This is a genomic window from Rhodococcus sp. BP-160, assembly GCF_019836205.1.
In the GTDB taxonomy this organism is placed as follows: Bacteria; Actinomycetota; Actinomycetes; order Mycobacteriales; family Mycobacteriaceae; genus Rhodococcoides.
Genome location: NZ_JABUEK010000001.1, coordinates 855,505 through 912,383, shown reverse-complemented (window position 1 = coordinate 912,383; position 56,879 = coordinate 855,505). Strand labels below are relative to the sequence as shown.

Genomic DNA, 56,879 nt, shown 5'->3' with positions numbered 1-56,879 from the left:
CACCGTCCGAGACTGGTTGGACGCGGGCGTGACGGCCGTCGTCGTCACGCGCGGCGGGGACGGACTGTCGGTGGTCACCACGGCCGGCGAGACAGTCGTTCCCGGTGTGTCGGTGCAGGTCGCGGACACCATCGGTGCGGGCGACACCGTCCACGGGGCGATGCTCCACCACCTGACGGAGCACGGCGTGCGCTCGTCGGCGGACCTTCTGCGACTCGATTCACAGGCCTGGACGGCGGCTCTCACGTTCGCCGCGAAGGCAGCCGCCATCACCGTGTCACGACCGGGGGCGGACCCTCCCTGGGCGGACGAGGTCGGCGACGACTAGTTTTATCGAGACACCACAAGTTCCGTTACACCGAGCTCGAGAGGGACCCTTCGTGCCCGCTGAGAATGCCGACAATGCCGCCACCGCCAAGCTGATCTATCCCGGCGGCGAACACGAGATGACCATTGCGAGAGCGACCGAAGGCAACGACGGTATCGAGCTGGGCAAACTGCTCGCAAACACCGGGTACACGACGCTGGACGGTGGGTTCGTCAACACGGCCTCCACCAAGTCCGCCATCACGTACATCGACGGTGCCGAGGGCATCCTGCGCTACCGCGGATACCCGATCGACCAGCTCGCCGAGAAGTCGTCGTTCCTCGAGGTCAGCTACCTGCTGATCTACGGGGAGCTGCCCACCACCGTCGAGTTGGAGAACTTCACCGACCGCATCCGTCGGCACACCCTGCTGCACGAGGACCTCAAGCGCTTCTTCGACGGCTTCCCGCGCAACGCGCACCCGATGCCCGTCGTCTCGTCCGCGGTCAACGCGCTGTCCGCGTACTACCAGGACTCGCTCGACCCGAACGATCCCGAGCAGGTCGAGCTCTCGACGATCCGTCTGCTGGCCAAGCTGCCGACCATCGCCGCGTACGCGTACAAGAAGTCGGTGGGCCAGCCGTTCCTGTACCCGGACAACTCGAAGAGCTACGTCGAGAACTTCCTGCGCATGACCTTCGGTTTCCCGGCCGAGCCCTACGAGGCCGATCCCGAGATGGTCAAGGCGCTCGACATGCTGCTCATCCTGCACGCCGATCACGAGCAGAACTGCTCGACGTCGACGGTGCGCCTGGTCGGCTCGTCCGACGCCAACCTCTTCACGTCCATCTCCGGCGGCATCAACGCACTGTGGGGTCCGCTGCACGGCGGCGCCAACCAGGCCGTCCTCGAGATGCTCTACCGCATCCAGAGTGAGGGCGGCGACAGCGCCGACTTCCTGAAGCGGGTCAAGAACAAGGAGGACGGTGTCAAGCTCATGGGCTTCGGACACCGTGTCTACAAGAACTACGACCCGCGCGCGGCCATCGTGCGCAAGACGGCGCACTCGATTCTCGAGAAGCTCGGCACCAACGACGAGCTGCTCGACATCGCGATGAAGCTCGAAGAGGTCGCCCTGTCCGACGACTACTTCGTCGAGCGCAAGCTGTACCCGAACGTCGACTTCTACACGGGTCTCATCTACCGCGCCATGGGCTTCCCCGAGCGCATGTTCACGGTGCTGTTCGCCCTTGGCCGCCTGCCCGGGTGGATCGCGCACTGGCAGGAGATGCACCAGGACCCGAACGCCAAGATCGGCCGCCCCCGTCAGATCTACACGGGCTACACCGAGCGCGGCTACGAGGGCATCGACGGCCGCTGATCGGCCCGCCCCTCGCGACACCCCCGACGCGGTGCGTCAGAACTTCCGGTTGGCCAACACCGGCAAGTTCTGGCGCACCGCGTCGATCTCGTTCGGGTCGATGTCGAGCGTGAGCAGACCGGGCGCCGCGCCGAGCTGGTCGAGCACGTGGCCGGTGGGGGACACCACCATCGAGTTGCCGACGCCCACGGGTGCCGAGCCGGAGATCTCGATACCCGACTCGGCGGGGTCCGCCTGCCCGCAGGCCGCGAGGAACGTCGTCGAGTCCAGTGCGCGGGCGCGGGCGAGCAGTGTCCACTGATCCACCTTGCCGGGGCCGCGGCCCCACGACGCGGCGACGACGGTGAGCAGGGCGCCGCGGTCCGCGAGGGTCTGGAAGAGGCCGGGGAAGCGAATGTCGTAGCACGTCGCGAAGCCGACACCCACGCCGTCGATGTCGACGACCACCGGCTCGGTTCCCGGTGCGACGGTGTCGGACTCGGCGAAACCGAACGCGTCGAACAGGTGGATCTTGTCGTAAGACGCCTCGACGCCTCCGCCGGTGATCAGCAGGGTGTTGCGCACCCGCTCGTCACCGCCGACGGCCGGGGTGAACATGCCGGCCGCGACGGTGATGCCCGCGTCGTCGGCGATCTCGCGCACCGCGGTGGCCCAGGGGCCGTCGAGCGGCTCGGCGACGTCGGCGATCGATCCGCCGAATCGGCGCATCGTTGCCTCGGGAAGGACGCACAGCCGGGCGCCCGCGTCCACGGCGTCACGGACGGACGAGCGCACCAGGTCGAGGTTCTCGTTCGGATCGCGGGACGCGGTGATCTGGGCGAGGCTGATTCTCATGCGGTGCTCCTGACGTCGGCGTGCGGGGTGTCGAGGGTCGTGACTGGTATACACACAGTATGCAAGAACAGTCCGGTCGCGAGCGTGCCTATGTCTATCTCCGCGACCGCGTGCTGTCCGAACCGGCGTTCACGGGCACGTTCCTGAACGAGGGTGAGCTGGCGTCGCAGATCGGGGTGTCGCGCACCCCGGTTCGAGAAGCGTTGCTGCTGTTGGTGTCCGAGGGTCTCATCGAGATGGTGCGCGGCCGGGGCGCGTACGTGCCGCCGATGTCCGGGCGCCAGATCGGTGAACTGATGGACCTGCGCGGCGTGCTCGAACGGCACGCCGCGGAGAAGGCGATCGACGCTGGGAACGTACCCATCGCGGCGATGACGGCCACTCTGGAGTCGCAGGAGGCACTGGCTGCCGGTGCCGCCGAGGATCACGCTCGAACCTTCATCGACCTCGACGGGACGTTCCACCAGGAACTGATCGACTCCGCAGGCAGCGAGTTGCTGTCCCGGACGTACGCCGGGCTGCGGGCGCGGCAGTTGCGTGCCGGGTTGTCCGCGCTGTTCGGCGCTCCCGACCGCAAGCGCCAGGTGTGCACCGAGCATCGCGCGATCGTCGACGCGTTGGCCTCGGGGGATCTGGCCGCGGCGTCCGCGCAGATCGATGCACACCTGGACGTCACCATGCGAATCCTGCTGCGCGGCTAGCTATCCCGCGCCGAGAGCTGCTCGGCGCCGAGGTTCTGCGCGACGTAGCTCTCCTCCTCCGCGGGATCGGGACCACGGCCGAGTGCCAGGCCGAGGACGGTGAGCACACCCATCGCCATGATGTAGACGAAGACGGGCACCCAGCTGTCGGTGCGGTCGAGCAGGAACGTGAACATGAGCGGTGCGATCGCGCCGCCGAAGACGCCGGCGATCGTGTACGCCAGCGAGGCACCGGTGGAGCGCAGGCGCAGCGAGAACTGCTCCGTCACGAACGCGGCCTGCGGCCCGTACATGAACGAGTGGAACGTCAGTCCGACGACGACGCCCAGGACGAGCATGCCGAACGAGCTGCCGCCGATGAGGAGGAAGAAGACGGCCACCCACACGACGCCGCCCACGGCGGCGACGGCGTAGAGCAGTGGCCGGTTCACGATGTCGGACAGTGCGCCCGCCAGTGGAATGGTGGCCAGCTGGAACGCCGAGCCGATGAGGATGGCCGTCAGCACCTCGCTGCGCACGAAGCCGAGCTTCTGCACGCCGTAGGTGATGGAGAAGACGGTGAAGAGGGCGTAGATGACGTCGGGTGCGATGCGCGAGAGGATCGCGGCGATCAGGGGGCGGCTCTGCTCGCGGAAGACCTCGGTGATCGGTGCCTCGGGTCGGTCGCCGCTCTCCTGCAGCGCCTTGAACACCGGGGTGTCCTCCAGCTCGAGGCGGATCCACAGCCCGAAGCCGACCAGCACGGCCGACAGCAGGAACGCCACGCGCCAGCCCCACGACTCGAACTGTTCCTCGGTGAGGGCGAAGGTCAGGGCCGCGAGAGCGCCGTTGGCCATCAGGTTGCCGGCAGGCGGGCCGATCTGCGCCGCGGACGACCAGAATCCACGCTTGCGCGGATCGCCGTACTCGCTCGAGAGCAGGACGGCACCGCCCCACTCGCCACCGACGGCGACGCCCTGCGCGAAGCGCAACGCCACCAGGATGATCGGTGCCGCGACGCCGATGGTCGCGTAGCCCGGCAGCAGTCCGATGAGGAACGTCGTGACGCCGATGAGCAACAACGTGATGACGAGCAGCTGTTTGCGTCCGATGACGTCGCCGAGGCGGCCGAAGACGAACCCGCCGATCGGCCGCGCGACGTATCCCACGGCATAGGTCGAGAAGGCGAGCAGCGTTCCCGTCAACGGGTCGCTCTCCGGGAAGAAGATGATGGGGAAGATCAGTGCGGCCGACGCGGAGTAGACCGCGAAGTCGTACCACTCCAGTGCCGTACCGGTCAGGCTGGCAGCGAAAGCCTTGGTCAGCGCAGTCCGGTCGGGACGCACCGCCCCTCGGCCGTCGGGTGTCGTGCCGTCCATGGGATGTCCTTTCGGGTGTCGTGGTTCATATACTTGCTGTATACAAGACGTATGCGCAACCCCTCGAGCGCTCCCGGAACAGAGAAGTAACAGGAGAAATGATGACGACACTGACCTTCGAACTTCCCGACGGTTCCACCGAGTCGGTCACCGTGACCACACTCCTGAACGCCGGGTACGCGGGCCGTGACCAGGCCGAGGTCGCGTCCCACATCGCCGAACTGGCCGAGCTCGGCGTTCCCGCACCGACCACCATTCCGGCGATGTACCCTATTTCGCCCTACCTGGCACAGCAGACCTCCGAGGTGCACGTCCAGCACGGACACACCTCGGGCGAGGCGGAGTGGGCACTGGTGATCACGGGTCCCACCCGCGACGACGTGCTGCTGACCGTCGCGTGCGACCACACCGATCGCGATCTCGAGGTGCACAGCGTCGCGTGGAGCAAGAACGCCTCACCCGACGTGCTCGGCACCGGGGCCTGGCGGCTCGCGGAGGTGGCCGACCGCCTCGACGACATCACGCTGCGCGCCCGGGTCGGAGACGACGAGACCCTGATCCAGGACGGCACTCTGGGCGATCTGCTCTCGCCCGATCACTGGCTCGACGTCCTCACCGAGCGGGGGCTCTTCCGGGCGGGCACGGTGCTGATGTCCGGCACGGTGTCGATGGTTCCGGGGGTGGACCAGTTCGCGAGCGCGTGGAAGGTCGAGCTGCGCGACCCGGCGACCGATCGGACTCTGACCTGCGCTTACCGCACCGTCGCCATGCCGTCCCCGATAGGCTGAGCGCAGTCACGTTACAGTCGATCGGTACAGGACATCGTCGTTCGGTATCAGTCGACTACAGGAGTTCATCGTGACCAAGCCCGAGATCGAGTTCCAGGCCGGCCCCCCTCCTACCGACCTCGTGGTCCAGGACATCACGGTCGGTGACGGCGCGGAAGCCGTTCCCGGCGGCACCGTCGAGGTCCACTACGTGGGCGTCGAGTTCGAGAGCGGCGAGGAGTTCGACTCGTCCTGGAACCGCGGCGAGTCCATCACCTTCCCGCTGCGCGGCCTCATCCAGGGCTGGCAGGACGGCATTCCCGGCATGAAGGTCGGCGGACGCCGTCAGCTCACCATCCCGCCGGAGCTCGCCTACGGCCCCGCAGGCGCCGGACATCGGCTGTCGGGCAAGACCCTCGTCTTCGTCATCGATCTGCTGAACGCCTGATCTCTGCTCCGCAGATTCGACGGTCTCACGCCACGTCGAGCACCAACCTCGCACCGCCCAGTGGGCTCGCCTCCAGATGCACCGTTCCACCGTGCAGGTGAGCCTGCTGGGCGACCAGTGCGAGCCCGAGTCCGGATCCGCCCGCCGCGGCTCGTGATCCGCGCTCGAAGCGTCCGAAGACACGTTCCCGCTCATCCTCCGGGACGCCGGACCCGTTGTCGTCCACGCTGATTCGCGCACCCTCCGCCGTGCGCGCCACGCTGATCACCACGGTCGTCGCGCCGCCGTGACGCACGGCATTGAGCACGGCGTTGTCGAGCGCCAACCGTAGTCCCGTGGGATGGCCCAGGGCGGACACCGGCCCGTCGGCCTCCACCCGCACCCGCGTCTCCGGCAACGTCCGCGCGGCGTCCCGTGCGACGAGGTCGGCGACCTCCACGACGTCCACGCTCACCCGGTCCGCGTCGGTTGTCAGCTCTCCGGTGGCCAGCCGTTCCAGCGCGGCGAGAGTCGATTCCACCCGGCCCTGCGTGCGCTGAAGGTCGTCGAGGATCTCCTGCCGCTGCTCGGCGGAGAGATCGAGCGTGCGCAGCACCTCGATGTCGGTACGCATGGCGGTCAGCGGCGTCCGCAGCTCGTGCGCCGACACGGCGGCGAAGTCGCGGGCCGTCTCGAGGGCGCTCTCGGTGCGCGCCTGGGCGTCCGACACTCGCTGCAGCATGTCGCCTACGGCGGCCGCGAGGGCGTCCGCCTCCCGCACACCCGTCGACTTGCGGGGTGGTGTCGGCGGGTCCTTCGCGACGTCGTGCGTGAGCCTCATCAACGGGCGCACGGCCCGTCCGCCGAGGATCCAGCCGAGTGCCGTCGACGCGCCGACCGCCAGAGCGCCGGCCTGCAGCACCTGCCGCTGCTGGTCGTCCGTGATGTCCTGCGCCTCCGACAACGGCACCGCGATGGACACGGTGACGTCCGTCCGGTCCGGCACCGCGGCGGTGTAGACGCGGAACGGGGTGCCGTCGACGTCGGCGGTCGCCGAACCGAGCGGCATCGCGGGGAGCTGCGGCTGCGTACTGGCCCGCACCTGATCGGTCTGCCTGATCGTGATGGCGAAGGCCTCGGACCTGCTCAGGCTCCCGAGGAACATCTCGAACGTCTGCGCACGCGGTACCACCACCTCGGACGCTGTCTCGAGCCGACGGTCGAGCTGCAGGATGTTGTTGCGGGAGATAGCCGCTGCGACGTACCAACCGACGAGCGAGACGATGATGAGGGCGCCCAGGGCGGTGGCGGCGGCCACGCGGGCGCGCAGCGAGAAGACCCGGGAAGGCCGGAGGCCGGTCGTCATGCGCCGGGAAGGCCGGAGGCCGGTCGTCATGCGCCGGGAAGGCCGGAGGCCGGTCGTCATGAAGCCGTGCGCAGGACGAAGCCGACGCCGCGGACGGTGTGCAGGATCCGTGGCACCCCACCGCTCTCCATCTTCCGGCGCAGGTACCCGACGAAGACGTCGACGACGTTGGTGTCGGCCACGAAGTCGTACCCCCACACCAGTTCCAGGAGCCGCTCCCGGCTGAGCACCACTCCGGCGTTGTGCGCGAGGACGGCGAGGAGTTCGAACTCGCGCTTCGTGAGATCGAGGGGCCGCCCGTCGATGGTGGCGCGGTGGCCCGGCTCGTCGAGGCTCAGCGGCCCGACCACCACGGCGGCAGTGGCCGGGACGCTGGTACCGATGGTGCCGCGGCGGCGCAGCATCGCGTTGATGCGTGCCACCAGTTCGGCGAGGACGAACGGCTTGGTCAGGTAGTCGTCGGCGCCGGACTCGAGGCCCGCGATGCGGTCGTCGACGGAACTGCGGGCGCTCAGGACGCACACCGGGACGTCGTTGCCGCGGGCGCGCAACGCGGTGACCACGCCGTTGCCGTCGAGGACGGGCATGTTCATGTCCAGCACCACGACGTCCGGATCCTGCGCACCGACGAGGTCGAGAGCGGCGGCGCCGTCGCGAGCGGTGAGCACGGTGAACCCGGACAGCCGCAGTCCGCGCTCGATCGAGGCCAACACGTCGACGTCGTCGTCCACCACGAGGACGGTGGGCTGGTCCAGTGCGGTCATCCGTCGATTGTGCCGGAACGCCCGTGGTGTGCGGATGCGCCCCGCGCCGCGGGAGTCGACCTGTGTGCAGTGATCCGCGCTCACCGCGGATCAGTGCACACAACCGGCCGGGCCGGGAACGATCGCGGTGGTCACGTCTGCGCAATCTTCCCGGAACAGAGCGTCTCTATCGTCTCTCGAAGCCGTCGGTGCATCCAGCGCGGTCGGGGTCGAGCATGCAAGGGGTATCACGATGAGCGCGAACACGGTCCGTCTCCAGGCTCTGCGAGCGGTCGAGGCGTACCAGCCTCCCGCCGTCAGCTACACCGACACGGAGACTCCGGGTCAGGTCTTCGGCGAGAACGTGTTCAACCGTGTGGTGATGCAGAAGCGCCTGCCGAAATCGGTCTACAAGTCGGTGATGAAGACGATCGAGCACGGTGCGCCGCTCGATCCGATGGTGGCCGACGCGGTGGCGTCCGCGATGAAGGACTGGGCCATCGAGAAGGGGGCGACGCACTACGCGCACGTGTTCTACCCGCTGACGGGTCTGACGGCGGAGAAGCACGACAGTTTCCTCGAGCCGGTGTCGGACGGTTCCGCGTTGGCGGAGTTCGCCGGCAAGACGCTGATCCAGGGCGAACCCGACGCGTCGAGTTTCCCGAACGGCGGTTTGCGCAACACCTTCGAGGCGCGTGGTTACACGGGGTGGGACGTCACCAGCCCGGCGTACGTCCTCGAGAATCCGAATGGCAACACGCTGTGCATCCCGACGGTGTTCGTGTCGATGACCGGTGAGGCACTGGACCACAAGACGGGTCTGCTGCGCTCCCAGCAGGCGATGGGCCGGCACGCCGAGCGCATCCTGACGCTCTTCGGACACGAGGATCCCGAGCACGTCGTGTCCTTCTGCGGACCGGAGCAGGAGTACTTCCTCGTCGACCGGCACTTCTTCCTGGCGCGTCCGGATCTGCTCAACGCGGGGCGCACCCTGTTCGGTGCGAAGCCGCCCAAGGGCCAGGAGTTCGACGACCACTATTTCGGCGCGATTCCCGAACGCGTCCTGGGCTTCATGATGGACACCGAGCGCGAACTGTTCAAGCTCGGCATCCCGGCCAAGACCCGGCACAACGAGGTGGCGCCCGGACAGTTCGAGATCGCGCCGATGTTCGAGCGCGGCAACATCGCCGCGGATCACCAGCAATTGCTCATGACGACGTTCAAGACCATCGCCAAGAAGCACGGCATGGAGATCCTGTTCCACGAGAAGCCGTTCGAGGGCGTCAACGGGTCGGGTAAGCACGTCAACTTCTCGTTGGGCAACTCGGAGCTCGGCAGCCTCCTGGTCCCGGGGGACACCCCGCACGACAACGCACAGTTCCTCGTCTTCTGTGCCGCGGTGATCCGCGCGGTGCACAAGTACGCCGGGCTGCTGCGCGCATCGGTGGCGTCGGCCACGAACGATCACCGACTCGGCGCGAACGAGGCTCCGCCGGCCATCATCTCGATCTTCCTGGGTGACCAGCTCGCCGACGTCTTCGACCAGATCGCCAAGGGCGCGGCGACGTCCTCGAAGGGCAAGGGCACCATGATGATCGGGGCGGACACGCTACCCGTGCTGCCCACCGATCCGGGCGACCGCAACCGTACGAGCCCGTTCGCGTTCACCGGCAACCGATTCGAGTTCCGCGCTCCGGGGTCGATGCAGACGGTGAACGAGCCGATGGTCGTCATCAACACGATCATGGCCGAGTCGCTCGACCACATGGCCACCGAGCTCGAGACGGCCGTCGCGGACGGGGTCGACTTCGACACCGCGGTTCAGAACCTGTTGACGCAGATCATCACCGACCACGGGGCCGTCGTCTTCAACGGTGACGGGTACTCGGAGAACTGGCCCATCGAGGCGGAGGCGCGGGGTCTCGCCAACCTGCGCACGACTCTGGACGCATTGCCGGAGCTCATCACCGACGAGGCACTGGCCCTCTTCTCGAAGTACGACGTGTTCAACTCGCGAGAGATGCACAGCCGCTACGAGATCGGGCTCGAGCAGTACGCACTCACCATCGGTGTGGAGGCTCGGTTGACGCTCGAGATGGGCACCACCATCGTGCTGCCGGCGGCAGTGCGGTACCAGACGGAGGTCGCCCAGAACCTGGCCGCGCTGCAGGCGGTGGGCGTGGAGATCGACAGGGCACCGCTGGACACCGTGTCCGTGCCGCTCGCGGCTCTGCGGGCCGGGCTGGCGACGCTGAAGGGCGCGCTGGACGCCGACACCGGGCACGACGCGCTCGGCGAGGCCACCCACGCCAGGGACGCACTCCTTCCGGCCATGGCGGAGGTGCGGGCGGCGGCCGATCAGCTCGAGGACATCGTCGCCGACGACCTGTGGCCGCTGCCGACCTACCAGGAGATGTTGTTCGTCCTGTGATGCACGCGGCGCGCTGGTGACATTCACTCGAGGCGTGCCGAATGTCCGTTTTCCGTGCGGCACCACCTCCGGCGGGCGGTAGCTTCCCCGTCGGGGGTGATGCGGCATGGGGTCGTCGGGATCAGGATCGTCAGGGTGGAATGCAGGGTCGTTGTTCGCGCTACCGGTTCGGGTCGGGTTGGTCCTGACCGCGGTGGCGGCGACGGTGGTGGTCAGCGCCGTCACGGCGGTCGCAGCGCCCGCCGACCCGGCCGTCGGCTCCACCTACGCGTGCAGCGGCGACGTCGCGGGTGCGGCGGAGGACCCTGTGGTGTTGGTGCACGGCACCTGGACGAACAGTGTCGAGGACTTCGGCGCGGTGCTCGAACCGTGGCTCACGCAGACCGGTCGACCGTTCTGCACGGTGGAACTACCTCGGCGCGCGACGGTCGACGTGCAGATCAGCACCCGCTTCGTCGTGGACGCCGTGCTGCGCACCGCGAACACCCGCGGTGGCCCGGTCGATCTGGTCGGCCACAGCCAGGACGGAACTCTCGCGGCGTGGGCGGTGAAGTCCGATCCCGAGGTCGCCGCGGTGGTGGACGACGTGGTCGGGCTCGCTCCGGTGGGTGCTCCGCAGGACACCGATGCGGTGTGCGCGGCGCTGGGCGGCTGTGCGGCGCCCATCTGGCAGTTCTCGGAGGGTTCCGACTTCATGGCCGCACTGACGTCGACGCCGTTCCCGGCGGGCACGCCGGCCACCACGATCTCGACGGCGTTCGACGAGCTGGTGCGACCGGCCCCGGCCGCCGGCGCGATGGCCGGGGCGTCGAACCTGGTGATCCAGGACGTCTGCCCCCTGAAGCACGTCTCCCACGTCCTGCTTCCGTCGGACGCCACGGCGATCGCGATGCTGGCCGACGCGTTGGACAACGACGGCCCGGCCGTCGAGTCGAGGGTGGGCACGCAGAGTTGTCTCCAGCTCACCCCGCCCGGAACCGATCCGCTGGGCCCGCTGAGTACCGCGCCCACCGCCATCGCCGGCCTGGTGGACGCGCAGATCCAGACGCAGGTGCTTACGGCCGAGCCGGCCTACACCGGACCCTGACGTTCGGCCGGGGCGCGGAACGGGTACGAACGTCTGTCATGAGCTCTTCTGCACCCTCCGTCCTGTGGTTCCGCCGCGACCTGCGCCTCGGTGACCACCCGGCACTGGCCCACGCCGCCGAGGACGGCCGGGACGTGCTGGCGCTGTTCGTGCTCGACGATCACCTCCTCGGCCCGTCGGGTGCCGCGCGCCGCGACGTGCTGTTCCGGTCGTTGACAGCGCTGGACGACCAGCTCGGCGGCCGCCTGATGGTGGTGAAGGGCGATCCGGTGGCCGCGGTTCCGGCCGTGGCGAAGGCCGTGGGAGCGGGCGCCGTGCACGTGAGCGAGGACTACGGTCCGTACGGTCGACGCCGCGACGACGCCGTCGCCGAGAAGGTCGACCTGGTGCGGACGGGGTCGCCGTACGCGGTGTCGCCCGGCCGCATCGTCAAGGACGACGGCGAGGGTTTCAAGGTCTTCACGCCGTTCTACCGCCGCTGGCAGGACCACGGCTGGCGCGGCCCCGCCGACACCTCCGCGTCGTCGGCGTCGTGGATCGATCCGGACGACGTGTCGGGCGGCCGCAAGCGAGTGACCATTCCGACGGAGAAGACCCGTGCGGACGTCGAGGCCGGCGAGCAGGCGGCGCTGTCCTCGTGGGCGGACTTCCGCGACGACCGTGCGACCGGGTACGACGACGAGCGCAACCGTCCGGACAAGGACAGCACCAGCCGGATGTCGGTGCACCTGAAGTACGGGACCATCCATCCGCGCACCATGCTGGCCGATCTGGCCTCACTGAAGAACGACGGCTCGGAGGCGTACCGACGCGAGTTGTGCTTCCGAGACTTCTACGCCGACATCCTCTTTCGCCGACCGGACAGCGCTCGGGAGAACTACGACAAGAGGTTCGACAAGATCGAGCTCGACTCCGGGCCGCACGCGGACGAGCTCTTCCAGGCGTGGTGCGACGGCACGACGGGCTTCCCCATCGTCGACGCGGGCATGCGCCAACTGGTCTCGGAGAACTGGATGCACAACAGGGTGCGGATGATCGTCGCATCCTTCCTGGTGAAGGACCTGCACCTGCCGTGGTGGCGGGGTGCACGCTTCTTCCTGCAGCACCTGATGGACGGCGACATCGCCAGCAACCAGCACGGGTGGCAGTGGACCGCGGGCACGGGAACCGATGCGTCGCCGTACTTCCGGGTGTTCAACCCCACGACGCAGGGCGAGAAGTTCGACCCGAACGGCGACTACGTGCGTCGCTGGGTTCCCGAGCTCCGCGGTGTCGAGGGTAAAGCCGTGCACGCTCTGAAGAACGGACGGCCGGAGGACTATCCCGAGCCGATCGTCGACCACAAGCACGAGCGGGAGGAAGCGCTCCGACGCTTCGGCGCGCTCAAGTCTTGACTGTGCGGTCCGTTCAGGGCCTGAAGAGGGCCGCCAGGGCGTCGAGCACGGACGCGTCCTCGATGGTCGACGGCACCACCACCTCGTCGCCGTCGACCATCTGGCGCATCGTCTTGCGCAGGATCTTGCCCGAGCGTGTCTTGGGCAACGCCTGTACGACGGTCACGTCACGGAACGTGGCAACGGCGCCGATGTCCTCGCGAACGGCCGCGACGAGTTCGGAGCGCAGGGTGTCGTCGTCGATGTCCACGCCGGTCTTGAGCACGACGTAGGCGCTGGGGCGTTGACCCTTCGTCTCGTCGTGGATGCCGATCACGGCGCACTCGGCGACGGCAGGGTGGGCGCCGACGACGGCTTCGATACTGCCCGTGGACAATCGGTGCCCCGCGACGTTGATGACGTCGTCGGTGCGCCCCAGGACGTAGACGTAGCCGTCCTCGTCGACGTAGCCCGAATCGCCGGTGAGGTAGTACCCGTCGAACGCGGCGAGATACGACGACAGGAACCGGTCGTCGTCCTGCCAGAGTCCGGCGAGTGTGCCGGGCGGCAGGGGAAGTTCGAGCACGATGTTGCCCTCGGTGCCGGCGGGTACCTCGGCCCCCGAACCGTCGACGATGCCGACGTGGAACCCGGGCACCGGCACCGTCGGTGAGCCCGACTTCAGCGGCATCGGTTCCAGCCCGCGGAGATTCGCGCAGATAGCCCACCCCGTCTCGGTCTGCCACCAGTGGTCGACCACCGGTCGGTCCAGGATGCGGGACGCCCACGCGAAGGTGTCCGGATCCAGGCGCTCGCCGGCGACGAACAGGGTTTCCAGGGACGACACGTCGTGATCGCGCAGCAGCGCGGCCTCCGGATCGACCTTGCGTACGGCGCGCAGTGCCGTGGGCGCCGTGAACAGCGCACGCACCCCGTACTCCTCGATCACTCGCCAGAACGCGCCCGCGTCGGGGGTGCCGACGGGCTTGCCCTCGTACAGCACCGTCGTCGCTCCGGCCAGCAACGGGCCGTAGACGATGTAGCTGTGGCCGACCACCCAGCCCACGTCCGAGGCGGTCCACATGACCTGGCCGGGTCCGACGTCGTAGATGTTGGTCATCGACCAGCGCAGCGCGACGGCGTGTCCGCCGTTGTCCCGGACGACGCCCTTCGGCTTCCCGGTGGTGCCCGACGTGTAGAGGATGTAGAGCGGATCGGTCGCCGCGACCGACACGGGATCCGCGGGGGTCGCGGCGTCGAGTTCCCGGTGGAAGTCCAGCCAGTCGCCCGGTGCCTCGATGTCGATCTCCGGTCGGCGCGTGAGGAAGACCGCACGCGGGGACGACGTCGACATGGCGAGGGCCGCGGCGACGGGTGTCACGTAGTCGACGGTGCGTCCGGGTTCGAGACCACCCGTGGCGGTCACGATCGCGACGGGATCCGCGTCGTCGATGCGCGCGGCCAGTTCCTTCGCGGCGAACCCGCCGAACACCACCGAGTGGACCGCACCGAGGCGCGCACAGGCGAGCATCGCGACGACGGCCTCCGGGATCATCGGCATGTAGAGCACGACGCGATCACCCGCACCGACGCCGCGAGCGGCGAGCGCCCCCGCGAAGCGGGACACCCGGTCGAGGAGTTCGGAGTAGGTGAACGACACGCGAGCGCCCGTCATGGCGGAATCGTGGATCAGCGCGGTCCGATCGCCGGCACCGGCCGCGACGTGGCGGTCGAGCGCGTTGACGCACGTGTTCAGTCGACCGTCCGGGAACCAGCGGTGGAAGGGTGCGTTCGACGAGTCCAGGGCGATGGTCGGCGCGACGTCCCAGTCGATCGCCCGCGCCGCCTCGAGCCAGAAGGCGTCGGGGTCGGCGGCAGCGGCGTCGTAGGCCTGGCGGTAGGCGCCCGATTCGGTCATGAGCCGACTGTAATCTCGGCCGCACTTCCGTAAGGTCGAGACATGACCCTGATTGCCGAGGATCTGCTGCTTCTTCTGCTGGACGACGGAACGGGCAAGCCCGTCGTCGACAGCACCAAGCTGCCGCGGGTGCTCGCCGGCGCGGTGATCCTCGAGCTCGCGATGGACGGCACCGTGTCGGTGGCCGGCGACAACGAGACGACGAAGAAGGGCCGGCTCGCGGTGTCCGGCGCTCGAACGGTGTCGGATCCGATACTCGAGCGGGCCGTGGAGGCGATCGAGACGGCCAAACGTCCGATGACGCCGAAGTCGGCCGTCGAGAAGTTGCACAAGGACATTCGCGAGCAGGTGGTAGCCCGCGTCGTCGAGCGGGGGTTCGTCGGCGAGGAGAAGGGCAAGGTCCTGGGGCTGTTCCCCACCACCACGTGGCCGACGCTCGATTCGTCGCACGAGGACCGGGTCCGCAAGACGCTGCACTCCGTCCTGATCGACGGTCTCGATCCCGATGCGCGGACGTCAGCGGTGGTGGCGTTGCTGTCGGCGATCGACGCGACGCACAAGGTCTTTCCCGATGCGGACAAGCGCGCGGTGAAGAACCGTGCCAAGGACATCGCGCAGGGGGAGTGGGCGAGCGATGCCGTGCGCAAGGCGGTGCAGGACGTCTACACCGCGGTCACCGTGGCGGTGATGGTTCCCGTCATGGCCGGTACGTCGGGGAGCTGATCCCGACCGCTTCCTGGACCGGGGTCTCCCGGGTGACGCGGTGCCGTCCGCAGTGGCACCGGTGATAGACGACGGTGCCCTCGCTGGTGCGGTGGCGGGACTCGGCCGTCCATCGATGCAGACATTCCACGGTGCTCATGACGACGAGTCTGCTGTAATGGTCTTGTGCACCTCAACCCTTACGGAGAATATGCGGTCCGGCTGGCCGTCGACATCGTGAACTCGCCCCCGACCGATGCGGTGGAGTTCGAGAGTCGGTGCCTCGAGGCGGGCATGTCCGACGACACGGTGGCCATGCACACCGATCTGGCTCGGGCGGAGGTGTTCTTCGAGGAGTGGCTCGGCGTGGTCGATGCGCCGACGCACGAGCAACGGGCGCTCGCACTGAACGCGTTGCTCGCGCAGACCTCGGCATACCCGAGGTTGACGAACCACGCCGACGACGGCTGGCACCTGCACTACCGGGATCCGGATCTGCCGCTCGCGGACGTCGTGCGCGCGCTGGTGAGCGTCGGTACCGCGCTGCATCTGGTGGGCCGCGGCATGCACCGTCTCGGTCGGTGTTCGGCGGACGACTGCGACCGTGTCTACGCCGACTTCTCCCGTACCGGTCGCCAACGGTACTGCGGCACGGCCTGTTCCAACCGCGACGCGGTCCGGCGGCACCGCGCGAAGGCTACTGCCCCAGCGTCCTGAACCGACGCAGTCGCTCGGACTGTCGGACGCCCGGGTCGAGGGCGGTGACGGTGTCGAGTTCGCGGGCGATCGCGGTCCCGAGGCGACCCATGAACCGGTGCGGTTCGTCGGCGGCATCCGGGTCCTCGGGCACGATGGTGTCGACGATCCGGGCCGACCGGAGGTCGACGGGCCGGATGCCCTGCGCCTCGGCCATCGCGGGCGCGTGTGCGGTGTCGCGGTGCACGATGGCACTCGCCCCTTCCGGCGGGAGCGGCGCCAGCCAGGCGTGCTGCGCGGCCACGACGCGGTCGGCGGGCAGCAGTGCGAGCGCGCCGCCGCCGGTGCCCTGCCCCAGCAGGACCGACACGGTGGGAGTGCGGAGGGTGATCAGCGTCGAGATGCAGCGCGCGATTCCGGGAGCCAACCCGTGCTCCTCGGCCTCGCGTGAGAGCGATGCGCCGAGCGTGTCGATCACCAGGACCAGCGGCAGGCCCAGTTGCTCCGCAAGGCGCATGCCGCGCAACGCTTCTCGGAGAGCGCCCGGACCCATCGTGTTCTCCGGCGTCTGCCCGGTGCGATCCTGCCCGAACAGGACGCACGATCGTCCGCGGAACCGGGTGAGGGACAGGGTCACGGTGGAGTCGAAGTCGCCGCGCCCCGTCCCGCTCAGCGGAATGTGATGGGACACGTTCGTCGCCAGCAGTTCTCGCACACCGGGCCGGTCGTCGCGCCGACTGAGCAGGACCGAGTGCCATGCGGACACGGAGGTGTCCGCGCTCTCGTCGGACGGTTCCGCGTTCTCGGGCGTCGCGTCGGGCGCGTCCTGCAGAACCACCAGCGCCCGTTCGAGGACGGCGCGAACATCGGCGGGAGGGACGACCGCGTCGATCACGCCGCAGCGGAACAGATTCTCGGCCGTCTGCACGCCCTCGGGGAAGTCCTGGCCGTACAGGGCCTGATAGACCCGCGGCCCGAGGAACCCGATGAGGGCACCGGGTTCGGCGAACGTGACGTGGCCGAGCGATCCCCACGACGCGAACACGCCGCCCGTCGTGGGGTGCCGGAGATGGACGAGATAGGGCAGGCCGACGTCCTTGTGCAGCGTCACCGCCGCGGCGATCTTCACCATCTGGACGAACGCCGCGGTGCCCTCCTGCATGCGCGTGCCGCCGGAGGTGGGGGACGCGATCAGCGGAAGTCTTTCCGCCGTGGCGCGTTCGACGGCCAGTGTGATGCGCTCCGCCGCGGCCACACCGATGGATCCGGCGAGGAACGCGAACTCGCACACCACCACGGCGACGCGCCGCCCGCCGACGGTGCCCGCACCCGTCAGGACCGCCTCGTCCACTCCGCTCCGGGTTCGTGCGCGCTCGAGGTCGGCGAGGTACTGCTCGTCCGCCGCAACGACGAGCGGTGCCCGATCCCACGAGAGGAACGTCCCGGGATCGAGCACCGCGTCGAGGAACTGCTGCGCCGAGGTCGTCATGCGCTCAGTATGGCGTGCGATCAGGCGCGCCCGAGCGCCTCCTTCCAGGACACCGTGCGGCCGATGCGCAGGATGGAGCGCTGGTAGATCTTGGCTGCGACGACGGCGAGAACCAGGGTCGCGACGATCATCAGCACGATGGTGCCGACGATCTGGATCGGGTCCGCGACGCCCCCCGCGATGCGCAGCGGCATGAGGATGGCGGAGAACGGGGGAATCCACGACAGGACGGTCGGCAGTGTCGCTCCCGGATCGTCGATGGACGAGAACGCCGCGAAGAACATCGCCAGGATCACGATCAGCAGCGGCATGGTCGTCGAGTTGACGTCCTCCTGCCGCGACACCATGGAGCCGCCGGCAGCGTAGAGCACCGCGAAGAACGCGAAGCCCAGCACGAACCAGCCGATCGTGGAGACGAAGACGCTGACGGCGGTACCGGTGACCGTGAGCGTGCCGGTGGCCGTGCCCGCGATCAGGCCGGCGGCGCCGTACGCGGTGAGCTGCACCAGTCCGACCACACCGATGCCGATCACCTTGCCCCACAGCAACTGCAGCGGGCGCACGGTGGAGAGGAGCAGTTCGACGACCCGTGACGACTTCTCCTCCACGACACCCATCGCGACGTACATGCCGAAGGTGATGATCTGGGCGTACAGCAGGATGACGGCGATGAAGCTGAGCGCGAGTCGCTGACCCTGTGCGGGATCCGGCGGATCGACGGCCTCGACCGTGACCGTGGCGGCGTCGGTCGCCGAGGTGACGGCGGCGGGATCGACTCCCAGCCCGGTGAGCGCGTCGGTCTGCGCCTGTGCGGCGACCGCGCTGTCGATGACGGCCTTCAGGGTGCCGTCGACGGTGTCCTCGGTGACAGCCGTGTACGCGCCGCCGGTCCCGGGGACGAGCGCCACGTCCACGTCGCCGTCGATGACCTGCGTCCGAGCCTCGTCCGCCGACCCGATCTCGCGGACCTCGACGGGAGCGCCGAGTTGATCGCCCACGGCGGTGAGGGTCTGGGACAGACCCTGATCACCGACCAGGCCGAGGGGCGTGCGGTCCTCGGAATCGCTGCCGCCGGCGAAGATCGAGAACGCGACGATGCCGCCGACGATGACCAGCAGCACGATGGCGTTGGAGATCAGGAAGCTCTTCTTCCGGACCTGGACGTCGAACTCGCGCCGGGCCACGAGCGCGATGGCTCGTCCCGCCGAGAGTGGTGATCGGGTGGTCGACTTCTCGCTCATGCCACTACCTCTCGGTACAGATCGGTCAGGGACGGTGTGCTGCGGGCGAACTCGTGCACGGGGCCGGTGGCGAGCGCTGCGGCGAGCACCGCCTGGTCGTCCGCCTCGGGTGCCAACGACAGGCTGGTGCGCCCGTCGGAGTGCGACACGGTGGTCACCCCGGTCAACGAGTCGGCCCAGCCGGCGGGAGCGGCCGGGGCGTGCACCTCGAGGGTGGTGCCGGACTTGCCGCGCAGTGCGTCGACGGTGCCCACGGCCTTCATCCGGCCGGAACCGATGATGCCGACCCGATCGCACAGGCGCTGCACCAGATCGAGCTGGTGGCTCGAGAACAGCACGGGGACACCCGTGCGGGCCTTCTCGAGAAGCACCTCACTCATGGTGTCGACGGCCACGGGGTCGAGACCCGAGAAGGGTTCGTCGAGCACCAGGACGGCGGGATCGTGAATCAGGGCTGCCGCCAACTGGACTCGCTGCTGATTTCCCAGCGACAGTGAATCGACCGTGTCGTTCACCCGGCCGTCGATGCCGAGGCGCTCGGTCCAGGTCGCGACTGCGGCGGAGGCATCGGCCGTGGAGAGCCCGTGCAGCTCGGCCAGGTACTTCAGCTGCGCTCCCACCTTCATCTTCGGGTACAGCCCACGCTCCTCCGGCATGTATCCGATGGTGCGGCGCACGTTCAGGTCGATGGGCTGCCCGTTCAGGCGTGCCTCTCCCGAATCGGCTCCCAGCACGCCGAGGGTGATGCGCATCGTCGTCGTCTTGCCGGCACCGTTGCTGCCGACGAACCCGAACACCTCGCCGGGATTCACGGTGAACCCGACGCCGTCCAGTGCGACGGTCTCGCCGTATCTCTTGTGCAGGTCGTCGATCTCGAGAGTCGAGCCGCTCATGCTGGTCCTTCCTCGGGGGAGTGTGATGGGAGAGTAGGGAATTCGTCCGGATCGTCGATCGGTGCCGTCCAGGCGAGGATGATGCCGGGAGAGCAACTCCCCGCAATCAAACCACTCAGTATGATGAAGCCGCCACCGAGTGCCAGTCGGGGATCGTCGATGAACGTCGTCGCCCACACCAGTGCCAGTGCCGGAACCGTCACCACGCCCTGGGTGATCGAGAACCCGATGGAGCGAGCCGCGTTGCGCCGTTGCAGGTCCCACTCGTCCAGCGCATCGGCGGGAGCGTCGCTACGGCGGCCGGTGACGATCTGCAGCGTCGTCCACGACACGCACATGACGATCGCGCCCGGTAGCCACGTGAGCGGTGCCCATTCGGGTCCGACGAGGATGAACACGGACGACGCCACCAGAGCCACGAGCGAGGCGACCAGTATCCACACCAGCAGCCGGCGCCGCGACCGGGTGCGCCAGCCGGGGAGGTAGTGCGCGTACCGCGCCTCGTTCTGCAGGTATCGACGGGTGCGGAACGCCTGGTAGCGGTCCAGAACGGTGTCGCTCATCGTGGTGTTCCTTCCTCCGGCCGGGTGCGCCGGTAGACCTCGGTGGACAGCGGCGCGAACTCGGTGCGCGAGAACACCGCCTCGATCGGCAGCCCGAACACGTCGCAGATGCGCATCGCGAGATCGAGGCTCGGGTAGTGGTCACCGCGTTCGAGTGCGCCGACCGTCTGCGGGTTGACGTCGACGAGTTCCGCGAGCTGGGCACGGGTCATCCGACGCTCGGCGCGCAGCACACCGATGCGGTTGTGGATGGGGAGCGTGGTCCCGCGTTTGACCGGACTCATGTATCGAAGTGTTGTATAAACCCAACGATGTGTCAATACCGGAGGCAGCACTGTTCGCGCGAGCGCGCGCTGAACCACACGATCGTGCGTGATCCTGCCGATCGGCAGGAACTGCGACGATCGGGTGGGGAAATCCTCAGTCCTGCTGCAGAACGCCCTGCGCGACGGTCCACCGGCGCGTGCTGCGCACCGAGTCGAGCATCCGCCGGTCGTGGGTGACCAGGAGCATCGTTCCCTCGTAGGTCTCCAGTGCCGATTCGAGCTGCTCGATGGCGGGGACGTCGAGGTGGTTGGTGGGCTCGTCGAGCACGAGCAGGTTCACCCCTCGGGCCTGCAGCAGCGCGAGTCCCGCTCGGGTGCGCTCGCCGGGGGACAGGGATGCCGACGGCCGCAGGGCGGCCTGTCCGCGGAGACCGAACTTCGCCAGGAGTGTGCGGACGTCGGCGTCCGGCCAGTTCGGAACGGAGGCTGCCAGCGCGTCGGCGACCGAGTCGGGTCCGTCGAAAGCCGAACGCGCCTGGTCCATCTCGCCGATCTCGACTCCGGAGCCGATGCTCACGGATCCACTGGTCGGCGCGATGCGGCCCAGCAGCAGGTGCAGCAGGGTGGTCTTGCCCGAGCCGTTGGCGCCGGTGACGACGATGCGGTCCCCGGCGTCGATCTGTGCCGTCACCGGCCCGAGCCGGAACGCCCCCCGCTCCACGACGGCGGAGTTCACGGAGACCACGACGCTGCCGCTGCGGGGCGCCGCCGCGATCTCCATGCGCAGTTCCCACTCCTTGCGCGGCTCCTCGACGACGTCGAGCCGTTCGATGCGTCGCTGGGTCTGGCGCGCCTTGGCGGCTTGCTTCTCCGTCGATTCGGCGCGGACCTTCCGGCTCGCCTTGTCGTTGTCCTTGCTCTTGCGTCGAGCGTTCCGCACGCCGTGCTCGAGCCAGTTCCGTTGCATCCGAGCGCGATCCTCGAGCCCGGACCTGGTGTCGGCGTACTGCTCGAACTCCTCGCGGGCGTGTCGACGCGCCACGTCGCGCTCCACCAGATAGGCCTCGTACCCGCCGTCGTAGACGGAGATCTGCTGCTGCGCCAGGTCCAGCTCGACGATGCCGGTGACGGTGCGCGCCAGGAACTCACGATCATGACTGACGATCATCACGGCGCACTGGGTACTCGTGACGAAGTTCTCGAGTTGATCCAGCCCGGCGAGATCCAGATCGTTGGTGGGCTCGTCCAGAAGCAGGACGTCGTAGCGCGCCAACAGGATTCCCGCGAGTGATGCGCGGGCCGCCTGCCCACCGGACAGCGCGGACATCTCGGTGTCGAGCGCCGCGTCCAGGCCCAGGCCGGCGAGCACCGACTCGGCTCGCTCGGGCAGATCGGCGCCGCCGAGCGCCAACCACCGCTCCAGTGCCGGTGTGTAGAGATCGTCCGACGCGCTCGCGTCGCCGAGCGTCTCCGCCGCCGCGTTCATCGCGTCCTCGGCCGCGCGCACTCCGGTGCGGCGCTGCAGGAACATCTCGACGGTCTCACCGGGAACGCGGGAGACCTCCTGCGCCAGGTGGCCGACGGTGGCGTCCGACGGGGTGAGCGTGACCGTGCCGTCGTGGTCGACCCCGGTCGCCGTGCCCGCCAGCAGGCCGAGCAGCGTCGACTTGCCGGCGCCGTTCGCGCCGACCAGCCCGACGACGTCGCCGGGTCCGACGGTGAGGTCGAGACCGTCGAACAGCGTGCGCTCGCCGCGATAGGCGGACAGGTCGTCGACACGGACCACGGCACTCACGTCTCGCCCAGCTCCTGAAGTAGTTCCCGCACGGCCGTGCGTCCCGCACGGTTGGCGCCGATGGTGCTGGCCGACGGACCGTATCCGATCAGATGGACGCTGGGCCGCGCGGCCACTCGAGTGGCCGACGCGCCGGTCATCGTGATGCCGCCGCCCGGCCCGCGCAGTCGGAGTGGCGCGAGGTGATCGAGCGCGCTGCGAAACCCGGTGGCCCACAGGATGACGCCCGCCCGGGTGGCGGTGCCGTCGTCCCACCGCACTCCGTCGGGTGTGACCTCCGCGAACATGGGCCGCCGTACCAGGACGCCGCGATCGCGGGCCTCGCGCAAGCTGGGGGTGAGGATCAGACCGGTCACCGACACCACCGATCCTGGCGGCAGTCCGCGGCGCACTCGATCCTCGACCTGCGCGACGGCAGCGCGGCCCACCTCGGGTGTGAAGTCCCGCTCGAGGAAGACGGGCTCGCGGCGGGTCACCCACGTCGTGGTGGTCACGCGCGAGATCTCGTCGAGCAACTGCACCGCGGAGATCCCGCCTCCGACGACGACGACGTGCTCGCCGCGGAACTCCTCCGCCGAGGTGTAGTCGCGCGTGTGCAGTTGGCGCCCCGTGAACGTCTCCATGCCGGGGTAGCGCGGGACGAACGGGTGCTCCCAGGTGCCGGTGCAGTTGATCAAGCCCCGTGCGTGGACGTCGCCCTGCTCGGCCTCCACCCGGTACCGCATCGTCGTCTCGTCCCGGTCGCAGACGACCGACACCCGTCCCGGCCGCCGCACGGGCAGCGCGAAGTGCTTCTCGTACGCCGCGTAGTACTCGGGCACCGCCGACGACGCGGGCACGTGCGCGGGGTCGACGTCGGGGGCCAGCGTGTCCGCGAACGCCATGCCCGGAAGGTCGTGCACCCCGTTGACGGTCTCGAGGGTCAGGGAGGGCCAGCGGAACTGCCACGCCCCACCGGGAGCCGGCGCACCGTCGAGCACGACGTAGTCGTCCCATGCCCGCAGCCCCGCTCGCTGCAGGAAATAGGCCGCGGACAGACCGGCCTGCCCGGCACCGATCACTGCGACGTCGACGTGTTGCACCCGTCCAGTACACCAGTCAGGGCTCCGCACCCGGTAAATTCGCGTAAGGGGGTCTCACAGAACACTTCGTTCCACGCAGAGAGAAGACACAACGTGACCATTGGTATCACCAGGAACGGCGCGGTTCTCACCGTGGAACTGCAGCGACCGGAGCGCCGCAACGCTCTGAACACGGCTCTGTGCACCGAAGTGCGTGAGGCGGTGGAGGGTGCCGAGGCGGACGGCACCCGCGTCGTCGTGATCACCGGCGAGGGCACGAGCTTCTGCGCGGGCGCCGATCTGTCGGGCGAAGCCATCGCCGACGAGTTCCCCGAGGCGCTGCTGTCGATGAACCGCGCGCTCCAGACGGTGTCGGTCCCGGTCATCGCCGCCGTGAACGGGCCTGCTGTGGGTGCGGGCACGCAGTTGGCCATCGCCGCAGACCTGCGGGTGGTCGACTCGGGCGCCTTCTTCGCCATTCCCTCCACCCGGTTGGCCATCGCCGTGGACAACTGGACCGTCAAGCGGCTGGTGTCGCTGGCCGGCGGCGGTCCCGCCCGGACGGTGCTCCTGGGTGCCGAGCAGTTGTCCGCCGAGCAGGCGCTGGCGTGCGGACTGGCCAACAAACTCGGCGATCTCGACGTCGCGCACGCGTGGGCCGACGAGATCGCGCAGCTGGCGCCACTGTCGCTGCGTCACCTCAAACTCGTCTTCAACGACGACGGCACACGTGACGAGGCGAACGCCACGCAGCTCGACGCGTTCGCGGCCGCCTGGGCGAGCAACGACGCCGTGGAGGCGCGGATCGCGCGCAAGGAGAAGCGACGCCCGGTCTTCCAGGGCCAGTGACGACATCGGGGTCGCTGACCTGCCGATTCGGACAAAGGCGACACCCCGGCACCACGTAACGCACTCGACACAGAGTGCGTACAGTCCGGCAACACAGCGTTCCTACGGTCATCTCGCATCGCGCCGCCACGGCGTGCGACACGACCGGAGGCACCCGACCATGACCGCTCTCGGAGACGTTCCACCCGACTCCACGCTCACGTCCGACAGTCAGAAGCAGTCGGCGGCACTGAAGGAGACGCTCGAGGACTACACGCTGCGCTTCGCCCCGCGCAGCTACCGCAAGTGGGGGACCGGCGTCGTGGCGACGTCGGCTCTCGGCGGAATCGCCTACCTCGCGGACTTCGCCATCGGCGCCAACATCGGCATCTCCTACGGCACCGGCAACGCGCTGTGGGGAATCCTGGTGTTCGCCGTCGTCATCTTCCTGACGGGTCTGCCGCTCGCCTACTACGCGGCGCGCTACAACATCGACCTCGATCTGATCACGCGCGGAAGCGGATTCGGCTACTACGGGTCGGTGGTCACCAACGTCATCTTCGCGACGTTCACGTTCATCTTCTTCGCGCTCGAAGGGTCGATCATGGCCCAGGGCCTCGAACTGGGGCTGAACATCCCGCTGCCCATCGGGTACGCGGTGTCCACCCTGATGGTCATCCCGTTGGTCATCTACGGCATGAAGGCGCTCGCCACACTGCAGGTGTGGACGACCCCGCTGTGGCTGATCCTCATGGTGCTGCCGTTCGTCTATCTCGTGGTGAGCAACCCCGACTCCATCGGTCAGTTCATGGCCTACGGGGGTGCCGACGGTGCCGCCGGCACCGGTGTGAACCTCGGATCCGTCATGCTGGCCGCGGGTGTCTGCCTCTCGTTGATCGCTCAGATCGCGGAGCAGATCGACTACCTGCGCTTCATGCCGCCCAAGACGCCGGAGAACTCGCGTCGCTGGTGGACGGCCGTCCTGCTCGCGGGGCCGGGCTGGGTCATCTTCGGTGCGCTCAAGCAGATCGTCGGACTGTTCCTCGCCGTGTACCTCATCGCGAACGTGGTCGACGGATCGTCGATCGCCAACGAGCCGGTGCACCAGTTCCTCGAGATCTACGAGAACTTCATGCCGGGCTGGCTCGCCATGACCCTCGCCGTGGTGCTCGTGGTCATCTCGCAGATCAAGATCAACGTGACCAACGCGTACTCCGGCTCCCTGGCGTGGACCAACTCGTACACCCGCGTCACCAAGTCCTACCCCGGACGACTGGTCTTCGTGCTGTTCAACCTCGCGATCGCGTTGATCCTGATGGAAGCCAACATGTTCGACTTCCTCAACAACATCCTCGGGTTCTACGCGAACTGCGGTATCGCCTGGATCGCGGTGGTCGCCTCCGACATCGTGTTCAACAAGTACCTGCTGAAGCTGTCCCCGAAGGTGCCGGAGTTCCGCAGGGGGATGCTCTACGCGGTGAACCCCGTCGGTTTCGGTTCCATGGCGGTGTCCGCGATCCTGTCCATCCTCGTGTTCTTCGGGGCGTTCGGGCCGGCGATCAAGCCGTACTCGCCCATCGTGGCGCTGGTACTGGCGATCGTGCTGCCGCCCGTGCTGGCGATCGCGACCAAGGGCAAGTACTACCTGCGGCGCACCGACGACGGCATCGACCTGCCGATGTTCGACGAGTACGGCAACCCGTCCGACGCGACGCTGCTGTGCTCGGTGTCGGGAATGGAGTTCGAGCGGCCGGACATGATCGCGTCGGCCAAGAAGGGGCCGAACGGGGAGACGCTCTACATCTCGTCGCTGTCGCTGAGCACCGACAAGACGGGGGAGCACATCCTGCCGGAACAGACGTGAGCCGATACTTGTGAAGTCGGTACACATCAACCGTGGACTAGTGTCGGAGGTGTGAAACCAGCCACCGCAGCAGTGTCCATCGGGCTCGCCGCCGCAGGGTTGTCCTGGCTCGCGCGTGCGGCGTGGGGTGTGCCGTCCGCCGTCGGCGCCGGACGCGGTGCCATCCGTCCGTACGCCGCCGCGTCCTCGCACTACCGGGACCGCAAGTTCCACAACACGCGCAGCAGCTCGCCGGTCGCGGCGGGGGAGCAGGCGAGCATCGGAGCCGCGATGCTCACGCGCGGCCGCTCGGGACGACCCGAGCGCGCCGTGCCGTTGGCCACCCCGCTCGCGCCGGCGGAGGCCGGGGACCTGGCCGTCACCTGGTTCGGGCACTCCTCGGTGGTCGTCGAGATCGACGGTCACCGCGTGCTCACCGATCCGGTCTGGAGCCGGCGGGTCTCACCGTCGCGGGTTCTCGGACCGGCCAGGTTGCACCCGGTACCCGTTGCGGCCGAGGCGCTTCCGCAGGTCGACGCCATCGTCATCTCGCACGATCACTACGACCACCTCGACCGTGACACGGTGGCCACGCTGCTCACGTCGCAGTCGGCGCCGTTCCTGGTGCCGCTGGGGGTGGGCGCCCATCTGCGCCGCTGGAAGGTCCCCGAGGACCGCATCGTCGAGCTCGACTGGAACGACGACGTCCGCATCGGATCGCTCACCGTCACGTGCCTCGAGGCACGACACTTCTCGGGCCGGTCCCTGGTGCGCGACACCACGCAGTGGGCGTCGTGGTCGGTGGTGGGCCCGGAGCACCGGGCCTTCTTCGGCGGCGACACCGGCTACACCGAGGCGTTCGCGGACATCGGGGCGCGGCTCGGTCCGTTCGACGTGACCCTGCTTCCCGTCGGCGCCTACGACGACCGGTGGCCGGACATCCACATGAACCCCGAGGAGGCGGCGCGGTCGCACGGTGACCTGCAGCAGGGCACCCCGTCCTCCGGCATCGTCGTGCCCGTCCACTGGGCGACCTTCAACCTCGCGTTCCACCCGTGGTCCGAACCCGTGGAGCGGCTGCTGGCGGCCGCCGAGGCGGAGCGGATCTCGGTGGTGGTGCCGATGCCGGGCCAGCGAGTCGATCTCGCGCGTCCTCTCCCGCACCGGCGTTGGTGGTCCGGCGCGGTATCGTGACGACCATGGCACTCGTGGACAACCTCAAGAAGCTGATCGGCCAGGGCAAGAAGGCCGCCGCTCAGAACAGTGACAAGATCGAGAAGGCCGTGGACAAGGCAGCGGACTTCGCCGACAAGAAGACGCAGGGCAAGTACGCCGACAAGATCGACAAGGTCCAGGACGCCGCCAAGAAGGCGATCCCCGAGAAGTAGCAGACCCGCGCGGTAGTCGAGTCGATGGACGGGTGGCTCCTGCTTCTGGTGATCGTCGGGGCCGTCGTCATCGCCGGCTTCGCCAAGCGCCTCGATCTGCAGGTGCCCCTCGTTCTCGTCGCCGTCGGGTCGGTCGCCTCGTTCGTCCCCGGGCTGCCGCGTCCCGCTCTCGAACCCGAACTCCTTCTGGGCGTGATCCTTCCGCCCCTGCTGTACTCGACAGCGTTGAACTTCTCGTTCCGCTCCTTCGCGCACAACTTCCGCTCCATCGTCCGGCTCGGCGTCGGTCTCGTCGTCATCACGACCGTCTCGGTGGGGTACTTCTCGTACTGGCTCGTCCCGGAGCTGACACTGGGCGCCGCCCTGGTCCTCGGCGCCGTGGTCGCGCCGCCGGACGCCGTCGCGGCGGTGGCCGTGGGGCGCAAGCTGGGGCTGCCCGCGCGCATGATGGCGATCCTCACCGGCGAATCACTCGTCAACGACGCGGCGGCGCTGACCCTGTTCACCATCACGGTCGCCTCCGTGACGGGGAGCCGGGTCGGCATCGACTCGCCGCTCCTGTTCTTCGTCTACGAGGTCGTGGGCGGCGTCGCTGTGGGATACGCGCTCAGCCGACTCGTGCGCTTCGTCCGCAGCCGCATGGCGGACAGCGCGCTGGAGACCGTGCTGGGCATCCTCGTTCCCTTCACCGCCTACCTCGCCGCGGAGCAGATCCACGCCTCGGGTGTGCTCGCCGTCGTCACCGCCGGATTCGTGCTCGGTTCGGCGCGCAGCGGCGACGCGATCCCGACGCGCATCCAGGAGCGGCACGTCTGGCCGACGCTCGATCTGCTCCTCGAGACCTTCGTCTTCGCCTACATGGGCTTGCAGCTCAAGTTCGTCATCGACGACATCAGCCGCGAGGGGCTGCCCGTCCACCACATCTTCCTGTACGGACTTCTGGTCCTCGCGCTCGTCATGGCAGTGCGTCCGGTGATGCTGTTCGCCGGCTCGGCGCTGCGACGCGTCTACCACCGGGCTCGATCGACCGAGGACGCGGAACTGACCTGGCGCCAGAACGTCGTCCTGTCCTGGGCCGGGATGCGCGGAGTGGTGACCCTCGCGGCGGCCGCCGGTGTCCCTTTCACCACCCTCGCGGGGGACGACTTCCCCGGGCGCGGAGTCATCCAGGCCATCGCCTTCACCGTGGCCGTCGGAACCCTGCTGATCCAGGGGGTGACATTGCCGCTGGTGATCCGACGGCTGGACATCTCCGACCCGGACGAGGCCCGGCATCTCGACGAGCAGCGCGCACTCGCTCGGCAGATCGCGCGCCGTGCGGTCGAGGAGTCGCTCGACGAGGCGATGACGAAGGTCGAGGGAACCGAGGCCGCCGAGGTCGTCGATCGGGTGCGCCGCGTGATGCTGGGCCGTCTCCGGACGGAGCAGGACGAGGACGATCAGGAGAGGGCCGCGCGGGCGCGGTCCTCCGGCGCGGTGTTCGATCGATGGCGGCGCACCGCACTGCGGCGACAGCGCGAGGCGTTGCTCGCCGCACGCGACGCGGGGGACCTCGACGACGAGGTTCTCGCCGCGGTTCTGGACGGGCTCGACATCGAGCAGGCCGCCACCGAGACACGGTTGCAGCGATTCATGGCGGAAAGAGGGCGAGAGTGAACGTGTGCAGGATCGGTTCGAGACCAGGACTGCGCGGCAGGGTCCCGGTCCTGCTGGGATCGGCACTGGCCGCGTCGATGCTGATGCTGTCGGGATGTGCGTCCTCGGATCCCGCGCCCAGCCCGGGGAACGACGCGACCACTGACGCGGCACCCCGCTCTCCCGCCCCCACGGGCGACGAGCGCGGCTCGCTGGTCGCCGACGTGCTCCTCGGTCAGGTCGACCAGGCGGTCACCAATCTCGGCGCCACGGCGCACCGCATCACGTACCGCTCGACGTCCGGGGTGGACGGCGGCGGTGTCGACGTCACGGGCACGGTGTTCGTCCCGGCCGGCGCACCGCCCGAGGGGGGATGGCCGGTCGTGTCCGTCGGGCACGGCACGACGGGTGTGACCGACGAGTGCGCACCGTCCCTCTATCCCAATCTGCTCGGCTCCATCGGCCTGGTCACGCCGATGCTCGAACGCGGCGCCGTCGTCGCGGTGACGGACTACGAGGGCCTGGGAACCGACGATCCGCATCCGTACCTGAACGCCCCGTCTGCCGGCCACGACATCATCGACGCTGTCCGCGCAGCGCGGAACGTGGCGCCCGGCAGCGGGACTCGCTGGGCGGCGCTGGGCGTGTCGCAGGGTGGGCAGGCCACCTGGGCCGCCGCCGAGATGGCCTCGGAGTACGGCGACGGGCTCGAGTTCCTGGGATCGGCCAACCTGTCCCCGGCCGCGGACATCAGCCCGATCGCCCCGGACTCCGGACTGGGGCAGCTCACGTTGCCGCAGAAGGCGATCATGCCGTTCGTCGTCGAGGGCTTCCTGGTGGACCATCCGGAGTACACCGACGCGGACTTCCTCAGCGGCGGACTGCTGGAGAACAAGGACGTCCTCTTGGCCTGCACGGGACCCCTGGCCGCCGGGAAGTTGACGGCCGCGGGATCCATCGGACCGGACGACGTGCGCCCCAGCTCGCCGGAGGCGTACGCCGCCATTCGAGAGTGGTTGTCGGACAACGCCCTACCGCAGGGGCGGGCCGCGGCGCCGATGATGGTGCTGGTCGGCTCGCGAGACGATCTCATCCTGCCGCAGTGGACCGAGGACGCGTCCCGCCGAGCGTGCGCGCAGGGCGACGTCATCGACTACCGGGTCCGGGCGGACCAGGGCCACGCCGACTCGGCCGCCAACATCGAGGGCATCGACTGGATCACCCAGCGGTTCGCGGGAACCGGACAACCGACGAACACGTGTGACCAGGTGCCGTGACAGCCACCACGGCAGTCGTCCTGTTGGTGATGGCCGCGGTCGTCGCCGGTGCGGTCGTCGTCATCACGCGCCGGGGGACGCGCCCGCTGACCACGCCCACCGAACGCGCGGTGCACGCCGCGCTGCACACCGCGTCGCTCGCGGCACGCCCGTTGCGGCGGGGCCTCGACGCCGCGTCCGCGTCGGAGGCGGCGCCGCACCTGCGCACGCTGACCGGTGCCGCCGCCGTCGTCCTGGCGGGACCGGACGGGACGGTGTTGGGCCACGACGGTCCCGTCGACGGGACCCTGGACGAGTTCCCCGTGGTCGCCCGCCGCGCCGTCGACACCGAGCGTCGGGTGCTGCTGCGCACCGCCCCGACCGCAAGCGCCCCGGCACGTTCGGTGGTGGTGCAGCCGGTCCTCACCGAGGGCGCCGGCGTGGTCTGCGTGCTGGGCGTGGTCACGCTGGAGGAACCCGGTCCCGGTCTTCTCGGGGCCTGCACCGAGGTCGCGCGGTACGTCGGCGAGCAGGTCGAGCTGGCCGAACTCGACGCGAGCAGAGCACGCCTCGACCGGGCCGAGGTCCGGGCGCTGCGCGCCCAGATCAGCCCGCACTTCATCTACAACGCCTTGACGACCATCGCGTCGTTCGTGCGGACCGATCCCGATCGTGCGCGCGAGTTGGTCCTCGAGTTCGCCGACTTCACGCGCTACTCGTTCCGCACGGCGGGGGAGTTCACGGTGCTCTCCGACGAGCTCCGCAACATCGACCGGTACCTCACGCTCGAGCGCGCGCGTTTCGGTGACTCCCTCGACGTGACGGTGCAGATCGCTCCCGAGGTACTCGGAGTGGTGTTGCCGTTCCTGGCGCTGCAGCCCCTCGTCGAGAACGCGGTGCGCCACGGCGTCGCAGGCCGGGGCCGCGGCCGTATCACCGTGATCGCGGCGGACGCGGGTACGGACGCGGCCATCAGCATCGAGGACGACGGTGTCGGCATGGATCCGGAACTGCTGCGCTCCGGCGACCTGGGATCGGAAGAGGGGGTGCACGTCGGACTCGCCAACGTCGACGACCGGTTGCGCGCCGCCTTCGGCAACGACTACGGCCTGGTGGTGGAGACCGCGCCGGACGCCGGCACCAAGGTGAGTATGCGGATCCCGAAATTTCGGGCAGGCATCCGGCCCTGACGTGCGCGTGCGACATGGCACGATGAAGACGCCATGAGCCCCACCCATGCCACCGAGGCGACCACGCCCCCCGCTGCCGACCGGCCCCTGCGGCTGCTCGCCGTGGACGACGAGCGGCCGGCCCTGGACGAACTCGTCTACCTGCTGCGCCGCCACCCGGCGGTCGGATCGGTCGAGGGAGCGAGCGACGCCACCACGGCGCTGCGCATCCTGCGCGACGCGCCGGTCGACGGTGTCTTTCTCGACATCGACATGCCCGGACTCGACGGCATGGAACTGGCCGGAGTGCTGAGCAACTTCGCCTCACCGCCGGCGGTCGTCTTCGTGACGGCCCACGACGATCGCGCCGTCGCCGCCTTCGAGATCGGGGCCGTCGACTACCTCCTCAAGCCGATCCGTGACCAGCGCCTGTCCGACGCTGTCCGCCGCGTCGTCGACAAGAGGTCCGGCGCGGTACCGGGTCCCGCGGGGCGCAGCGACCAGGACGACGTGATCCCGGTGGAGCTCGGCGGTGTGACGACGATGGTGCCGCGATCCACCGTCGTCTGGGTGGAGGCCGAGGGCGACTACGCCCGGCTGCACACGACGACCGGCACCCACCTGGTGCGGATCGCCCTCTCGACGCTGGAGTCCCGCTGGGCCGACCACGGATTCCTGCGCGTCCATCGGTCGTACCTCGTGTCCGTCGGCCAGGTCGGGGGGACCCGCACCGTCGGGTCCGGACTGGTGGTCTGCCTGCGCGGCACGGGTGCCTGCCCACCCGTCGAGCTCCCGGTGAGCCGTCGCCACACCCGCGAACTCCGCGATCGGCTCGTCCGCGGCCCACGAGCGGCACTCGCCGGACAGCACCGTTCCTGAGATGGCGGCGCAGCGAGAGAAGGTGGTGTTGGCCCAGCGCCGCGGCGCACGCATCGTGCGCACCCGGGTGGAGGTCCAGGAGCAGACCGAGGTGGGCGAGGCCATGATCAACGGCCTGGTCCGCGCACAGTTGGCGCTCGCGTTGCGCACCGCGGCCGTCGTCGTCCTGATCCTCGGCATCGTCCCGCTGGTGTGGGTGTTCGCGCCGGCCGCGGGTACCGCACGCATCGCCGGCATCGGGGTCCCGTGGTGGTCGCTCGCCGTCGCCGCGTACCCGGTCCTGCTGGTCGCCGGGTACCTCTTCGTCCGTTCGGCCGAGCGCAACGAGCAGGAGTTCACCGAACTGGTGGAGGACTGATGGCCGGCGCTCTCACGTCCGGCACGCGCTGATGGTGTCCGTCCCCACGGTGCTCGCCGTCATCTTCTCGGCGGTGGCCACCGTCGCGGTGGGCGCGTACGGAGTCCGGTTGGCGCGCACCACCTCCGACTTCCTCGTCGCCTCCCGGAGCGTGGGTCCGCGGTGGAACGCCGCGGCCGTGTCCGGTGAGTACCTCTCGGCCGCATCGTTTCTCGGGGTCGCGGGCCTGATCGCCAAGTACGGTGCCGACGCACTGTGGTACCCGGTGGGCTTCACGGCCGGGTATCTCGGGCTGTTGCTGTTCGTCTCGGCGCCGCTGCGACGGTCCGGTGCGTACACGGTGCCGGACTTCGCCGAGTTCCGCCTCGGTTCGGCGCGGCTCCGCACGTTGGCCATGCTGGTGGTCGCCGGGGTGTGCGCGCTGTACCTCGTCCCGCAGCTGCAGGGCGCCGGGCTCACCCTCAACATCCTTCTCGGCGTTCCCAGTTGGGTCGGCGCGGCTGTCATCGGAGTGATCGTGATCCTCAACGTGGTCGGCGGCGGCATGCGCTCCATCACGTTCGTCCAGGCGTTCCAGTACTGGCTCAAGCTGACGGCCGTCGCGGTACCGGCGCTGGTGCTCGCGGTGCATTTCGCGGCCGATCCGCGCGAGATGGGCACCCCCGCACCGCCGTCCGTGGACACCGCCACGACGGTCGACATCAGTACCGACGTCGTCGTGCAGGTGCAGGAGAACCTCGACGTCGTGGTCCGCGGCACCGTCGACGGCGCCGCGGTGGACGGACCGACGACACTCGACGCGGGCGACCACACGCTGCAGTCGGGCACGGTGCTCGAACTCGAGGCAGGATCGCCGGTCCCCGTGGTGGCGGGCGCACCGGTCGAGGGCTCCGACTGGCTCTCGCCCGGCAACGGTTTCGGTGGTCCCTTCCCGCTGTACCAGGTGTACTCGCTGATCCTCGCCACGTTCCTCGGCACTATGGGGTTGCCCCACGTCCTCGTGCGCTTCTACACCAACCCGGACGGGCCGGCGGCCCGCTGGACGGCGCTGACCGTGGTGGGTCTGCTGTCGGTGTTCTACCTGTTCCCGACGGTGTTGGGTGTGTTCGCACGCCTGTACGTTCCCCAGTTGCTGATCACCGGAGCATCCGACGCGGCCGTGCTCCTGCTGCCGTCGGCGGCCATCGACGGGGTGCCGGGTCTGCTGCTCGCCGCACTCGTCGCCGCGGGCGCGATGGCGGCGTTCCTGTCCACGTCGTCGGGACTGCTGGTGACCATCGCCGGAGTGCTCAGCACCGACGTCCTGCGCGGCCGGGTGCGCGACTTCCGGATCGCCGCGATCGTGGCCGGCACCGGTCCGCTGCTGCTGTCGGTCGGGTTGGTGACGCTCGACCTCTCCCGCACCGTGGGGCTCGTGTTCGCCGTCGCGGCGTCGACGCTGTGTCCGCTGCTGGTGCTCGGCATCTGGTGGCGCGGTCTCACCGCCGCCGGGGCCGCCGCGGGGCTGATCGTCGGCGGCGGGGTCTCCACGGCCGCCGCATCCCTCGCCGTGCTCGGCGGGGTGTCCGATCAGCTCCTGGGTGGGTGGGCCGCGGCGATCGTCGGCTACCCGGCGGCGGTCAGCGTGCCCCTCGCCTTCGCCGTCATGGTGACGGTGTCGCTGGCGACTCGGTCCTCGATACCGCTGGACATCGGCCGCATCATGTCGGCCATGCACGCACCCGAACGCCTCGGTCTGGGCGTGGAGCGACTGCGCAAGCAGTGAGCGGCACGACCGTTCGTCCCGCCCGGCAGACCGTTCGGCGCACCGGCGCGCTGCTCGGCGTGTGATCGGCGCCACGCCGTATCGGTGTGATGGTGGTCTCACTACCGTCATCCGAGTATCTCCCGACACGTAGGAGCACCCGTGACCACCGCACAACCCCATTCGGGCGCACACCCCGAACCCCGGACCCCGTCCCCCCAGGACTTCGTCGACATGCAGGCCACGCCCGAGTTCCAGGAACTCAAGAAGCGCCTGCGCGGCTTCGTCTTCCCGATGGCCGCCTTCTTCCTCATCTGGTACACGACGTACGTGCTCCTCGGGGCGTACGCACACGACTTCATGGCCACCCGCGTTTTCGGCAACATCAACGTCGGACTGTTGCTCGGACTCGGACAGTTCGTGACGACGTTCGCCATCACCGGCATCTACGTGAAGTTCGCGAACCGTGAGCTCGACCCCCGTGCCGCGAAGATCCGCGACGAACTCGAAGGACCCCTCCAGTGACCACCTACTCTGCCGCGCAGCAGTTCCTGGCCCAGCAGACGATCGAGGCCGAGACCGTCGGCAGCCCGCTCGTCAACATCTCGATCTTCGCGGTCTTCGTCATCGTGACCATGGCCGTGGTGATCAAGGCCAGCAAGAAGAACGCCACCTCCGCGGAGTTCTTCACCGCGGGCGGCGGCTTCTCCGGACCACAGAACGGTGTCGCCATCGCCGGTGACTACCTCTCTGCGGCGAGCTTCCTCGGCATCGCGGGCGCCATCGCCGTCTACGGTTACGACGGCTTCCTGTACTCCATCGGCTTCCTCGTCGCGTGGCTCGTCGCCCTGCTTCTCGTCGCCGAGATGTTGCGCAACACCGGCAAGTTCACGATGGCCGACGTGCTGAGCTTCCGCCTCAAGCAGGGCCCGGTGCGTACCGCCGCCGCGTTGTCGACACTCACGGTGTCGTTCTTCTACCTGCTCGCGCAGATGGCCGGAGCCGGCGGCCTCGTCGCACTGCTCCTCGACATCTCGGATCGCACGGGACAGTCCATCGTCATCGCGGTCGTCGGCGTCCTGATGATCGTCTACGTCCTCGTCGGCGGTATGAAGGGCACCACCTGGGTGCAGATCATCAAGGCCGCGCTGCTCATCGCCGGTGCCGGTCTCATGACGGTGATGGTGCTGGCCAAGTTCGGCTTCAACCTGTCCGAGATCCTCGGCAGCGCGCAGACCATGGTCGGCGACTCGGTCTCCGAGACCGTCGCCGCGCGTGACGTTCTCGCCCCCGGCGCCCAGTACGGCGGCTCGGCCACGTCGCAGCTGAACTTCGTCTCGCTCGGTATCGCCCTGGTGCTCGGCACCGCCGGCCTGCCGCACGTGCTCATGCGCTTCTACACGGTGCCCACCGCCAAGGAAGCCCGTCGCAGCGTCGTCTGGGCGATCGCGCTGATCGGTGCGTTCTACCTCTTCACGCTGGTGCTCGGCTACGGCGCCGCCGCCATCGTCGGACCGGACCGCATCCTCGCCGCGGCCGGCGGACAGAACGCTGCCGCACCGCTTCTCGCGTTCGAACTCGGCGGGGTGATCCTGCTGGGCGTCATCTCGGCGGTCGCCTTCGCGACGATCCTCGCGGTCGTCGCCGGCCTCACCATCACCGCGTCCGCGTCCTTCGCTCACGACATCTACGCCGGTGTCATCAAGAAGGGCAAGGTCGACGACAAGAAGCAGGTCCAGGTCTCTCGCATCACCGCCGTCGTCATCGGCATCCTCGCCATCGGTGGCGGCATCCTGGCCAACGGACAGAACATCGCCTTCCTCGTGGCGCTGGCCTTCGCGGTCGCCGCGGCGGCCAACCTGCCGACCATCCTGTACTCGCTCTTCTGGCGACGCTTCACCACGCGCGGCGCGCTGTGGAGCATGTACGGCGGTCTGATCTCCACCATCGTGCTCATCATCTTCTCCCCGGCCGTGTCCGGCTCGGCGACGGCGATGATCAAGGGCTCGGACTTCGCCTGGTTCCCCCTGTCGAACCCGGGCATCGTCTCGATCCCGCTCGCCTTCATCCTCGGCATCGTGGGAACGCTGACGAGCAAGGACAACGAGAGCACCGACAAGGCAGCGGAGATGGAGGTGCGATCCCTCACCGGCGTCGGCGCCGAGAAGCCGGTCGCTCACTAGGATTCGCCCTGGAAGTTCGGACACGATGCGGGCCACCGCGGGTGTCGTCACGCGCTAGTGTTCACGGCGTGGCGAAACTCGAGGTGGTCCGCATCGTTCCTCTGTCCGCGGAGGATGCCTGGAACGGCGCATCCGATCTGACGCGGTACGAGGAATGGCTCAGCATTCACGACGGGTGGCGCAGTGACCTGCCCGCCGAACTGTCCGAAGGCACGCAGATGGCGTCCGTGGTGTCGGTCAAGGGCATGCGGAACCGGGTGCAGTGGACCGTGAAGAAGTACTCCCCGCCGCGCGAGCTCGAGCTGAAGGGCGCGGGCAAGGGCGGGGTCAAGGTCTCGCTGAAGCTCACCGTCGCGGAGAAGAAGGACGGCTCCGAGCTGAAGATGACGATCGATCTCGGCGGCGCGCCCCTGTTCGGTCCCGTGGGATCCGGTGTGGCGCGGGCGCTCAAGGGCGACATCGAGAAGTCCGTCGACACGTTCGTCACCGTCTTCTCCTGAGCGTCAGGACAGTACGACCCCCGTCGCGCACGCGGCGATCACCAGCACCAGGGCGACCGCGTCGGATCCGTGCGGGCGACGTCGGCCCGACGTGATGCTGCCGCTGCCGCCGCGCACCGCGATCGCCTCGCCCATGTCGGCCGACCGCCGGATGGCCACCGACATGATGGCGGCCATGATGTCGATGAGGAATGTGTCCTGCGTCTTGCCGCTGCGCGTGCTCTTGCGGGGTCGGAGCTTGCGTGCGGCCACCAGCGTGTAGACGTCGTCGACCAACATCGGCAGCGACCGCAGCAGCAGAGCCATCGAGACGGCCCACTCGTCCACGGGCGCACCGACTCTGCGCAGGGGCGACAACAGAGTGGCGATGGCCGGTGCGATGTCCGCCATCGACGTCGTCCAGGCCACGGTGAGCGTCGCCCACAGCAGCACGACGCCGAACAGGATGCCGCGGAAGTAGATCCACACGGCGTCGACGCCGACCACCGAGTTCACCGCGGCACCGAACGCGACCAGTCCCCAGAGCCACCACGGCGGAACGGGGATCGCGAACACCGGGACTCGTGCGGCGATCGCCGCGAGCAGCAGGACGACGGACACCGCGGCGAGCATCGGCCAGGTCGGGTAGACCACCAGCGACCCGCCCAGCAGCGTGACCGCCACGAGTTTCGTTCCCGCCCAGAGTCGGTGGACCGACGTCTCCCGCGGAAGTTCGCGGAGCAGCGTGCCTCTCATCGGGTCACTCCTCGTTCCATGGTGTCGTCGGTGGACCCCAGCTGCAGGGTGCCGTGGTCGAGCACGACGGTGCGCGATCGGACGGACGCCAGGGTGTCGACGTCGTGCGAGATGATGACGAGGGTGAGCCCTGTGCGGCGCAGATGGGTGAGCAGAGCGGTGATCTCCCGTCGACCCGGCGGATCGAGTCCGGCGAGCGGTTCGTCGAGCACCAGGACGTCCGGCTTGCCCACCAGCAGTCCGGCCAGCGCGACGCGCCGCATCTGCCCGCCACTCAGTTCGTCGACACGCGCGCCCGCGATGCGGCGATCGAGTCCCACCTGGTCGAGAACACGGCTGACGTCGATGGTGCCCACGTCGGTTCCCCCCGCGGCCTCGATGTCCTCGGACACGGTGCGGCGCTGCAGTTGCAACCGAGCGTGCTGGAACGAGAGCGCGACGGTGCCGACGGCCGACGACGTGGCCTTGCCCGAGAGCTCGCACGTGCCCTCGGAGGGCGTCGTCAGGCCGGCCATGATCCAGGCCAGCGTGGATTTGCCGGAGCCGTTGCCGCCGATGACGAGCAACCCCTCGCCGCGATGCACCGTGAGGTCGATTCCCTCGAGCGCGCGGGTGGCCCACGGACCGCGTCGGTCGTACACGTGTCCGACGCCGCGCAGCACCAGTAACGGTGGTCCGGGCGGCGGCAGCGGATCCGTCCGCAGCGGAGTCGACGACATCCAGTTCGGGTCGTGCATCACCCGGCGGCCGCGGTGCAGCCGTACGACGTCGTCGGCCAGCGCTGCCTCGGTCGCGCGATGGGTGATGAGGACGACGGCCATGCCGTGGCGACGGGGGAGCCGGGCGAGCAGTTCGACGAGATCGCGCTGACCCTCCGGGTCGATCATCGCGGTGGCCTCGTCGGCGACCAGCAGCCGTGGTTCGCGAGCCAGCGCCGCGGCGACGGCGAGGCGCTGCAGTTCGCCACCGGACAGGCTGCCGGTGTCGCGCAGCCCGTACCCGGCCAGGCCCACTTCGGCGAGCAGGGCCTCGACACGGTCCGGTGTCGGCCGCGCCGCCGCCGGCAGGCCCCACACGACGTCGTCGGCCACGCGGGTACCGAGGATCTGGGACTCGGGATGCTGCAGAATCATCGCGGTTCCGCCGATCAGGCCGAGCCCGGTGGAACCCGTCCGGTCGATCCGGCCGCCCGTCGGCTCGGTGCCCACCAGGATGCGAGCGAGCGTGGACTTGCCGGATCCGTTGGCGCCGACGACGGCCACGAAACGGCCGGGCACGATCTCGAGATCAAGTGGGCCCAGCGCGTCGTCGTGACCGCCCCGGTAGCGGTAGGTCACGCCCGTCAACCGCACGGGCACGGGGTGCGGTGCGGCCGCGTCGTCGGGGGTGATCACGACGTCGGGCAACTCGCCCCGCGACTCCAGCTCGCCGAGGCGGGACAGGGTGGCGCGCAGCACCCACCACGCGACGACGCCGCTGACGGCCGTCGACATCAGCGCCGAGACGAAGACGAGCACCCACCAGTACCCCAGGGCGAAGGAGGCGTAGTCGGCCACGGCGGTGGCGACGTCCTCGGCGGGTGCGATCCTGCCGACGATGTCCGCGCTGCCGCGGATCGAGTTGTCGAGCACGGTGAGGAACAGCTCGCGCAGTCCGCTGAGGATCAGCAGCATCAGCACGGAGAGGGCGCCCACCACGGCGCCGGTGAGCAGCGAGAGGGTGAGCACCGACGTGAACCCACGTCCGCGTCGGACGCTCACTCCCACGATGCCTGCCAGCACTCCGGAGATCGTCATGGTCAGCGCGGTGCCGAACCCGCCCGCGACGAACGACACGAGCATGCCGGCGGTACCGGCGACGGCCAGTGCCCGCAGGCGGTGGCGGTGGGCGATGACGGCCAACGGGACGATGGCGACGATCTGCAGCGCACCCGCCACGGGAATGAGGGCGCCGATCACCGAGAACGCGACGGCGAGGGCGGTCATCACCGATCCGGTCGCGAGTTCGTCCGGGTGTAGCGTCTTCGTACCGCGACCTGTGGCCGTCCTGGATCTCACCCCTCGAGTGTGCCACCGGCGTGTCCGGTTCCCGTTCCGACGGAGACCCGCGGAACGAGAAAGTGAGCCATGACGTCCGACTCCGACGCCGCCGTGCAGATCACGCGCCCGAGACGCGTGCACCGGGCCTGGATCGTCGCCGCCGTGGCGTTCCTCGCACTCCTCGGGGCCGCGGGGTTCCGCGCCGCTCCGTCGGTGCTGATGGTGCCGATCACCGACGAGTTCGGCTGGTCGCGCGGCGTGCTGTCCGCGGCGGTGGGTGTCAACCTGCTGCTCTTCGGGCTGACCGCACCGTTCGCGGCGGCACTGATGGACCGCTTCGGCATCCGGACGGTGACGTCCGTCGCCCTCACCGTCGTGGCCCTGGGCAGCGCCCTCACCGTGTTCGTCACCGCGCCGTGGCAGATCCTGCTGACGTGGGGACTGCTCATCGGCCTGGGTACCGGATCGATGGCACTCGTCTTCGCCGCCATGGTCACCGACCGCTGGTTCGTGCGGCGGCGCGGGCTCGTGTCCGGCATCCTCACGGCCGGGTCCGCGACCGGTCAGCTCATCTTCCTGCCGGTGGTCGCCGCGCTCGCCGACAGCTCGGGATGGCGGACGGCGTCACTGGTCGTGGCGGGCGGTGCGCTGGCCGTGGTGCCGTTCGTCCTGCTGTTCCTGCGGAACTCCCCGGAGGAGGTGGGGGAGCTGCCGTACGGGGCGACCGAGCAGGCCGCCCCGGTGCTCGTCACGGGGAATCCCGCGATGCGGGCGATCCGAGCACTGCGGGACGCGTCGTCCGTGCGGACGTTCTGGGCGTTGATGGTGGGCTTCGCGATCTGCGGCGCCACCACGAACGGGCTGGTCGGGGTGCACTTCATCCCGTCCGCGCACGACCACGGCATGCCGCAGACCACGGCCGCGGGACTGCTGGCCGTGGTGGGGATCTTCGACATCGTGGGCACCATCGCGTCGGGCTGGCTCACCGACCGGGTGGATCCGAGACTGCTGCTGGGCGCGTACTACGCCTTCCGAGGCGTCGCCCTGCTGTTCCTGCCGGCGCTGCTGTCCGACGCCCTGCACCCGTCGATCGTGGTGTTCATCGTCGTCTACGGCCTCGACTGGGTCGCCACGGTGCCGCCCACCATCGCTCTGTGCCGCGAGGTGTTCGGCACGCAGGGGCCGCTGGTCTTCGGCTGGGTGTTCGCCTCGCACCAGGTGGGCGCGGGCATCGCGTCCGTGGTGGCGGGGGTCGTGCGCGATGCCACCGGTGAGTACACCGCCGCCTGGTTCGGCGCAGCTGGTCTCTGCGTCGTGGCGGCGGTGCTCAGCGTCGGGATCGCTCGGCGATCAGCCCCGGTAACCGGCTGATTCGCTGCGCGCGGTGGTGGGGCGACGACGTCGACCCGAACCCCCGTTGGAGTTGCCGGCATGACCGCCGCGGGTGGAGCGTCCGCGTCCGGGCTGCTGCTGCTTCGGAGCCGGTGCGGCCTCCTTGGGAGCGGGCTTGACGTAGGCCGCGACGTCGCCGACCAGCTCCTGGACGGCCGGTGAGTCGACGGTCACGCGCTGCGGCGCCGCGTCGATCTTGGCCTTGCGCATCAGGACCGACAGGTCTCGACGCTGCTCCGGCAGGACGACGGTGACGACGTCGCCGGCGCTGCCCGCACGGGCCGTACGGCCACTGCGGTGCAGGTAGGCCTTGTGCTCGGCGGGCGGATCGACGTGGACGACCAGCTCGACGTTGTCGACGTGCACACCGCGCGCCGCGACGTCCGTGGCCACGAGCACGCGCGCATCGCCGTTGGAGAACGCAGCGAGGTTGCGGTCACGCGCAGCCTGCGACAGGTTGCCGTGCAGGTCGACGGACGGGATGCCGGCCTCGGTGAGTTGACGCGCCAGCTTGCGAGCCTGGTGCTTGGTGCGCATGAAGAGGATGCGGCGACCCTCACCGGAGGCGAGGCGCTGGACCAGCGCCTTCTTGCCGTCGACGCCGCCCACCTCGAAGATGTGGTGGGTCATCGCGGCGACGGGGGAGTTCTCCTCGTCGACCGAGTGCTGCACCGGGTCGGTGAGGAACTGCTTGACCAGCTTGTCGACGCCGTTGTCCAGCGTCGCCGAGAACAGCATGCGCTGTCCGTGCGAGGGTGTGGCCTTCATGATGCGCGTGACGCCGGGCAGGAAGCCCAGGTCCGCCATGTGGTCGGCTTCGTCGAGCACGGTGATCTCGATGTCGTCCAGCGTCACCAGGCGCTGCTTCATCAGATCCTCGAGGCGACCGGGGCAGGCGACGACGATGTCGACGCCGCGGCTGAGCGCGGTGACCTGGCGTGCCTGCGAGACGCCACCGAAGATCGTGGTGACGCGCAGGTTCGACGCCATGGTGAGCGGCTCGAGGGCGGCAGCGATCTGGGTAGCCAGCTCACGGGTGGGGGCGAGGATCAGACCACGCGGGCGGTTGGGCTTGCGGACGCCCGAGAACGTCTCGCCGAGCCGGGACACCATGGGGATGGAGAACGCGAGAGTCTTTCCGCTGCCGGTCTTTCCGCGTCCGAGGACGTCGCGACCCTTCAGCGTGTCGGGCAGGGTGTCCGCCTGGATGGGGAACGGTGACGCGATGCCGGCAGCTGTGAGAGCGCGGACGAGACGGTCACTGACGCCGAGGTCGGCGAAGGAGGGAGAAGTCATGAAGAGTTCGAGTGCCTTTCGGGCATCTGAGCACTCCTGTGGCGGAGCGCAGAATGGCGAGACTGCCGGTGGGCAGTTCCGATCGCCGTAAGAAAAGTTCGTGCTGATTCCACGACGTACGCCGCGCACAGTGGCGCAGCAGCGTGACCCAGTGTAGCCGGTCGGTCGCTGTGACCGCCGTCTCGCAGCGGGTGGGGCCGGCGCCGTGCACGCTCTGCCGGGTGGAGTTGTTGTGGCGGAACGGGATCGGCAGTGCGTGCACACCATTTCTGGTGGGCGTACACCCCTCCCAGCAGGCCGCAGCGGGTGTGCGCCTCACGGAATCGGTGTGCGGTTCGGAGTACGGGTCTGGTTCGCGTGTGCGCACCCGGGTGATGAGCGCGCGCGGCTGCGGTGGGTGTGCGCTTCGGTGCAAGGCCCGGTAGGGGTGTGCACACCCCCTCTGGTGAGCGCACACCCCTCCCAGCAGGCCGCAGCGGGTGTGCGCTTCACGGAATCGGTGTGCGCTTCGGCGTGCGGGTCTGGTTCGCGTGTACGCACCCCGTGTGACCAGCGCGCACGGGGCTGCGGTGGGTGCGCGGGAGATGCTGGCCCGGTAGGGGTGTGCACCCCCCCTCTGGTGGGCGCACACCCCTATCAACAGGCCGCAGCGGGTGTGCGCCTCACGGAATCGGTGTGCGATCAGGCAGTGAACGCCGCGCTCTGCGACCGCACCAGATCGACCAGTGTCTGTTGCGGGATCGTCAGGTCGAACAGGTGCAGCCCCCAGGTCGCGTTCGGCAGCGTGGGCAGGGCCGAGGCTCCGGGGCCGTCGATCATGAGCACGTTGTCACCGTCGCACTGCGCCGTGAGGTTCGGCAACGGCCCCAGCACCGGCGTCCTCGCATTCGCCCCGAGCGACGCCGGGTTGGTGCAGAGGATGCCGTCGCCGCCGTAGCGGGAGTCGGGTGGGGGAGTACGCGAGAACGTGGAATACGCGACGACGCAACCGGTCTCGCTCACATCCGTGCACGGGGCGACGGTGGTGAAGTCCGACGTCCGCACCGAGATGCCGGGAATGATGGCAGACACCAACAGCGCTCGCGTCGCAGGATCCGGCTCGATGCGGTTCTGCAGGAGTGTGCGCAGCATGCGTGACCCCTGCGAGTGGCCGAGCAGCACGACACCACGGTTCGAGTCCCGTTGCGCGAGGAAATCGGTCCAGGCTCGATCGATGTCCACGTAGGCCTCGGCGAGTGCGGCGTCGCGAGCGGGGCCGTCCGCCGTGGCGAGGCTCAGCAGCGTGGCCTGCCGGTACACCGGAGCCCAGACGTTGCACACGGAGTCGAACGGGCGGGCCTGCGCCGCCGCGGCGAAGGCGAGTTCGGGGGACGCGTCGAGGTTCGCCGACTGCGCCGGTTGCAGAGAGGCGGTGGGGTAGACGTAGAAGCAGTCGACAGGGGCGTCGGTGCCACCACCACACGGATCCGCGGTGCCGGGCCGGCAGAGCCAGGTTGTTGACGGTGCTGCCGACGCGGCCGGCACCGACAGGAAGAGTGAGCCGAGCAGGGCTGCCACCAGGAGGAGCGCGCGCGTCATGGCTGGACTGTAGCGGGGCTTTCGGTGCCCTCGGCAGGATTCGAACCTGCGACCTACCCTTTAGGAGAGGGTTGCTCTATCCCCTGAGCTACGAGGGCCGACACGGCGAGAGCCGGGCTGACGCTCAGCACTCTACCGGGTCGACATGTCTGTCAGGCGCTGGGAGAGATGGCCTCCAGCTTGCGTGCCACCAGTGCGGCCTGCAGGTGCCGCATTCCGGACGGGCGCGTGGGATCGAACCCCGTGAGGTGCGCGATCCGCTTGAGGCGATAGTCGACCGTGTTGGTGTGCAGGTGCAGCTGACGCGCCGAGCGCTGACGGTTGAGGTCGTGGTTGATGTGGATCTCGAGGGTCTCGAGCAGCTCGGGCGAGTTGTCCAACGGGACGAGAACGCGTGACAGGTACGCCCGGCCGGGGCCGGGGCGGGTGAGCTGGTACTCGAGAACCAGGTCGGTCATGCGGTAGACACCGGCGGGTCGACGAAGCTGCTGGGCGAGGTCGAGAAGCTCGTGCACCTGATCCGAGGCGGCCGGCACGTCGTTGACGGAACTGGTGGCGACGGTGGCGGTGACCGCGGTCTCGGCGGCGACGGACATGCGCTCCACGAGAGTGGCGACCCATTCGTCGTCGCGCTCGCCGGGAACGAGAATGGTGCCGCCCTCGGCGGACAGCATCGACAGGGGGGAGCGGTCGCACACGAGGGCCAGCTCGGCCTGCACGCGGCGCAGCTTGCGACGGGCGGTGACCGCGCGCGGCAGGGCGGGGTTGGACTCGTCGGGATGCGCGGCGATGGAGACGGCCAGCACGGTGAACGAGTCGGCGAGCTCGATGCCCGACTGGCGGGCCACCGAACGCGCGTTGTGGCCACTGAGCAGTGCGGTGACGACGGTGTGCGCGGCGGTGTGGTGCTCGCTCGCGACGGCCTGCAGTTCGTCGACGTAGCTGGCCGACGCGGCCGTCGAGATGCGCTCCGACAGGGCGACGAACGCCTTGGCGACAGCCTTGAGATTGCCCGTCGCGCGCTCGGACACCAGGTCCCAGCCCATCTGGATGCCCTCGTGGTAGACGCCGAGGACGGCGCGGAGCGGAACACCCTCGCGGGCCCACTGCGCCGCGCGGCCACCGAGCTCGGCGATGTCCTCGTCCGAGGTGGTGGGTGCGTCGCCGACGCCGACGGCCATGGACAGGCAGGACACCGTCAGTTCCGTGACGTCAGCCCGGAGGGTCGCGCCGAGTGTCGACGTGCGGGTGGCCGCAGCCGGCTGACCCACCGTCCGACGAGCGACGTTCTCGAGGTCGCGTGGCGGCACGCCGGTGCGGCCTGCCACCATGAGTCCGGTGGTGCTCTTCTCCACCGCAGCCGCCTGGGACGACTGCGTGTTCTCGACACTCACGTAACTAGTTCCTTCCGGTCGGCGAGCCGTACGTCCACTCCGTGTCACGTGGCGGTTTCCCTCCACGTCGACGGTCGACTGGCTCGTCACTCGCACTAAAACGGGGCGCAAGTTCAGATTGTAGGGCAATAAAAGTTCATATGTGTAGTTTCGTCCCGCGTTTCCTTGCGGCGCTGTGACCCGAGCCAGGCGGAATCGGACCGTCCTGCGACTCGTCCCAACATCGACGCAAGGCGGCGGTGGCCCGATCGGACCCGTCCTAGCGTCACCTCTCGTCGGCCGGCCAGGTCGACGGAACACGACGCGTCACGGGGGAACCTCATGCCACAGGTGCTGTCACAGATCGAGCTGCTGCGCGAACTGCAGCCGGTAGCGGAAACCAATCTCGAACGCCATCTGACGCTGGCCAAGCCGTGGAACCCCCACGACTACATCCCGTGGAGCGACGGCAAGAACTTCGCGATGCTGGGCGGCCAGGACTGGTCGCCGGAGCAGTCGTCGCTGTCGAAGGTCGCCAAGGCGGCCATGGTCACCAACCTGCTGACCGAGGACAATCTGCCCTCCTACCACCGCGGGCTCGCCGAGAACTTCTCGATGGACGGGGCCTGGGGAACCTGGGTCGGTCGCTGGACCGCGGAGGAGAACCGCCACGGCATCGCGATGCGCGACTATCTCGTCGTCACCCGGAGCGTCGATCCCGTCGCGCTCGAGCAGGCGCGGATGGAGCACATGACGGTCGGTATCGACTCGCCGATGGAGGGCGCCAACCTGCTGCACGGCGTCGCCTACGTGACGTTCCAGGAGCTGGCCACCCGGGTGTCGCACCGCAACACCGGCAAGGCCTGCAACGATCCGATCGCCGACGCACTGCTCGCCCGCATCGCGGCCGATGAGAACCTGCACATGATCTTCTACCGCAACATGTGCTCGGCGGCCATCGAGCTCGCGCCGGACCAGACGATGAAGGCGATCGCCGACGTCGTCATGAACTTCCAGATGCCGGGGCTCAACCAGCCGGACTTCCGTCGCAACGCCGTCCTCATCGCGAAGTACGGCATCTACGACCTGCGCCAGCACCTCGACGAGGTCATCATGCCGGTGCTGCGCAAGTGGGACATCTTCGAGCGCACCGACTTCGGACCCGAGGGCGAGAAGCTGCGCGAGATGGTGGCCGACTACCTGGCCGACCTCGAGAAGCAGGCGGTGCGCTTCGAGGAGTCACGCGACCGAGCACTCGCCCGCGACCGCGAACGCGGCGAAGCCATCGCCGTCTGACAGATCTGACGACCGTCTTCGATCGACCGGCCTCCGGCCTGCCCGGCCTCCGGCCTGCCCGTCCTACATCGCGACGGTCAGCAGGAACGCGACGTCCTCGACGGCCTCCACACTGTGGCGGGCGTCGGGGACGACGAGGAGATCGCCCGCGGAACCTTTCCAGGATCGCTCACCGCTCACCAGTTGCAACTGGCCGCTGAGGACCAGGACCGTGGACTCCCCGTTCAGATCGTGCTCGGCCAGCGAGTTGCCCGCGGCCAGGCCGACGACGGTCTGCCGCAGGCTGCGCTGATGTCCGCCGTAGACGGTGTGCGAACTCCGTCCGCTGGACGCGGTCTTCGCCAGCTTCAGCTGTTGCCGAGCGAGCGCGGTCAGCGATTTCTTGTCCATGCGTCGTATTGTCCCGCTCAGCGGGCCCCGGCGCGGCGTATCAGCGCGTGTAGCGCACGAATCGATAGCGAACATCGGATGCGCTGCTCGTCTGCCAGGCGCCCTCGGTGCGGGTGAACGATGCCGGTACCTCGGGAGCGACCGTGTCGCCGCCGGGGACGTCCAGATCGATCTCGGTCATCTCGACGACATCGGCGTGCGGCAGGGCGAGCCGGTAGATGTCCGCGCCGCCGATGATCCACGTGTCGTGGCCGCCGAGCAGCGCCTCGTCCATCGTGGCGGCACGTGCGGCACCCTCCGCGGACCAGGACGCGTCACGGCTGAGCACGATGTTCGTCCGGCCCGGCAGAGGGCGGAACCGTGCGGGCAACGAGTCCCAGGTACGCCGTCCCATGACGACGCGGCTGGATCCCGTGACCTCACGGAAGTGCGCCATGTCCTCGGGCACCCGCCACGGAATCGTGCCGTCCTTGCCGATGACGCCGCCGTGCGCCTGCGCCCACACCAACCCGATCGTCATACCGCTACGGGTGCCTTGATCGCGGGATGGTGCTGGTAGTCGGCGATCTCGATGTCGTCGAAGGTGTAAGCGAAGATCGAGTCACGTGGAGCGAGTCGGAGCGTGGGGGCGGGGAACGCGTCTCGCGTCAACTGCTCGCGCACCTGGTCGACGTGATTGTCGTAGATGTGGCAGTCGCCGCCGGTCCACACGAAGTCGCCCACCTCGAGGCCGGTCTGCGCGGCGACCATGTGCGTGAGCAGGGCGTAGCTCGCGATGTTGAACGGCACGCCGAGAAACATGTCGGCGCTGCGCTGGTACAGCTGGCACGACAGCTTTCCGTCGGCGACGTAGAACTGGAAGAAGGCGTGGCACGGAGCCAGTGCCATGTCGGGGATCTCCGCCACGTTCCAGGCCGAGACGATCATGCGTCGGGAATCGGGGTCGCGGCGGATGGTGTCGATCACCTGCGAGATCTGATCGATGTGGTCGCCCGACGGTGTGGGCCACGAGCGCCACTGCACTCCGTAGACCGGCCCCAGGTCGCCCTTCTCGTCGGCCCACTCGTCCCAGATGGTGACGCCGTTCTCGCGCAGGTAGGCGACGTTGGACTCGCCTCGCAGGAACCACAGCAGCTCGTGCACGATCGACTTGAGATGCACGCGCTTGGTGGTCACCAGCGGGAATCCCTCGGACAGATCGAACCGCATCTGGTGGCCGAACAGGCTGGTGGTGCCGGTCCCGGTGCGGTCGGACTTGGGCGTGCCCTCCGCGAGCACGCGGCGGAGCAGATCCTCGTAGGGCGTCGCGACCATGGCTACACCTTAGGCTCAGGCAGATGAGGACCATGCACGTGATCGGTATCGGCGCGGGGGATCCCGACCAGGTGACCGTCGCGGCGATCAAGGCGATGAACACCGTCGACGTCTTCTTCGTCATCGACAAGGGCGCGCATAAGCAGGAGTTGGTCGACGTCCGCACCCGCATCCTGCGCGAGCACGTGCCGACCGACCATCGCGTGGTCGAGTTCACCGATCCGCCGCGTGACCGCGCGCCGTCGGACTACGACGACGCCGTCGACACCTGGCACGACCTCCGCGCCCGGATGCTCGCCGACCTCGTGGACGCGGAGCCGTCCGAGTCGGTCGGCGCGATGCTGGTGTGGGGCGACCCGTCGCTCTACGACAGCACGTTGCGCGTGGTGGAGCGGGTGCGCGCGGTGCTCGACAGCCCGTTCGAAGTCACGGTGATCCCGGGTGTCACCAGTCCGTCGGCGCTCGCGGCCGCGCACCGCATCGTGATGAACCGAGTGGGGGAGCCGGTCCTCACCACCACCGGTCGCCGGCTTCGTGACGAGGGCCTGCCCGACGGCGTCACGGCGGCCGTGGTGATGCTCGACTCGGACTGCAGCTTCCGGTCACTGCCCGGGTGGAACGTGTGGTGGGGTGCGAACCTGGGCACGCCCGGCGAGGTGACCCTGGCGGGCCCCGTCGACGACATCGGGGACGAGATCGTCGCGCGCCGGGCGGCTCTGCGGGCCGAGGCCGGCTGGGTGATGGACACCTATCTCGTCCATCGACCGTGACTTCCGATTAGGGTCGAGGTGTGCCGGAATTACCCGAGGTCGAGGCTCTCGCGGGCTTCCTCCGTGAGCATGCGCTGGGAGCGGTGATCGGGCGGATCGACGTGGCCGCGTTGAGCGTTCTCAAGACCTTCGACCCGCCGGTCACCGATCTGCAGGGCAAGGACGTCACGGGCGCGGCCCGGTGGGGCAAGCACCTCGGCATCGAGGCCGGCGGGCTCTGGCTCGTCACGCATCTGTCCCGCGGTGGCTGGCTGCGGTGGACGGACAATCCGTCGTCGGCGCCGCCCAAGCCGGGCAAGGGGCCGCTCGCACTCCGCGTCCATCTCTTCACGCCCGAGGGGCTCACCCCCGCGTTCGACCTCACCGAGGCGGGGACGCGCAAGCGGCTCGCCGTGTGGGTCGTGCGCGATCCGCAGGAGGTGCCCGGCATCGCCCGCCTGGGCCCGGACGCCCTCGCGGTGACGGAGCCGGAGTTCGCGGAACTACTCGCCCGCAAGAGTTCTCGGCTCAAGACCGCACTGGTGGATCAGCAACTGCTCGCCGGGATCGGCAATGCCTACAGCGACGAGATCCTGCACACCGCGAAGCTCTCGCCGTTCGCCACCACCGCCTCGCTCACCCCCGAGTCGGTGACGCTGCTGTGGACCACGATGCGCTCGGTCCTGCTCGACGCCGTCGCGCGGTCCGAGGGTCAGGACGCGGCACGGCTCAAGGGCGAGAAGCGGTCCGGTATGCGGGTGCACGCGCGGACGGGCATGCCCTGCCCGGTCTGCGGTGACACCGTGCGCGAGGTCTCCTACGTCGACCGGTCGTTCCAGTACTGCCCCACGTGCCAGACCGGCGGCCGGATTCTCGCCGACCGCCGTCTGTCCCGTCTCGTGAAGTAGCCGATCAGCGGAAGTCCTGCGACGACTCGTTCTCCGTACCGGCCGAGGATCCGGTCGGTGTGTCGTAGCCGCTGAAGCCCTCCCACGCGGCGCGACGGGATCCGAGCGGATCGTTCTCCATCCGCGTAGCGCTGTCGAAGATCCGAGTGGCGCGCCCGGGCACCTCGTACTGGGTCCAGTCCGCCTCGGGCGCACCGGTTCTCGCGAAGGCGAGCCACTGCTTCTGCACCTCGTCGGTGACAGCCACCGAGCTGCCCCAGTCGCCCAGGATCGCGAAGAACTTGCCGACGCGGGCGCGGTAGACGCCGAACACGGCGAACAGTTCGGAACCGTGCGTCGAGTACAGCTTCAGCAGGTCGAACAACCGCGGTGAGTAGTCGTAGCGGTACACGTAGGTGGGCGCGTGCTCGGTGTGCGCGTCCGCGATCTCCAGCGACGGTCGCCAGAAGGTGATGTCGCCGCCGAAGTCGATGGCGGACAGGCCCTTCGGGTATCCGGGGTACTCGGCGAGAATGCGATCCCTGGCCGACGGGTCGGTGTTCGCGAACAGGCGGTCGATGCGCTCGGCATTCGTGGGAAGGGCGTCGAGCCACTTGGGGAACAGGGTGCCCTCGTGCTCGTTGCTGCCGATGATCATCGGGACGGGATGCGCGCGGCCCGATCGGTACGCCTCGAGCGGCGCCTCCGGCACGTAGTCCCCGTCGACGCTGGGGCCGAACGGAATGAGCCCCGGAGTCTCCTTCAGGCTCTTCGAACCCAGCCGGTGAGCCGCCTTCAGCAGGTCGGCCACGTCGGCTCCCGCGAGCGTGTCGGCGGCGGTGTCCGGAGTGGCACCGAGCAACTCGACGAAGTCGCGTCCCCACTTCTCGCTACGGTCGGACGTGGCGACCATGCCCGGCGCCGAGCTCTGCGAGATGGCCTTGTGGAAGAGGCCCTTCGTGGCGGGCACGGTCGTCAACGTGGTGACCGCGTTGCCGCCGGCCGATTCGCCGAAGATGGTGACGTTGTCCGGATCGCCGCCGAATGCGGCGATGTTGCGCTGGACCCACTGCAGCGCGGCGACCTGGTCCCGCAGCCCGAGATTGCTGTCGAAGGTCCGGTCGGGCGTCGAGAACTGTCGGAAGTCGAGGTACCCGAGGGCGCCGAGCCGGTAGTTGAGCGAGACGTAGACGATGTCGCCGCGGCGGACCAGCGACGTGCCCGAGTACATGGAGGTGGCCGACGTTCCCAGCGTGTAGGCGCCGCCGTGGATGAACACCATGACGGGGCGGGGGCCGGCGGGCGTGGTGGCCGGCGCGCTGACGTTCAGCGTCAGGCAGTCCTCGCTGGTGCCCTGTCCCTTGATGGGACCGATGGGGGAGCGGCCCGAGTCCTGGACCGCCGCGTCACCCCAGCGGGTGGCGTCCCGGACGCCCTCCCATGCCGTCGGCGGCTGCGGTGCGCGCAACCGCAGCGGTCCGACCGGCGGCTGCGCGTACGGGATGCCCCGCCACTGCGCGATACCGCGCGCGACGAATCCGCGGACCCGCCCCTCGCTCGTGGTGATCTCTGTCGAAAAGTCTCCCTGCCCCATCCGGCCGACTATACGGAGAGCCGAGTGAGCACACTCGGGGTATGACGTTCACCTGTCCCATCGAGATCGTGCAGCTTCTCGTGTCTCCGTCACATGCCTACTTCGGTCGCAGCAAGGACGGGCCCGCCGCCGACGTACGCACGCAGCTGCCGTCGTCCGTCGAGGTGGTGACCGGGAAGGGCATCCGGGGCGACCGGTTCTTCGGCGTCCAGGCGCACACCGAGGCGGCGATCACGTTCCTGGCCGTCGAGGCGTGGGAGACGGCGGTCGCCGAGGCGAACGCCCTGCACCCGGACGAGGAGCCGTGGGACGGGGACGTGAGCGTGGCCCGCCGCAACATCGTCGTGCGTGGACTCGAACTCGACCCGCTCCGGGGCGAGGACTTCGTCATCGACACCGGTGACGGCCCGGTGCTCCTGCGTGGGGGGCGCCCCGCGCACCCGTGCGCGTGGATGGACAGCATGGTGGTGGACGGCACCCGCAAGGCGTTGATCGGACGCGGTGGTCTGCGCACCGCGCCGATCAGCTCGGGCACGCTGCGAGTCGGACCCGGTGTCGTGATCTCCCCGGTCCCACTCGACCCCGAGCGAGCAGCACTGTCCGTACGGCGCGCCCAGCCGCTGCCGCGCGGCTAGCTTCCGCTGCGAGCGGCCTCGAGCAGACGCAACCACACCTCGCTCATCGTCGGGTAGGACGGGACCGCGTGCCACAGGGTCTCCAGCGGGACGCGGCCGACCACCGCGATGGTGGCCGCGTGCAGGAGTTCCGCGACGCCCTGGCCGACCAGCGTGAATCCGACGATCACGTCGCTCGACGTGTCGATCACCATCGACGCGTGTCCGGCGAAGTCGTCCTGGCGCAGGGAGCTTCCCGCGACGGCGATGTCCATCTCGACCACCCGCACCGGCAGACCGGCGGCCCGCGCCTTCTTCTCGGTGAGGCCCACCGACGCCACCTCGGGGGTGGTGAAGACGACCTGGGGCACCTGGCCGTGGTCGGCACTCGCCCGGAACCTGCTGCCGTCGATCGATCGACCCTCGGCGCGCGCGGCGATGACGTCGCCGCACACGCGTCCCTGGTACTTGCCCATGTGGGTGAGCAGGGCGCGACCGTTGACGTCGCCCACCGCGTAGAGCCACTCGTCCTTCGCCGTCAGATGGTCGTCGACGGCGATCGAGTCCCCGGTGGGGAGGCCCACCGCGTCGAGCCCCAGGTCCTTGGTGGCCGGCCGTCGGCCGGCGGCGACCAGGATCTCGTCGACCTCGAGTGTGTCGTCGCCGATCGTCACCGAGGCGGGCCCACCGTGGAGGTGGCCGTACCCGGTGTCCTGCGCATCGGGCCGCGACACCGTGGCGACTTGCGACTCGAACAGGATGCGCGCACCCGCGGCGGTCAGAGCGTCGGCCACCGCCGCCCCGGCGAACGGCTCCGATCCGGCCAGCAGCGAGGTTCCGCGCACGATCATCGTGACCTCGGCGCCGAGGGCCAGCAACCATGTCGCCGACTCGCAGGCGACGACGCCCCCGCCGATCACGATGATCCGCTCCGGCACCTCGTGCAGGTTGGTCGAGTCGCGGGAAATCCACGGAAGTGCTTCGCGCAGTCCGGGAATCGGCGGCACCGTGGCCGTGGTGCCGGTCGCGAGGACCACCGCGTGCCGAGCGCGCAGGACCCGATCGCCCACTGTCACCTCGCGCTCGCCGGACACCCGGCCGTGACCGCGCACGACGTGGATGTTCGCGCCCTCGGCCCACGACACCTGGGAGGAGTCGTCGAGCCCGTGGGTGAAGCTCTCGCGGCGGGCGAACACCGCGTCGACGTCGAGTCGTGCGTCGCCGACGATCTCGCGGACCCCGGGCATCGCCCGGGCCTGGTTCAGCACGGAGGCGGGCAGGAGCAACGCCTTGCTGGGCATGCAGGCCCAGTACGAGCACTCACCGCCCACCAGTTCGTGCTCGACGATGGCGGCGGTGCGATCACTGCCCGCGATCGCGTACTGCGCCGCGTTCTCGCCGACGGGCCCTCCGCCGATCACGATGACGTCGTACTCGTCGGTGCTGCTGTCGCTCACTGATCCTCCAGAGTTCTGAGTGGGTCGTGGTGGCTAGTGTGTGCCCGATGGGGAGACAGAAGATCGTGATCACCGGGGCCAGTTCGGGTCTGGGCGAGGAGATGGCGCGGCGGTTCGCGGCGATGGGCCGCGACGTGGGGCTGTGTGCCCGGCGGGTGGACCGGCTCGAGGCCATGCGCGCCGAGCTCACCGCCCGGCATCCGGACATCACCGTGGCGGTCGCCGCGATGGACGTGACGGATCACGAGTCGGTGGTGTCGGGGATCGACGCGCTGCGGGAGACACTCGGCGGGCTCGACCGCGTGATCGTGAACGCCGGTCTCGGGAAGGGCGCGAGGCTCGGCACCGGCCGCGCGGACGCCAACCTCGAGACCGCACGTACCAACTTCGTCGGAGTGGTGTCCCAGGTCGAGGCAGCGCTGGCGGTGTTCCGTGAGCAGAATGCCGGTCACCTCGTCCTCGTGTCGTCGGTGAGTGCCGATCGCGGACTACCCGGATCCAAGGCTGTGTACTCCGCGTCGAAGGCGGGAGTCTCGGCACTCGGCGAGGCGCTGGTCGCCGAACTCCGCCGCACACCCATCGCGGTCACCACGGTGCTGCCCGGATATGTCGCCACCGACATGTCCTCCCGCGCCGGAGACGCCGGTCGACTGATGTCCTCACTCGACGACGGCGTCTCCGCGATGGTCGCGGCCATCGAGAAGGAGGTCACGCGCTCCGCGCTGCCGGGCCTCACCTGGAAGGCGATCGACGTCGTGTTGCGCGTGCTCCCTCGTCGACTCACGGACGGGCTCGTCTAGCTACTGCAGGTAGTTCTCGACCTGTGAGACGGACTGCGCCTCGGCGTCGTCGGGGGAGAGTCCGGCGTCCTTCTTGGCGCGCCGCTGACGCAGCAGGTCCCAGCACTGGTCGAGTGCCTTCTCGAGCTGGTCGAGCTGCGCCCGCTCCTCGCTCGGATCGAGCTCGCCTGCTTCGGTGCGCGAACGCAACTCGTGCTCGGTGTCGACCAGGTCCTTGATCTTCGCGTAGATGTCGGTCTCACTCATGAACGCACTCACCTCTCTGAAGTCGGTGATGTTCACCGTACTCACCAGAAGTCGGGTGTGAGGTGGTGATGCCCGAGTGCCGTCGCGATCGCGTCGCGAACCTGCTCCACCGAGTGCGCCGCCGCAGGATCGGTGACCACCACCGACAGCGTGTAGGCGTGATCGTGGCGGCAGAGATAGGCCGACAGGATGGTCGGCGACGCGGCGGACTGCTCGTGTCGGAGTCCCGGGTGGATCGCCCGCGCGGCGACGCGCACCGCGGGGCGGCCGCCGATGGTGCGCACCGCCTCGGGAAGCGGGCCGATGTTGGAGCACAGAGCATCTCGCCGGCCCGTCGACGGCGCGAGGAGCGCGGCGGCGCGTTCGGGGACCACGTGCAGCAACTCGTCGGGGAAGCCCGCGGGACCGGTCAGCGGGCTTCGGTACGCCGTCTTCGCGCGTCGACGGATGTCGGCCAGTGAGTCGGATTCCGTGATGCGGACCGCCGTCACCGAGATCGCGTTGGCGCCGCCGGCCTCGACCTTCATCGGGACGCCGAGCAGGACGGACCCGTCGGTGTCGCCGGACGTGCCCGAACATCTCAACGTCGCGACGACGGCCGCGACGACGGACAGGAACACCACGTTCGGAGTGCCCGCTCCGTCGGCGGCGACCCGATCCCACTGCGTCGCTTCGACATCGGTGCTCACGGACAGCGCTTCCCACGCGTCGGGACGGGCCGGCGCAGGAGTTCCGGTCCTCGACGCCTGCAGGTACTGCATCAGTTCGGCGCGCCGGGCGCGACTGACGGCGAGCGCGGAGACGGCCACGGCGGTGCGGCCGACGACGGTCGACAGTGTGGCCAGTGCATCGGCGGTGTCGGTGGTGCCGTCGTCCGGGGCGATCGGGTCCGGGACGCCGGACAGCGCCGCCGCTGCTGCGTCGATGAGTCCGCGTGCGTCGGCGATGACGTGGGAGCACACCAACGAGACGGCGGTTCCGTTCCCGCAGGGCGCCGCGGTCAGACGCCAGCCCGGTCCGTACTCGGGGTCGAGCGAGACGTCGGCGCCCGACTCGGCCCAGCGGACCGGGTCGTCGGTCGGCTCCGTCCACCGGACGCCGGGGCGCCCCGATGCCCGGACCCAGCGCCGACGCGCGCCGGGCAGACGCGAGCTGACGATCCGCACACCCAGACGACCCTCGGCGAGCCGGGCGTCGATCAGGTCGAGAGCGCCGGGGGTGATGGGCTCCTCGGTGACCCAGAGGCCCTGCATCGCAACGGGTATGCCGAAGCCTCGATGTGTGCGGAGGAAGATCTCGTCGACGACGGAGAGGCGAGTCACTCGAGCGGTGCTCCGTGTCGCCCGGCGCCGGACGCAAACTTCTGTGCGCCGTCGAACGCGTCGACGAGCGAGGTGGCACCGTGCCGGAACTCGTTCGCCATCGCCGCGCGGTGGTCCAGGCCCTCCTGCTCGAGCGACGACAGTCGGTCGCCGCGCAGGCACGCCTGCGGGAACTCGGCCAGGGACGCGGCTAGTTCCTCCGCGGCAGCGCGGCAGGTGCCCGTGGGGACGACCCGGTTGGCGAGTCCGAACGTCAGCGCTTCCTGCGCGTCGACGGCACGCCCGGTGAGGATCATGTCCATCGCCCGCGACGTACCGATCGCCCGCGGCAATCGCACCGTTCCGCCGTCGATCAGCGGCACACCCCAGCGCCGACAGAACACACCGAACACGGCGTCCTCGTCGGCGACGCGCAGGTCGCACCACAGCGCGAGTTCGAGACCGCCGGCGACCGCATGGCCGGACACCGCGGCGATGACAGGCTTGGACAGTTCCATGCGTGTGGGCCCCATCGGCCCGTCACCGTGCTCGGTCGCCACGTTCGAGCGCTCGGTGCCCAGTGCCTTGAGGTCGGCACCGGCGCAGAAGGTTCCGCCGTCTCCCCACAGCACCGCG

54 protein-coding genes and 1 tRNA gene (2 of these 55 only partly in view) are annotated in these 56,879 nt (G+C 69.2%); 29 read left to right on the top strand and 26 right to left on the bottom strand.

Annotation, left to right across the window (positions count from 1 at the left end; genetic code table 11):
• Together HQ306_RS04270 and HQ306_RS04265 are read left to right on the top strand one after the other, a co-directional pair.
• Positions 1–328, top strand: the end of a protein-coding gene (locus HQ306_RS04270; protein ID WP_222627761.1) for a carbohydrate kinase. It extends 599 nt beyond the left edge of the window; only the last 328 of its 927 coding nucleotides appear in the window; the start codon falls outside the window, past its left edge; the stop codon is at positions 326–328.
• Positions 329–380: 52 nt separating this feature from the next.
• Positions 381–1,688: a citrate synthase gene (locus HQ306_RS04265; RefSeq protein ID WP_037183979.1), complete on the top strand. Its 1,308-nt coding sequence runs from the start codon at positions 381–383 to the stop codon at positions 1,686–1,688.
• Positions 1,689–1,724: 36 nt separating this feature from the next.
• Here the strand turns inward: HQ306_RS04265 and HQ306_RS04260 are convergent, their stop codons facing one another.
• The gene (locus tag HQ306_RS04260) at positions 1,725–2,522 is read right to left on the bottom strand and encodes a carbon-nitrogen hydrolase family protein (protein ID WP_027504210.1); all 798 of its coding nucleotides are present in this window, start codon (positions 2,520–2,522) and stop codon (positions 1,725–1,727) included.
• Between the two features lie 59 nt (positions 2,523–2,581).
• Between HQ306_RS04260 and HQ306_RS04255 the strand changes: the two genes are divergently transcribed.
• Positions 2,582–3,223, top strand: a complete 642-nt coding sequence (locus HQ306_RS04255; RefSeq protein ID WP_027504209.1) for a GntR family transcriptional regulator — start codon at positions 2,582–2,584, stop codon at positions 3,221–3,223.
• Here HQ306_RS04255 and HQ306_RS04250 read toward each other — a convergent pair.
• A complete protein-coding gene (locus tag HQ306_RS04250; protein WP_222627758.1) occupies positions 3,220–4,581 on the bottom strand; it encodes an MFS transporter in 1,362 nt (453 codons plus the stop codon). The two genes, HQ306_RS04255 and HQ306_RS04250, sit on opposite strands and share 4 nt — an antisense overlap.
• Positions 4,582–4,682: 101 nt before the next feature.
• Here HQ306_RS04250 and HQ306_RS04245 point away from each other — a divergent pair, with 101 nt between their 5' ends.
• Positions 4,683–5,369 carry a DUF2848 domain-containing protein gene (locus HQ306_RS04245; RefSeq protein ID WP_056447514.1) on the top strand — a complete coding sequence of 229 codons (687 nt, stop codon included), beginning with the start codon at positions 4,683–4,685 and terminating at the stop codon, positions 5,367–5,369.
• 70 nt (positions 5,370–5,439) lie between these two features.
• On the top strand, positions 5,440–5,796 hold the full coding sequence (locus HQ306_RS04240; protein WP_027504206.1) for an FKBP-type peptidyl-prolyl cis-trans isomerase: 357 nt from the start codon (positions 5,440–5,442) through the stop codon (positions 5,794–5,796).
• Between the two features lie 25 nt (positions 5,797–5,821).
• Here HQ306_RS04240 and HQ306_RS04235 read toward each other — a convergent pair whose 3' ends face one another.
• Positions 5,822–7,141: a sensor histidine kinase KdpD gene (locus tag HQ306_RS04235; protein ID WP_222627756.1), complete on the bottom strand. Its 1,320-nt coding sequence runs from the start codon at positions 7,139–7,141 to the stop codon at positions 5,822–5,824.
• Positions 7,142–7,197: 56 nt separating this feature from the next.
• Positions 7,198–7,905, bottom strand: coding sequence for a response regulator transcription factor (locus HQ306_RS04230; RefSeq protein ID WP_222627754.1), 708 nt, complete (start codon positions 7,903–7,905; stop codon positions 7,198–7,200).
• A gap of 232 nt (positions 7,906–8,137) precedes the next feature.
• Here HQ306_RS04230 and HQ306_RS04225 point away from each other — a divergent pair, with 232 nt between their 5' ends.
• From HQ306_RS04225 to HQ306_RS04215, 3 genes are all read left to right on the top strand, one after another.
• Positions 8,138–10,315, top strand: coding sequence for a glutamine synthetase III (locus HQ306_RS04225; RefSeq protein WP_027504203.1), 2,178 nt, complete (start codon positions 8,138–8,140; stop codon positions 10,313–10,315).
• A 151-nt stretch (positions 10,316–10,466) separates the two neighbouring features.
• Positions 10,467–11,402: a triacylglycerol lipase gene (locus tag HQ306_RS04220; RefSeq protein WP_222627752.1), complete on the top strand. Its 936-nt coding sequence runs from the start codon at positions 10,467–10,469 to the stop codon at positions 11,400–11,402.
• A gap of 38 nt (positions 11,403–11,440) precedes the next feature.
• Positions 11,441–12,796, top strand: a complete 1,356-nt coding sequence (locus tag HQ306_RS04215) for a deoxyribodipyrimidine photo-lyase (protein ID WP_027504202.1) — start codon at positions 11,441–11,443, stop codon at positions 12,794–12,796.
• A gap of 13 nt (positions 12,797–12,809) precedes the next feature.
• On the opposite strand, the gene HQ306_RS04210 is transcribed toward HQ306_RS04215, so the two are convergent.
• The gene (locus HQ306_RS04210) at positions 12,810–14,693 is read right to left on the bottom strand and encodes a propionyl-CoA synthetase (protein WP_222627750.1); all 1,884 of its coding nucleotides are present in this window, start codon (positions 14,691–14,693) and stop codon (positions 12,810–12,812) included.
• A 42-nt stretch (positions 14,694–14,735) separates the two neighbouring features.
• Between HQ306_RS04210 and HQ306_RS04205 the strand changes: the two genes are divergently transcribed.
• Entirely contained in the window at positions 14,736–15,416 is a 681-nt protein-coding gene (locus tag HQ306_RS04205) for a GPP34 family phosphoprotein (protein ID WP_222627748.1), read from the top strand.
• Positions 15,417–15,581: 165 nt separating this feature from the next.
• On the top strand, positions 15,582–16,112 hold the full coding sequence (locus HQ306_RS04200; RefSeq protein ID WP_027504199.1) for a CGNR zinc finger domain-containing protein: 531 nt from the start codon (positions 15,582–15,584) through the stop codon (positions 16,110–16,112).
• Here the strand turns inward: HQ306_RS04200 and HQ306_RS04195 are convergent.
• The 7 genes from HQ306_RS04195 to HQ306_RS04165 form a co-directional block, all read right to left on the bottom strand.
• The gene (locus tag HQ306_RS04195) at positions 16,093–17,580 is read right to left on the bottom strand and encodes a carboxyl transferase domain-containing protein (protein ID WP_222627746.1); all 1,488 of its coding nucleotides are present in this window, start codon (positions 17,578–17,580) and stop codon (positions 16,093–16,095) included. The genes HQ306_RS04200 and HQ306_RS04195 overlap by 20 nt on opposite strands.
• Before the next feature lie 20 nt (positions 17,581–17,600).
• Entirely contained in the window at positions 17,601–18,821 is a 1,221-nt protein-coding gene (locus HQ306_RS04190; protein WP_222627744.1) for an ABC transporter permease, read from the bottom strand.
• Positions 18,818–19,714, bottom strand: a complete 897-nt coding sequence (locus tag HQ306_RS04185) for an ABC transporter ATP-binding protein (RefSeq protein WP_222627742.1) — start codon at positions 19,712–19,714, stop codon at positions 18,818–18,820. The genes HQ306_RS04190 and HQ306_RS04185 overlap by 4 nt, the downstream gene beginning before the upstream one ends.
• Positions 19,711–20,277, bottom strand: coding sequence for a hypothetical protein (locus HQ306_RS04180; RefSeq protein ID WP_222627741.1), 567 nt, complete (start codon positions 20,275–20,277; stop codon positions 19,711–19,713). Before HQ306_RS04180 ends, HQ306_RS04185 begins: the two co-directional genes overlap by 4 nt.
• Entirely contained in the window at positions 20,274–20,561 is a 288-nt protein-coding gene (locus HQ306_RS04175) for a helix-turn-helix transcriptional regulator (protein ID WP_204866344.1), read from the bottom strand. The genes HQ306_RS04180 and HQ306_RS04175 overlap by 4 nt, the downstream gene beginning before the upstream one ends.
• Before the next feature lie 136 nt (positions 20,562–20,697).
• Positions 20,698–22,338 carry an ABC-F family ATP-binding cassette domain-containing protein gene (locus HQ306_RS04170; protein ID WP_222627739.1) on the bottom strand — a complete coding sequence of 547 codons (1,641 nt, stop codon included), beginning with the start codon at positions 22,336–22,338 and terminating at the stop codon, positions 20,698–20,700.
• On the bottom strand, positions 22,335–23,420 hold the full coding sequence (locus HQ306_RS04165) for an NAD(P)-binding domain-containing protein (RefSeq protein WP_222627737.1): 1,086 nt from the start codon (positions 23,418–23,420) through the stop codon (positions 22,335–22,337). The genes HQ306_RS04170 and HQ306_RS04165 overlap by 4 nt, the downstream gene beginning before the upstream one ends.
• A 93-nt stretch (positions 23,421–23,513) precedes the next feature.
• On the opposite strand from HQ306_RS04165, the gene HQ306_RS04160 reads away from it, so the two are divergent.
• The 13 genes from HQ306_RS04160 to HQ306_RS04100 all read left to right on the top strand — a co-directional run bounded on the left by HQ306_RS04160 (position 23,514) and on the right by HQ306_RS04100 (position 37,182).
• Positions 23,514–24,248, top strand: a complete 735-nt coding sequence (locus HQ306_RS04160) for an enoyl-CoA hydratase (protein WP_308115543.1) — start codon at positions 23,514–23,516, stop codon at positions 24,246–24,248.
• Between the two features lie 160 nt (positions 24,249–24,408).
• Positions 24,409–26,091 (top strand): cytosine permease, encoded by a 1,683-nt coding sequence (locus tag HQ306_RS04155; RefSeq protein WP_051612977.1) that lies wholly within the window; start codon positions 24,409–24,411, stop codon positions 26,089–26,091.
• 51 nt (positions 26,092–26,142) lie between these two features.
• Positions 26,143–27,264, top strand: coding sequence for an MBL fold metallo-hydrolase (locus HQ306_RS04150; RefSeq protein WP_308115542.1), 1,122 nt, complete (start codon positions 26,143–26,145; stop codon positions 27,262–27,264).
• 5 nt (positions 27,265–27,269) lie between these two features.
• On the top strand, positions 27,270–27,458 hold the full coding sequence (locus HQ306_RS04145; protein WP_042575922.1) for an antitoxin: 189 nt from the start codon (positions 27,270–27,272) through the stop codon (positions 27,456–27,458).
• 24 nt (positions 27,459–27,482) lie between these two features.
• Positions 27,483–29,114 carry a Na+/H+ antiporter gene (locus HQ306_RS04140; RefSeq protein ID WP_222627735.1) on the top strand — a complete coding sequence of 544 codons (1,632 nt, stop codon included), beginning with the start codon at positions 27,483–27,485 and terminating at the stop codon, positions 29,112–29,114.
• 77 nt (positions 29,115–29,191) lie between these two features.
• The gene (locus HQ306_RS04135; RefSeq protein ID WP_222629130.1) at positions 29,192–30,370 is read left to right on the top strand and encodes a lipase family protein; all 1,179 of its coding nucleotides are present in this window, start codon (positions 29,192–29,194) and stop codon (positions 30,368–30,370) included.
• A gap of 29 nt (positions 30,371–30,399) precedes the next feature.
• The gene (locus HQ306_RS04130; RefSeq protein ID WP_222629115.1) at positions 30,400–31,539 is read left to right on the top strand and encodes a sensor histidine kinase; all 1,140 of its coding nucleotides are present in this window, start codon (positions 30,400–30,402) and stop codon (positions 31,537–31,539) included.
• Positions 31,540–31,572: 33 nt separating this feature from the next.
• On the top strand, positions 31,573–32,397 hold the full coding sequence (locus tag HQ306_RS04125; protein WP_222627733.1) for a LytTR family DNA-binding domain-containing protein: 825 nt from the start codon (positions 31,573–31,575) through the stop codon (positions 32,395–32,397).
• Between the two features lies 1 nt (position 32,398).
• Positions 32,399–32,755: a hypothetical protein gene (locus tag HQ306_RS04120; RefSeq protein ID WP_222627731.1), complete on the top strand. Its 357-nt coding sequence runs from the start codon at positions 32,399–32,401 to the stop codon at positions 32,753–32,755.
• 31 nt (positions 32,756–32,786) lie between these two features.
• Positions 32,787–34,520, top strand: a complete 1,734-nt coding sequence (locus HQ306_RS04115; RefSeq protein WP_056446914.1) for a cation acetate symporter — start codon at positions 32,787–32,789, stop codon at positions 34,518–34,520.
• 141 nt (positions 34,521–34,661) lie between these two features.
• On the top strand, positions 34,662–35,024 hold the full coding sequence (locus HQ306_RS04110; protein WP_027504182.1) for a DUF485 domain-containing protein: 363 nt from the start codon (positions 34,662–34,664) through the stop codon (positions 35,022–35,024).
• Positions 35,021–36,682 carry a cation acetate symporter gene (locus HQ306_RS04105; RefSeq protein WP_231476145.1) on the top strand — a complete coding sequence of 554 codons (1,662 nt, stop codon included), beginning with the start codon at positions 35,021–35,023 and terminating at the stop codon, positions 36,680–36,682. Before HQ306_RS04110 ends, HQ306_RS04105 begins: the two co-directional genes overlap by 4 nt.
• 68 nt (positions 36,683–36,750) lie before the next feature.
• A complete protein-coding gene (locus HQ306_RS04100) occupies positions 36,751–37,182 on the top strand; it encodes an SRPBCC family protein (protein WP_056446917.1) in 432 nt (143 codons plus the stop codon).
• Positions 37,183–37,185: 3 nt separating this feature from the next.
• On the opposite strand, the gene HQ306_RS04095 is transcribed toward HQ306_RS04100, so the two are convergent.
• A complete protein-coding gene (locus HQ306_RS04095; RefSeq protein ID WP_027504179.1) occupies positions 37,186–37,917 on the bottom strand; it encodes an energy-coupling factor transporter transmembrane protein EcfT in 732 nt (243 codons plus the stop codon).
• Positions 37,914–39,974, bottom strand: coding sequence for an ATP-binding cassette domain-containing protein (locus tag HQ306_RS04090; RefSeq protein WP_308115580.1), 2,061 nt, complete (start codon positions 39,972–39,974; stop codon positions 37,914–37,916). Before HQ306_RS04090 ends, HQ306_RS04095 begins: the two co-directional genes overlap by 4 nt.
• 69 nt (positions 39,975–40,043) lie before the next feature.
• Here HQ306_RS04090 and HQ306_RS04085 point away from each other — a divergent pair, with 69 nt between their 5' ends.
• Entirely contained in the window at positions 40,044–41,327 is a 1,284-nt protein-coding gene (locus HQ306_RS04085) for an MFS transporter (RefSeq protein ID WP_222627729.1), read from the top strand.
• On the opposite strand, the gene HQ306_RS04080 is transcribed toward HQ306_RS04085, so the two are convergent.
• From HQ306_RS04080 to HQ306_RS04065, 4 genes are all read right to left on the bottom strand, one after another.
• Positions 41,307–42,644: a DEAD/DEAH box helicase gene (locus HQ306_RS04080; RefSeq protein ID WP_222627727.1), complete on the bottom strand. Its 1,338-nt coding sequence runs from the start codon at positions 42,642–42,644 to the stop codon at positions 41,307–41,309. The genes HQ306_RS04085 and HQ306_RS04080 overlap by 21 nt on opposite strands.
• 681 nt (positions 42,645–43,325) lie before the next feature.
• Positions 43,326–44,222 (bottom strand): DUF3089 domain-containing protein, encoded by an 897-nt coding sequence (locus HQ306_RS04075; RefSeq protein WP_222627725.1) that lies wholly within the window; start codon positions 44,220–44,222, stop codon positions 43,326–43,328.
• 25 nt (positions 44,223–44,247) lie between these two features.
• A tRNA-Arg gene (locus tag HQ306_RS04070) sits at positions 44,248–44,320 on the bottom strand.
• 54 nt (positions 44,321–44,374) lie between these two features.
• Positions 44,375–45,616: a CdaR family transcriptional regulator gene (locus HQ306_RS04065; RefSeq protein ID WP_307095423.1), complete on the bottom strand. Its 1,242-nt coding sequence runs from the start codon at positions 45,614–45,616 to the stop codon at positions 44,375–44,377.
• Positions 45,617–45,937: 321 nt separating this feature from the next.
• On the opposite strand from HQ306_RS04065, the gene HQ306_RS04060 reads away from it, so the two are divergent.
• The gene (locus HQ306_RS04060; protein ID WP_027504174.1) at positions 45,938–46,891 is read left to right on the top strand and encodes an acyl-ACP desaturase; all 954 of its coding nucleotides are present in this window, start codon (positions 45,938–45,940) and stop codon (positions 46,889–46,891) included.
• A 63-nt stretch (positions 46,892–46,954) separates the two neighbouring features.
• On the opposite strand, the gene HQ306_RS04055 is transcribed toward HQ306_RS04060, so the two are convergent.
• From HQ306_RS04055 to HQ306_RS04045, 3 genes are read right to left on the bottom strand one after another with little or no spacing between them, the layout of a single operon-like run.
• Positions 46,955–47,281, bottom strand: coding sequence for a cupin domain-containing protein (locus HQ306_RS04055; protein WP_027504173.1), 327 nt, complete (start codon positions 47,279–47,281; stop codon positions 46,955–46,957).
• A 40-nt stretch (positions 47,282–47,321) separates the two neighbouring features.
• Positions 47,322–47,801, bottom strand: a complete 480-nt coding sequence (locus HQ306_RS04050) for a dihydrofolate reductase (protein ID WP_027504172.1) — start codon at positions 47,799–47,801, stop codon at positions 47,322–47,324.
• Positions 47,798–48,595, bottom strand: coding sequence for a thymidylate synthase (locus HQ306_RS04045; RefSeq protein ID WP_222627723.1), 798 nt, complete (start codon positions 48,593–48,595; stop codon positions 47,798–47,800). The genes HQ306_RS04050 and HQ306_RS04045 overlap by 4 nt, the downstream gene beginning before the upstream one ends.
• Positions 48,596–48,618: 23 nt before the next feature.
• Here HQ306_RS04045 and cobF point away from each other — a divergent pair, with 23 nt between their 5' ends.
• Both cobF and HQ306_RS04035 read left to right on the top strand, forming a co-directional pair.
• Complete coding sequence (cobF, locus tag HQ306_RS04040) at positions 48,619–49,365, top strand: precorrin-6A synthase (deacetylating) (protein WP_222627721.1); 747 nt, start codon at positions 48,619–48,621, stop codon at positions 49,363–49,365.
• A gap of 20 nt (positions 49,366–49,385) precedes the next feature.
• Positions 49,386–50,252 carry an Fpg/Nei family DNA glycosylase gene (locus tag HQ306_RS04035; protein WP_027504169.1) on the top strand — a complete coding sequence of 289 codons (867 nt, stop codon included), beginning with the start codon at positions 49,386–49,388 and terminating at the stop codon, positions 50,250–50,252.
• A gap of 4 nt (positions 50,253–50,256) precedes the next feature.
• Here the strand turns inward: HQ306_RS04035 and HQ306_RS04030 are convergent, their stop codons facing one another.
• Entirely contained in the window at positions 50,257–51,825 is a 1,569-nt protein-coding gene (locus HQ306_RS04030; protein WP_222627719.1) for a carboxylesterase/lipase family protein, read from the bottom strand.
• 41 nt (positions 51,826–51,866) lie between these two features.
• Between HQ306_RS04030 and HQ306_RS04025 the strand changes: the two genes are divergently transcribed.
• Positions 51,867–52,460, top strand: coding sequence for a molybdenum cofactor biosysynthesis protein (locus HQ306_RS04025; RefSeq protein WP_222627717.1), 594 nt, complete (start codon positions 51,867–51,869; stop codon positions 52,458–52,460).
• Here the strand turns inward: HQ306_RS04025 and HQ306_RS04020 are convergent.
• Positions 52,457–53,896, bottom strand: coding sequence for an NAD(P)/FAD-dependent oxidoreductase (locus HQ306_RS04020; protein WP_222627715.1), 1,440 nt, complete (start codon positions 53,894–53,896; stop codon positions 52,457–52,459). The two genes, HQ306_RS04025 and HQ306_RS04020, sit on opposite strands and share 4 nt — an antisense overlap.
• A 47-nt stretch (positions 53,897–53,943) precedes the next feature.
• Here HQ306_RS04020 and HQ306_RS04015 point away from each other — a divergent pair, with 47 nt between their 5' ends.
• Positions 53,944–54,696: an SDR family oxidoreductase gene (locus tag HQ306_RS04015; protein ID WP_222627713.1), complete on the top strand. Its 753-nt coding sequence runs from the start codon at positions 53,944–53,946 to the stop codon at positions 54,694–54,696.
• Here the strand turns inward: HQ306_RS04015 and HQ306_RS04010 are convergent, their stop codons facing one another.
• The 3 genes in view from HQ306_RS04010 to HQ306_RS04000 are tightly spaced (at most 41 nt apart) and all read right to left on the bottom strand, a layout consistent with a single transcriptional unit that may run on beyond the window.
• Positions 54,697–54,942, bottom strand: a complete 246-nt coding sequence (locus tag HQ306_RS04010; protein WP_027504165.1) for a DUF2630 family protein — start codon at positions 54,940–54,942, stop codon at positions 54,697–54,699. It lies immediately after the preceding gene.
• 41 nt (positions 54,943–54,983) lie between these two features.
• The gene (locus HQ306_RS04005) at positions 54,984–56,264 is read right to left on the bottom strand and encodes a hypothetical protein (RefSeq protein WP_222627711.1); all 1,281 of its coding nucleotides are present in this window, start codon (positions 56,262–56,264) and stop codon (positions 54,984–54,986) included.
• Positions 56,261–56,879: the 3' portion of a crotonase/enoyl-CoA hydratase family protein gene (locus HQ306_RS04000; RefSeq protein ID WP_056447520.1), read on the bottom strand. It continues 143 nt past the right edge of the window; only the last 619 of its 762 coding nucleotides appear in the window; its start codon lies beyond the right edge, outside the window; it ends in the stop codon at positions 56,261–56,263. Before HQ306_RS04000 ends, HQ306_RS04005 begins: the two co-directional genes overlap by 4 nt.

Excerpts from the sequence above, each read along its gene's own strand:
- HQ306_RS04030 (WP_222627719.1), bottom strand. The coding sequence starts at position 51,825 with ATGGGGCAGGGAGACTTTTCGACAGAGATCACCACGAGCGAGGGGCGG.
- HQ306_RS04230 (WP_222627754.1), bottom strand. The coding sequence starts at position 7,905 with ATGACCGCACTGGACCAGCCCACCGTCCTCGTGGTGGACGACGACGTC.
- HQ306_RS04055 (WP_027504173.1), bottom strand. The coding sequence starts at position 47,281 with ATGGACAAGAAATCGCTGACCGCGCTCGCTCGGCAACAGCTGAAGCTG.
- HQ306_RS04225 (WP_027504203.1), top strand. The coding sequence starts at position 8,138 with ATGAGCGCGAACACGGTCCGTCTCCAGGCTCTGCGAGCGGTCGAGGCG.
- HQ306_RS04235 (WP_222627756.1), bottom strand. The coding sequence starts at position 7,141 with ATGACGACCGGCCTCCGGCCTTCCCGGGTCTTCTCGCTGCGCGCCCGC.
- HQ306_RS04125 (WP_222627733.1), top strand. The coding sequence starts at position 31,573 with ATGAGCCCCACCCATGCCACCGAGGCGACCACGCCCCCCGCTGCCGAC.
- HQ306_RS04075 (WP_222627725.1), bottom strand. The coding sequence starts at position 44,222 with ATGACGCGCGCGCTCCTCCTGGTGGCAGCCCTGCTCGGCTCACTCTTC.
- HQ306_RS04205 (WP_222627748.1), top strand. The coding sequence starts at position 14,736 with ATGACCCTGATTGCCGAGGATCTGCTGCTTCTTCTGCTGGACGACGGA.
- HQ306_RS04190 (WP_222627744.1), bottom strand. The coding sequence starts at position 18,821 with ATGAGCGAGAAGTCGACCACCCGATCACCACTCTCGGCGGGACGAGCC.
- HQ306_RS04045 (WP_222627723.1), bottom strand. The coding sequence starts at position 48,595 with ATGGTCGCGACGCCCTACGAGGATCTGCTCCGCCGCGTGCTCGCGGAG.
- HQ306_RS04050 (WP_027504172.1), bottom strand. The coding sequence starts at position 47,801 with ATGACGATCGGGTTGGTGTGGGCGCAGGCGCACGGCGGCGTCATCGGC.
- HQ306_RS04175 (WP_204866344.1), bottom strand. The coding sequence starts at position 20,561 with ATGAGTCCGGTCAAACGCGGGACCACGCTCCCCATCCACAACCGCATC.
- HQ306_RS04085 (WP_222627729.1), top strand. The coding sequence starts at position 40,044 with ATGACGTCCGACTCCGACGCCGCCGTGCAGATCACGCGCCCGAGACGC.
- HQ306_RS04215 (WP_027504202.1), top strand. The coding sequence starts at position 11,441 with ATGAGCTCTTCTGCACCCTCCGTCCTGTGGTTCCGCCGCGACCTGCGC.
- HQ306_RS04245 (WP_056447514.1), top strand. The coding sequence starts at position 4,683 with ATGACGACACTGACCTTCGAACTTCCCGACGGTTCCACCGAGTCGGTC.
- HQ306_RS04095 (WP_027504179.1), bottom strand. The coding sequence starts at position 37,917 with ATGAGAGGCACGCTGCTCCGCGAACTTCCGCGGGAGACGTCGGTCCAC.
- HQ306_RS04080 (WP_222627727.1), bottom strand. The coding sequence starts at position 42,644 with ATGACTTCTCCCTCCTTCGCCGACCTCGGCGTCAGTGACCGTCTCGTC.
- HQ306_RS04130 (WP_222629115.1), top strand. The coding sequence starts at position 30,400 with ATGGCCGCGGTCGTCGCCGGTGCGGTCGTCGTCATCACGCGCCGGGGG.
- HQ306_RS04015 (WP_222627713.1), top strand. The coding sequence starts at position 53,944 with ATGGGGAGACAGAAGATCGTGATCACCGGGGCCAGTTCGGGTCTGGGC.
- HQ306_RS04260 (WP_027504210.1), bottom strand. The coding sequence starts at position 2,522 with ATGAGAATCAGCCTCGCCCAGATCACCGCGTCCCGCGATCCGAACGAG.
- HQ306_RS04010 (WP_027504165.1), bottom strand. The coding sequence starts at position 54,942 with ATGAGTGAGACCGACATCTACGCGAAGATCAAGGACCTGGTCGACACC.
- HQ306_RS04145 (WP_042575922.1), top strand. The coding sequence starts at position 27,270 with ATGGCACTCGTGGACAACCTCAAGAAGCTGATCGGCCAGGGCAAGAAG.
- HQ306_RS04135 (WP_222629130.1), top strand. The coding sequence starts at position 29,192 with ATGCTGATGCTGTCGGGATGTGCGTCCTCGGATCCCGCGCCCAGCCCG.
- HQ306_RS04185 (WP_222627742.1), bottom strand. The coding sequence starts at position 19,714 with ATGAGCGGCTCGACTCTCGAGATCGACGACCTGCACAAGAGATACGGC.
- HQ306_RS04025 (WP_222627717.1), top strand. The coding sequence starts at position 51,867 with ATGACGTTCACCTGTCCCATCGAGATCGTGCAGCTTCTCGTGTCTCCG.
- HQ306_RS04155 (WP_051612977.1), top strand. The coding sequence starts at position 24,409 with ATGACCGCTCTCGGAGACGTTCCACCCGACTCCACGCTCACGTCCGAC.
- HQ306_RS04255 (WP_027504209.1), top strand. The coding sequence starts at position 2,582 with ATGCAAGAACAGTCCGGTCGCGAGCGTGCCTATGTCTATCTCCGCGAC.
- HQ306_RS04115 (WP_056446914.1), top strand. The coding sequence starts at position 32,787 with ATGGTGTCCGTCCCCACGGTGCTCGCCGTCATCTTCTCGGCGGTGGCC.
- HQ306_RS04210 (WP_222627750.1), bottom strand. The coding sequence starts at position 14,693 with ATGACCGAATCGGGCGCCTACCGCCAGGCCTACGACGCCGCTGCCGCC.
- HQ306_RS04120 (WP_222627731.1), top strand. The coding sequence starts at position 32,399 with ATGGCGGCGCAGCGAGAGAAGGTGGTGTTGGCCCAGCGCCGCGGCGCA.
- HQ306_RS04250 (WP_222627758.1), bottom strand. The coding sequence starts at position 4,581 with ATGGACGGCACGACACCCGACGGCCGAGGGGCGGTGCGTCCCGACCGG.
- HQ306_RS04180 (WP_222627741.1), bottom strand. The coding sequence starts at position 20,277 with ATGAGCGACACCGTTCTGGACCGCTACCAGGCGTTCCGCACCCGTCGA.
- cobF (WP_222627721.1), top strand. The coding sequence starts at position 48,619 with ATGAGGACCATGCACGTGATCGGTATCGGCGCGGGGGATCCCGACCAG.
- HQ306_RS04060 (WP_027504174.1), top strand. The coding sequence starts at position 45,938 with ATGCCACAGGTGCTGTCACAGATCGAGCTGCTGCGCGAACTGCAGCCG.
- HQ306_RS04195 (WP_222627746.1), bottom strand. The coding sequence starts at position 17,580 with ATGACGACCTCGGCGCAGCAGTTCCTCGACGCGGTGCTCGATCCCGGG.
- HQ306_RS04140 (WP_222627735.1), top strand. The coding sequence starts at position 27,483 with ATGGACGGGTGGCTCCTGCTTCTGGTGATCGTCGGGGCCGTCGTCATC.